Here is a 57,671-nt window from a genome sequence, read left to right as displayed (position 1 = left end):
CGATATGCGCGTGATCACCGGAGCGGCGGTAGAGCCCCGCCTGTCCGGCCAGCAGTTCATCGGCCGCGACCTCCACCGGCCGCGGTTCACCGACCACTGTGCCCCGCCGCCGCGCCCGCCACCACACCAGCAGGGCGGCGGCGATCAGGAACTGCAGTCCGCCGAAGGCCAGCCAGTCGGGGGTTCGCTCGAAAAGCGAGTCGTCGCCGGTCGGCCGGGGCAGGTCGGGGTCGTAGTCGCCGCTCGGCGGGTCCATCGGGGACGGGTCGATCGGCGGCACGTCCGGGGCGCGCGGCGCGCTGGGCCCGGAACAGCCCTGCAGGACCGCGTACAGCACCAGCAGGAGCACGACCAGCGCGGCCGACCAGGCCCAGAACCGGGGGTCGCGCAGTACCGCGGGCCACTTCCCGGAACCTGGTCGCCACCGCGACCCGCGGCGGGCCGGTTCGATATCGAACGGTTCGGCCGCCGGGGGCGGCGCCGCCGCGGAGAACCGGTCGGCCTGCGTCAGGCGGCGGTATTCCTCTTCCTCCGCCCGGCGGCCGCCGTAGACGACCTCGTCGAACGATCTGGCGGCAGACGGGAGTCCACCGGAGTCCCCGGCGGGCAGGCGCGCCGCCGCTTCGTATGAGGTTTCGTAGGCTGTGCGCGATCGGCGCACCTCGAGCAGGCCGTGCTGCTCCAGCCCGCGCAGCACCGCACGGAAACGTTCGCGCAGCGCGGTATCGAAGTCACCGCGGGCGGCCGCGTGTTCGGCGGCGGCCGAATGGACCGCGGCGGCATCCAGCCGGGGTGGCTCCGGAACGGTCCGGGACGGCTCGGTCACCGGCTACCTCCGTCGGGGATCCGGATATCGGCGCCCTCGCGCCGGCAACGCAGATCCAGGTAACCGACCACCCGGGCGCTGGACTCCACGATCTCGGTGAAGGCCGCCAGCAGCAGGCCGGCGGCGGTGACCAGCACCAGGAACGCCCACCGATGGGTACCCGAGATATCACCGATGAAGAGCAGGAGGCCCAGCAGCGGTGCCACGAGCAGTGTGAACAGGAGGCGCTGGCAGATCCAGAGGCCGGTTCGCCGGGCGCGCAGGTTCGCGACCAGCGCGCCCGACCGCGCCAACGCCGCCCTGGCGCCGAGGCCCTCGGCGAACAGCACCGGCACGGCCGCGAGATGGCGCGCGCGCAGCCATGCCAGCCAGAGCAGGCAGCAGGGGTAGGCGACCACGAACCAGAGCAGGCCGCCGAGGAATGTGAACGGGAAGAGCGCGGCGCCGATCCCGAGGACCGCGATCCCGATCGCGGTGAACGACAGCTGGGTGAGCAGCAGCGGGCCCAGCCTTCCGGTGGTCCGGCGCAGACTTTCCCGCAACCCGATCGGCTGCCGCCCGGCCCGGGCCAGGCCGGTGCAGACCGTGACACCCCGCAGGACCAGCCGGACGATCCAGGCGCTACCGAGTGTCGCGAACAGCGCGGCGAGGGCGGTACCCGTATCGGAGCCGTCGGTCAGATACGAGACCAGCCCGATCGACCCGGCCACCACGAGTTCTCCGGCCACCAGCAGCACCGCGGCACAGCCCGCCAGCGTCCGGATATCGGCCTGTAGGAGCGCGAACGGCGCGTCGAGCAGTTCCCGGAAACTCAGCGGACGGATCGGAACCGTCGCTACCTGGGCTCGGCCTTCCGGATGTATTCCCGCCCCGACGGAACCGGCCGTATCAGCGGCAGGCTGCACGCGGCCGAGTCTAATGGGCGCCGGTGCGGTCCGCGCCGGTCCGGAGCGAAGGCAGCGATATGCCTGCCGGTGCGGTGGGTCGCGGCGCGCGGGTGAGCTGCGGGCCGCGTGGTGGTCAGCTGCCCGGGGGCAGTTCGCGAGGCGCGGCGGTCTGTCGTTCGCCACCCGGGGGCAGCATGGGCGTGGTCGCCGGCTCGAGATGGGTCGTGGCGGAGACGATGGCATCCGAGCCCAGGGTGATATCGGCGTCCACCGAGTCGCCGCGACGGGCGGCCGGACGGTCACCGGCGGTGCGCGGATCCTCGATACCGCTGTCCACGCTGACCTTTCGGGCCCGGCGCAGGGTGAAGGTGATCTCCTCGGCCTCGGTGAGCACCTGGCGAGCGGTGCGCAGCGGTCGGCTCGCGGTATCGACGGCGGTGTCGATGGCCGAGCTGACGAAACCCGGGACCAGCGGGCGGATCCAGCGGGCGGCGGTATCGGTGAACGGGACGGTGCCGATGATCGGGAGTTCCAGACCCGCCGGCTGCCGGACCGCGATCTCCTTGCCCAGTGGTACGGGCAGGTCCGACCCCTCACTTCCCGGCGGCAACGCGTTGTTCGGGGCCGCCGCCGGGACGGCGGGGTCGGGGTCGCGTTCGGTGACGCCGATCTCCAGCCCGCCGAGCGCGGCGATGACCCGGGTGCGCTGGCGTTCCCGGTCGATGGTGGTGTCGGCCTCGGCCGCCAGTTCGGCAGCGGTGAGCTGCTGCTCGAGCCGGACGGCGGCGGTATCGGCCCGGACCCGGGCCTCCTTCTCGGCGATGGCCGCGTCGGCGGCGCGTTCGGCGCGGTCGCGTACGGTGTCGGCGGCTCGGCGCCGCTCCTGCGCGGTCTCACCGCGCCACCAGCGCAGGATCAGCGGCAGCAGCGCCAGCAGGGCGAAAAGCGCCCAGGTCAGCGCCCGGAGTCCTAGCGCGCCCAGCTCACCGACGGTGTACTCGTGTGCCGCCGACCACCGCGCACCGAACCCGCGGTCACCGTCGGCGGCCACCGCCTGCGCGTCGTGCAGGGCCAGGCGGGCGTCGGATACGCGCTGGTCCAGCGGGGCCACCCGGTTCTGCGCGGCGCTCAGCGCGGTACGGGCGTCGTCGAGCATCGCGTTGGCGGTCTGCGCCTCCGGTCCACGACCGGGCACCCCGGTGATCTTGGTCTGCGGGCACTCCGGGGTGGGATTGAACTCGCATCGGGCGATGATCAGGGCGTTGTCGATATCCGCGGCGGCCGCCGCGATGGACCCGTCCAGCGCGGTGCGATCGGCGACCGCGCGGTCCAGCTCGTCCTGCGCGGTACGGACGGCGGGGGCCGAGGCGGTCGCGGTCGCGGCCCGCTCGTCGAGTATCCGGTCCACCGTGCCGCCGAACAGTACGGTCACCGCCATCTCGGCCACCACCACGCCGGCCAGCAGCGCGGTACCGATCCGCGCGGCGACCGCCGGAACATTGACGGTCCCGGCGGGTAGATCGGGGCGGGCGGTGGGCTGGGCCCCGGCCAGTGCCCGGCCGAGCAGGCCCGCGAGGACGCCGGCCACCAGGGCGATGGCGGCGACCGCGGCAGGTGGTTGATCGGCGGCGCCCATGGCGGAGGCGGTGACCGCGCCGGCGACGAGGGCGAACAGCGCCACCCCCGCTCCGGTGACGGTGTAGCCCGTGCGCTCGTATCCCTCGGCGGTTTCGGCGGGCTGCCCGCCGCCGAGCCGGATGAACATGCCGGTGACGCTCATGGGGCCCATATCCTCTGCAGCTGCCATCGATTCGTTGTCTCAGCGTGACAGGGCACGCGCCTGTCCATCGACCCTTGGGGATCGGGTGTGGGGATCTTCACAGGGGTGTCGCGCAGCATACGGTGACCGATCCGCGAGCCCCGTCCCGGCCGTACTTCCGGCGCTGTCGAAACCCGCGCTCGCGCAACGGAAGCGAGGCGGGAGCAGCCCGGAAAAGTGTGTCGTAAACCACTCGCCGAGTGGTTTGCTGATCATGTGCTGTGAGTGTCGATCGGCAAAACAGGCCGAACGGTCGGATCATGTTCCGCGCTTGTCACGAGGCTGTCACGAACATCTCACCGAGGTGCGCAACAGTTAGCCGCAGGCTGGTGGGTTTGCCGTCCGCCGCTGTCGGGAAATCATCTTCGATGCAGGTGAGCGCGGGTTCGGTGGATGCGGCGCGGCATCGGGAAAGGCTCGGAACCGATGGATCGCCGCTGTTCGGAGGGCCGATCCGGGATCGATTCACCCCCGAAAGCTGCTTTACACTAGAAAACGCGCATATGTGGAGGAACGAATGAAGAAGCCCAGCTAGATCCAGTTATTAGGGCAACCTTGGTTGGTTGGGTCCCGGACCTGGCTTATCGTTTGCTCTTACGCCGCACATAACCGTGTCCGGCCGAAGGGCGTGTTCGGGCGACCACCGATCAGGGCAGCCCGGCGGGCGAAATCCCGCTCCCGGGTTCCGAACGCGTAAGCGTTTCGTTACCGGCGGGTACCTGCGCACAGCGACAGGTGGAAAAACTTCAGACGTGACTGCACGCCGAACACCATCAGCGCGGCTGGTGTCGGCCAACGTACGAACGCAGTCCAAGCAGGGAGCGTTCGACAGTACCGGCGTTCGACAGGGCGTTCTCGCAAAGGCCGCACCACGTCGAGGCCGACTTTCTCGAAGGCAGAGGCATGACGCAACTACCTGGCCACAGGTCCCCCGGACCCATCGGGCTCTACGACCCGGCGAACGAACACGACGCCTGCGGTGTCGCCTTCGTCGGTGATATGCACGGCCGCCGCAGCCGTGACATCGTCGACAAGGCTATTACGGCCCTGTTGAATCTGGAGCACCGCGGTGCCGCGGGCGCCGAGCCGAACTCCGGTGACGGCGCGGGCATCCTCATCCAGGTACCCGACCGGTTCTTCCGGGCAGTCGTCGACTTCGACCTGCCGCCGGAGGGCTCCTACGCCACCGGTATCGCCTTCCTGCCGCAGGCACGTCGCGAGGCCGCGCGCGCCTGTTACGGCGTGGAGAAGATCGTCAAGGAAGAGGGCCTGACGGTCCTGGGCTGGCGTGAGGTACCGATCGACGAATCGTCGCTCGGCGCACTGTCGCGTGATGCCATGCCGCTGTTCCGGCAGCTGTTCATCGGTTCGCCCGCCGATTCGGCCGAACCGCTGTCCGGGATGGATCTCGAACGGCGCGCGTACGTGGTACGCAAGCGGGTCGAGCACGAACTCGGTCGCGCGGGTGCCGGCGAGGGTGCGGTGGGCAAGGAGTCGGTGTACTTCCCGAGCCTGTCCGGCCAGACCTTCGTCTACAAGGGCATGTTCACCACCCCGCAGCTGCGGGCCTTCTACCTGGACCTGCAGGACGACCGGGTGGAGAGCGCCCTGGGCATCGTGCACTCCCGGTTCTCCACCAACACTTTCCCGTCCTGGCCGCTGGCCCACCCGTTCCGCCGGGTGGCGCACAACGGTGAGATCAACACCGTCGCCGGTAACGAGAACTGGATGCGGGCGCGTGAGGCGCTGCTGCGTTCGGACATCTTCGGCAAGGATTCGGCCGGCAAGAACCGGCTGGACAAGATCTTCCCCGTCTGTACCCCGGGGGCCAGCGATACGGCTCGCTTCGACGAGGTCCTGGAACTGCTCCACCTCGGCGGCCGCAGCCTGCCGCACGCGGTGCTGATGATGATTCCCGAGGCCTGGGAACGCAACGAGAACATGGACCCGGAGCGCCGGGCGTTCTACGAGTACCACTCGATGTTGATGGAGCCGTGGGACGGCCCCGCGTCGGTGTGCTTCACCGACGGAACCGTCATCGGCGCCGTCCTGGACCGCAACGGTCTGCGCCCGAGCCGGGTCTGGGTCACCGACGACGGTCTGGTGGTCATGGCCTCAGAGGTCGGTGTCCTCGATATCGACCAGTCCAAGGTCATCCGCAAGATCCGCCTGCAGCCCGGCCGCATGTTCCTGGTCGACACCGCCCAGGGCCGGATCGTCGGTGACGACGAGATCAAGGCGCAGCTGGCCGCCGAACACCCCTACCGGGAATGGCTCGACGAGGGCATCAAGAACCTCTCCGACCTCCCGGACCGGCCGCATATCCACATGTCGCACGATCGCGTGCTGATCCGCCAGCAGATCTTCGGATACACCAACGAGGAACTCGAGCTGCTGATCTCGCCGATGGCCAAGACCGGCGCCGAAGCGCTGGGTTCGATGGGTACCGACACCCCGATCGCGGTGCTGTCGGCGCGCCCGCGACTGCTGTTCGACTACTTCTCGCAGCAGTTCGCGCAGGTCACCAACCCGCCGCTGGATGCCATCCGCGAAGAGGTCGTCACCAGCCTGCGCCGCCATATCGGCCCGGAGTCCGATCTGCTGAACCCGAGTCCGGAGTCCTGCCGGCAGATCGTGCTCCAGCAGCCGATCATCGACAACGACGAACTGGCCAAGCTGGTCCACATCAACGACGACGGCAGCCAGCCCGGGCTGCGCTCGGTCGTCGTGCGCGGCCTGTACGAGGTCGCGGCCGGCGGCGAGGGCCTGCGCCGGGCGCTGAATGCGATCAACACCCAGGTCTCGGCTGCCATCGACGGTGGCGCCCGGATCATCGTGCTGTCCGACCGGGAATCCAACGAGAAGCTCGCGCCGATCCCGTCGCTGCTGCTCACCGCGTCGGTGCACCACCATCTGGTCCGGGAACGCACCCGCACCATGGTCGGTCTGGTGGTCGAAGCCGGTGACGCCCGCGAGGTGCACCATATGGCGACGCTGGTCGGTTTCGGTGCCGCGGCGATCAACCCCTACATGGCCTTCGAGTCGATCGAGGACATGCTCGAGCGAGGCGCTCTGCAGGTTCCCGGCAGCACCGGGGACCTGCCCGCCGACTACCGCAAGGCCGTCGCGAACTACAACAAGGCCGCCAGTAAGGGCGTACTGAAGGTGATGTCCAAGATGGGCATCTCCACCGTCGCCTCCTACAACGGTGCGCAGCTGTTCCAGGTGATCGGTCTGTCACAGGAACTGGTGGACGAGTACTTCACCGGTCTGCGCTCGCATCTGGACGGAATCGGCCTGGACGAGATCGCCACCGATGTGGCGACCCGGCACTCGGTCGCCTTCCTGGAGAACCGCAACGAGCGCGCGCACCGCGAGCTCGAGGTGGGCGGTGAGTACCAGTGGCGGCGCGAGGGCGAATACCACCTCTTCAACCCGGACACCGTCTTCAAACTGCAGCACGCCACCCGCAGCGGTCAGTACTCGATCTTCAAGGAGTACACCAAGCTGGTCGACGACCAGTCCGAGCGGCTGGCCTCGTTGCGCGGTCTGTTCAAGTTCAAGAAGGGCGCGCGCTCCCCGATTCCGATCGAGGAGGTCGAGCCCGCCAGTGAGATCGTGAAGCGTTTCTCCACCGGTGCCATGAGCTACGGCTCCATCTCGGCGGAGGCGCACGAAACCCTGGCCATCGCGATGAACCGCCTCGGCGGCCGCTCCAACTCCGGTGAGGGCGGCGAATCGCCCGCCCGTTTCGAACCGGAGGACAACGGCGACTGGCGGCGCAGCGCGATCAAACAGGTGGCCTCGGGCCGCTTCGGGGTGACCGCGCACTATCTGACCAACTGCACCGATATCCAGATCAAGATGGCCCAGGGCGCCAAGCCGGGTGAGGGCGGCCAGCTGCCCGCGCACAAGGTGTACCCGTGGGTCGCCGAGGTCCGCCACTCCACCCCGGGTGTCGGCCTGATCTCGCCGCCGCCGCACCACGACATCTACTCCATCGAGGATCTGGCGCAGCTCATCCACGACCTGAAGAACGCGAATCCGCAGGCGCGGATCCACGTCAAGCTGGTCGCCGAGCCCGGTGTGGGCACGGTCGCGGCGGGGGTGTCCAAGGCGCACGCCGATGTGGTGCTCATCTCCGGCCACGACGGCGGGACCGGCGCCTCCCCGCTGACCTCGCTCAAGCACGCCGGTGGTCCCTGGGAGCTCGGCCTGGCCGAAACCCAGCAGACCCTGCTGCTCAACGGTCTGCGCGACCGGATCGTGGTGCAGGTCGACGGTCAGATGAAGACCGGCCGCGATGTGATGATCGCCGCCCTGCTGGGCGCCGAGGAGTACGGTTTCGCGACCGCGCCGCTGGTGGTCTCGGGCTGCATCATGATGCGGGTCTGCCATCTGGACACCTGCCCGGTGGGGGTGGCCACCCAGAACCCGGTGCTGCGCGAGCGGTTCACCGGTAAGGCGGAGTTCGTCGTGAACTTCTTCATGTACATCGCCGAGGAAGTCCGGGAACTGCTGGCGGAACTGGGTTTCCGCACCCTGGACGAGGCCATCGGCCGGGTCGATCTACTCGACACCGGTAAGGCCAAGCGGCACTGGAAGGCCAGCAAGCTGGATCTGTCGCCGATCCTCGACGATGTCGAGACGGCGTTCATGTTCCAGGACCGCCGCCGGACCAAGGAACAGGACCACGGCCTGGACAAGGCACTGGACAACGAGCTGATCGCGCAGAGCCGCGACGCGCTCGAGTTCGGCAAGCCGGTCCGGATCGATACCAAGATCACGAACGTGAACCGCACGGTCGGCACCATGCTCGGCCATGAGGTGACCAAGCTCTACGGTGGCGCCGGCCTGCCCGACGACACCATCGACATCACCCTCACCGGCTCGGCCGGTAACAGCTTCGGTGCGTTCGTCCCCGCCGGTATCACCCTGCGGGTGCAGGGCGACGCGAACGACTATGTCGGCAAAGGCCTTTCGGGCGGCCACCTGGTGGTACGCACCGCGCCCAACGCCCCGGCCGATTTCCGGGCCGAGGAGAACATCATCGCCGGCAACGTGATCCTGTTCGGCGCGACCAGCGGCCAGGCGTTCATCGGCGGTGTGGTCGGCGAACGGTTCGCCGTGCGCAACTCCGGTGCCACCGCGGTGGTCGAGGGCGTCGGTGACCACGCCTGCGAGTACATGACCGGTGGCCGGGTCGTCATCCTGGGCGATACCGGACGCAACTTCGGCGCCGGTATGTCCGGTGGCCTGGCGTTCGTCTACGACCCCGACGGCACCTTCGCCGGCCGGCTCAACCCGGAACAGGCCGAGGCCGTCGAACCGCTGTCCGGTGACGATTTCACCTGGCTGCGCGACATCATCGGCCAGCACCGCGAGCAGACCGGCTCGGCGGTGGCCGAACGGATCCTGGGCGATTGGTCGCAACAGGTCAACCACTTCGTGAAGGTCATGCCGCGCGAGTACAAGAAGGTGCTGCTCGCCATCTCCGAGGCCGAGAAGAGCGGTAAAGATGTCGATGAGGCGATCATGGAGGCCGCTCGTGGCTAGTAAGAAAATTCCGGCGGCGTCGATGAGGCGCTGTGACTATTCGAGGCCGCTCGCGGCCAGTAAGAAAATTCCGCAGGTGGCGTCGATGAGGCGCTGTGACTATTCGGGGGCCGCTCGTGGGTGACACCCAAGGATTTCTGAAGCACACGTCCCGGGAGCTACCCGAACGCCGTCCGGTGCCCTTGCGGCTGATGGACTGGAAAGAGGTCTACCAGGAGGGATTCCCGCACCAGACCCTGCAGCGGCAGGCCAGCCGCTGTATGGACTGCGGTATTCCCTTCTGCCACAACGGCTGCCCGCTGGGGAACCTGATCCCCGAATGGAACGACCTGGTCTACAAGGACCGCTGGCGCGAGGGTATCGATCGGCTGCACGCGACCAACAACTTCCCGGAATTCACCGGGCGGCTGTGCCCGGCGCCGTGTGAGGCGTCCTGCGTGCTCGGGATCAACCAGGATCCGGTGACCATCAAGCAGGTCGAGGTCGAGATCATCGAGAACGCCTTCGACGAGGGCTGGGTCACACCGGTCTACCCGACCCGGCTCACCGGTAAGAAGGTCGCGGTCGTGGGGTCCGGCCCCGCGGGTCTGGCCGCCGCACAGCAGCTCACCCGCGCCGGTCACACCGTGACCGTGTTCGAGCGGGCCGACCGTATCGGCGGTCTGATGCGGTACGGCATCCCGGAATTCAAGATGGAGAAGCGCTTCATCGATCGCCGCCTGGCGCAGATGGAGGCCGAGGGCACCATCTTCAAGGCCGGCGTCAACGTCGGTGTCGATATCACCGCCGACGAGCTGCGCGAGAAGTTCGACGCGGTGGTCCTCGCCGGTGGCGCCACCCAGGCACGTGACCTGCCCATCCCGGGCCGGGAGCTCGACGGGATCCACCAGGCCATGGAATTCCTGCCGTGGGCCAACCGGGTCCAGCACGGTGACTCGGTGACCGACGACAAGGGTCTGCCGCCGATCCACGCGCACGGTAAGAAGGTCGTCATCATCGGCGGCGGTGACACCGGCGCCGACTGCCTGGGCACCTCGCACCGGCAGGGCGCGGCCAGCGTGCACCAGTTCGAGATCATGCCGCGGCCGCCCGAGGAGCGGGCCGGCTCCACGCCGTGGCCGACCTACCCGCTCGTGTACCGGGTGTCCTCGGCGCACGAAGAAGGCGGCGAGCGGGTGTTCTCGGTGAACACCGAACGTTTCGTCGGCGCGGACGGCAAGGTCACCGGGCTCGATGCGCACGAGGTCAAGATGGTCAACGGCCGGTTCGAGAAGGTCGAGGGCACCGATTTCACCCTCGAAGCGGATCTGGTGCTGCTCGCCATGGGCTTCGTCGGTCCCGACAAGCCGGGCCTGCTCACCGATCTCGGGGTCGGTTACGACCAGCGCGGCAATGTCCAGCGGGACAAGAACTGGTCCACCAATATCCCCGGTGTCTTCGTGGCCGGTGATATGGGCCGCGGTCAGTCCCTGATCGTCTGGGCAATCGCCGAGGGCCGGGCCGCCGCGTCCGCGGTGGACCGGTACCTGGAAGGCGAGACGGCGTTGCCCGCGCCGATTCCGCCGACCGCCGTCGCCCAGCGGTAACCTCCGCGCTGCGGCCCGGTACCACCGAGCCGGAGATGCTGCGGCACAAATGAATACGCTACGGCGCGGTGTTCCCGGTTTCTCCGGGGGACACCGCGCCGACGTATTTCGGGCGGGGACCGAATTCCGCACCCAGCATTTCCGGTGAAATGCGGTCGATCGGTCGTATCCGGTGGTCAGCCCGGGGTTGGACTGGCGATACCAAGATCGTCGCTCTATTGTTATCTGCGGTGTGTCCCGGTACGAGATCGTGATCCGATCGTGTAATTGTGACGCGTGGTTGTTGTTCACCTGTTACACACATCGGTGTCACCGGCCGGGCTCAGCATCTTGGCGATGGCTTAACGGGAGCGTCCCGATCAGGGGCCAGGGTTGACTGGAGCAGAATGCAGTTCAAAAGGGTTGCCGCGGCGCTGGGTGCCTGTGCGGCGGTTGCGTCGGGATTGGCTTTCGGGGGATCGGTGGCAACGGCCGACCCCGGATGCCCGAGTCTGTATGTGGTGGCGATTCCCGGGACCTGGGAAACCGGCCACGACAAGCGCCCCACGCCGGGCATGCTCGCCCGGGTGACCAACGGCCTACCGTCCTCGGCGAAGGTCGACTATGTCACCTACGCGGCAACCGCTTTTCCGTGGGAAGGCGATATCTACGCCGACTCCAAGAGGGAAGCCGTCTCCAATGCGCGCGGCATGATCACCGATATGGTGCAGCGCTGCGGCGGCACCAAGGTCGCGCTGGTGGGTTACAGCCAGGGCGCCGACGCCGCCGGTGATCTCGCCGCCGAGATCGGTACCGGTCTCGGGCCGATCCGGCCGGAGAGTATCGCGGGCGTCGGGCTGATCTCCGATCCGCGGCGGGCGCCCGGTGATATCCAGGTCGGTCCGCCCGCGCCGGGCGCCGGTGCCGGCGGCCCCCGGGTCGGTGGATTCGGCTGGGTCAGCGACCGTACCCGCACGGTGTGCATCCCCGACGATCTCTACTGCGCCACCGCGTCGAACGATTTCGTCACCCGGTTCGCCGGTTTCCTCGCGCAGAGTTCCGACGCCAACCCGGCCAATATCTGGCGTTACCAGCTGGAGGTCGGCGCCATCGTGAGCGATCTGATCTCCAACGGCGGTCTGCCCACGCTGCAGGCCCAGCTGACCCGCGGCGCCAACGAGCAGCGGGTCAAGGATCTCGACACCTTCTACCGGTCCGAGTCGCATGTCGCCTACGGCAGCTACAAGGTCGGTGGCGGCCAGACCGCGCTGTCCTGGATGCACAACTGGATCGCCGGAATGGCCTGATCAGCCGGAGATATTGCGGGGAAGCAATTCCCAGACGTGTCCGTTCTCGTTCACGGTCGCCGCGGTGCGGCGACCGGTCCGGGAGAACAGGATCCGGGTGATCGAGCAGTAATCGATCGGGAAGGTCAGCGGCCGGGCCAGACCGAGAATGTCCTGCAGGGTGACATTGATGACGCCGCCGTGCGCGAACACCACCACGGTATCGGCGGCCGGGGTGGTGGAGGCGATCTCGGTGATCGCGTCGTGCACCCGGTGCCGGAAGGCATCGGCATCGATCTGCACCGGTAGGTGCCCGGCCTTGATCCGGTCGTAGGCGTCCCGGAACTCCACCTTGGCGTCCTCGATCGGGATATAGGACGGCAGGTCGCGATCGTATTCGGCCAGGTCGTCCATGATGTCCACGTCCAGACCCAGTTTTGCGGCCGTCGGCGCGGCGGTTTCGCGGGCCCGGCGTTGCGGGCTGCTGATCACCCGGACGATGCGGTGGTGTTCCAGGGCGGCCGGTACCCCTTCGGCCTGCTCCACGCCGATGGGCGCCAGCCCGGGGTCGGCTGCCTGCCCGGCATTGTCGACCCGGAGCGGCTGGCCATGGCGAACGAGTATCAATTGCACGCGTCCACTCTGCCGCATCGGCCCGGTGGGCCGGCAGCGAGGTCACGGAGCCGGTCGGCCGATCGATGAAATCCCGGCTGGTCTCGAAAAGCACAGGGGCCGGGTCGCCCGGATAAAGGCCCACACCCCCCCGGGGAAAGGGGGGGGCGAAAGCCCCGGGGGGGGGGAACGCCGCCGGCCCCGGGCCGGGGGCGCCCTCCCTTTAACACCCGGGCTGCCAACAAAACCCCCGGGCCCCGCCCCCCCTCCCCCCCCCCCCCCCGGCCCCTGTGTACTGGGTGAGCCTACTGCCCGGTGGGCGGGTACGGCGGCTGGCCGCCCTGCGGGGGATTGGGGTAGTTCGGATCGGACGGGTAGCCGCCCTGCTGCGGGTAGCCTCCTTGCGAGGGATAACCGCCCTGCTGCGGATAACCGCCCTGCGGGTAACCACCCTGCTGGGGGTAACCGCCTTGCTGCGGATAGCCGCCCTGCTGGGGGTAACCCTGCGGGGGCTGGCCGGGCTGGGGGAACTGGCCCGAGGAGTTGTTGTCGTTCTTCTTCTTACGGGCCAGCAGAATGACACCGACGATGATCGCCACCACGAGCACGCAGCAGATCACGCCGAACAGGCCGAAGCCGCCGCCTTTGCCCTTGCTCCTCTTGCGGGCGCTCAGCTCGACCGCGGACGCCAGCGTATCGGTGTTGGCCCAAGCCGAATAGTCCACCTGGCCGGCATGGGTGAGCAGGTCCACATAACTCAAATCGAACCCCGTTCCGAAGGTAGGCCCCTCCTCCCGGGGCCGAAGTCACTACACCGTACTTCCCCGAGTGGCGGGGCGGAAACATTCCCTCCGGTCAGTACGGGGAAGTGCCTGATCATCGCGGCCGGACCAACGGGAACGGCTGGGTCTCCCGAAGCGCGCGCCCGGTCAGCAGCATGATCACCCGGTCCACGCCGAGACCCAGGCCACCGGTCGGCGGCATGGCGTGTTCCAGTGCGCACAGGAAGTCCTCGTCGAGTTCCATGGCCGCCTGGCCGCCGTCGGCCGCGATGCGGGACTGGGCGGCGAGCCGCCGCCGCTGTTCCACCGGGTCGGTGAGTTCGCTGCACCCGGACCCCAGCTCGATACCCCACGCCACCAGATCCCAGCGTTCGGCCAGTGCGGTGTCGCGGCGGGCCGGGCGGGCCAGCGGCGACACCGAGCTCGGAAAGTCGATGTAGAAGGTCGGTTCCCGGGTGGCCTCCACCACCAGTCGCTCATAGAGGGCGTAGACCGTCCGGCCCTCGTCCCAGCCGGGTTGATGGACGATATCGGCTTTCTCGCACAGTTCCCGCAGGTCCGGTAGGGCGGTACGGGGCGTGATATCGACACCGACCTCCGCCGACAGCGCCTCGTACATCGACCGCACCCGCCATTCGCCGGAGATGTCCACCGCGTGCAGCGAACCGTCCGGGGTCGGCCGCATGGCGATCATCGAATCATTGGCGGCCAGCGCGGCCTGCTGCACCAGCTGCCGGCACAGCGTCATCATGCGCCGATGATCACTGTGCGCCTCATAGGCCTCCAGTACGGTGTATTCGGGCAGGTGGCGGGTATCGGCGTGGGTGTTGCGGAAACCCGGGCCCAGTTCGAACAGCTTCTCGACACCGCCGACACACAACCGTTTCAGCGCCGGTTCCGGGGCGGCCCGCAGATGCAGATCGGTGTTGTCGGCATCGATATGGGTGCGCAGACTGCGGGCGGCCGTCCCGCCGGGGCTGTGCTGCAGCACCGGTGTGGTGACCTCCAGGAATCCGCAGTCGTGCAGGGCATCGCGCAGGGCCCGCAGCACCGCACTGCGCCGGGCCAGCAGTTCGCGCGCTTCCCGGTCGATCATCAGATCCAGGTAACCGCGCCGCATCCGGACCTCCGGGTCATTGAGGCCGCGCCATTTGTCGGGGAGCGGGTGCAGGCATTTACCGAGCATCCGCCAATCCGCCACCAGCAGGGACAGTTCCCCGCGTCGGCTGTACCCCAGCTGACCGCTGACCGACACCAGATCTCCCAGATCGACGAGTTCACCGAATTCGTCGAGGCGTTGCCGGCCGAGCCGGTCGCGGTCGAGCAGTAGCTGGATATCGCTGGTCCAGTCCCGGACCACCCCGAAGATCACACCCCCGTAGTCGCGCCGGCGCAGCAGTCGTCCCGAGACGCGGACCGTCGTACCGCGCGGTGTCCGGCGAGCGGCGGCGACCGTATGCGTCGGCGGGAACGGTAGGGGATAGGGATCGACGTTCGCGGCGGCGAGCCGGTCCAGCTTCTCGATCCGCACCCGAACCTGTTCGGGGCGGTGCGCGGTGATCGGCTCCAATTCCATCTCGGCGGGCCCGGTATTCGCGCCGGCGCGTGCGGGAGCCGGATGTTCCGGCGCGGCACGGTGCCGGCCGGTATGCGTGAAGGCCGTGGATCCTCCGTTCACCCGGGGCAGCAGACTTTCGGCGCGCGCCGCGGCGACGGCGATCCGTGCCAGGTCGCGCGAGGAGTCGCACAGGACGTAGCGGGGATCCCACCGCGGCTGGTACCGCATACTCACGCGGTGTAACTGGGCCAGCTGCCACCAGCGCGAGAACGCCAGCGGCAGGGTGCGGGCACCGCGCCCGAATCCGGCCGCGGTATGCAGCGCGGCCAGGAGCTTCCGGGAGGTCGCCGGAGAGTACTCGCGTGCCGCCGCCTCGAACACCGACCGGAACAGGGTGAAACTCAGCGATACCTGGTGGATACCGTGCTGTTCGGCGCGCAGCGCGAATTCCGCGATCAGCAGGTCGGTCGTCTCCGTGGTGCTGCCGGGCGCCCGGCGCAGGAATTCCAATGTGGCGCCGGTCTTCCCCCAGGGCACCAGGGACAGCATCCCCAGCACTCGGTCGTCGGCGTCGACGGCTTCCACCAGCAGGCAGTCACCGTCGCGGCGATCGCCGAGGCGGCCCAGGGGAAGCGGGTACCCGCGTTCGCTCTCACTGTGCCGCCACTCCTCGGCGCGTACCGTGAGCCGGGCGAGTTCGGTGGTCCCGATATCGCGGTGCCTGCGGATCCGGACTGTCACACCCGCTTTGCGAAGCCGGGTCACCGACTGCCGGACCGGCCCGAGTTCCGGGGCGGCCAGGGAGAAGCTGCGGGTGTCGAGGACGGCCTCCGCGCCGGCGGTGACCGCGGTGAGCCCGGCGCGCTGGTAGACCGGTACGGCGGATTCGCTCGCTCCGATCACCGCGACCCGCCAGCCGAAATCACGGGCGTGGTGCCGCCAGGTCTCGATCGCCTGTGGCCAGCAGTCACGCGCGCCCATCGGATCGCCCAGGGCCAGGCAGACCCCGTACTCCACGCGATAGCCGATGGCCGCCCTGCCGTTCGGCGTGAAGATCAGGGCCCGGTCCCGCCGGGTCGCGAAGTAGTCGATGGTACCGGAGGGGTCCGCGCCCGCCAGCAGGTCGCGCAGCGCCGATTCGTCGGCGTCGGTGAGCGCGTACTCCGTGCGCTGGGTGCGGTGCAGGACCAGGGCGCTCGCGGTGACCGCCAGGGCGCCGAAGAGTCCCACCAGGAACTGGGCCGGGAAGGACGGTACGCCGGAGGTTTCCGGTGCGCCGGGTACCAGATGCGCGGTGAGTTCGGTGATCACCCACAGCGCACGCTGCGCGACGGACGGCAGTGATCCGGGAAGCAGCTGGACCACACCCCCGCCGGCGACGGCCGCCATCAGCAGGCCGCCGGCCAGGGTCAGCGCGGCCGGGCGCAGCGCGCAGCGGCGGATCCGCGCGCCGAATTCCGCGCGGCTCAGGACCAGTACGGTCAGCGCGGCCGAGTGGATGAGCGCGGCCACCGCGGCATGCCGGTCGTGTGCGCGCACGATATCGGCCAGATTCGCCGGGACCCAGCTCGCTGTGTAGAGCACCAGCGCCCACCAGGCGACCCGCTTGCGCCCGGCCAGTCCGAGCGTCAGCGATCCGAGCAGTCCGGCCCACAGCAGGTTGGTATCGGGTGCGTACAGGTAGTAGCGGTCCAGGTAGTGGCGGGCGCCGGCGAGTACCGCCGACAGGGCCGGCGAAAGACTCCACAGCAGGCAGGCGGCCGTGAGAACACCCGAGAACAGCGTGGCGACACCCGGTATCGCCGCGAACCGCCCGGGCGTGCCGGATGGGCCGGGTGGTGCGGGGTGTCGCGGTTCCTGCGTGGATATCACGGTTCCAGTCTGCCGCCAGGAATCACCGAATCATGGCTGTGGCCCGGCGTGTTAATGGTATATCGGCCCGGAAACGCATGTATTTCGCTGTGCGCGGGCGCGGTTGGCCGATATGGGAAACCGGGTCCCGGGCGTGGCGCGCGAAGCGGCCGTGAAATGCCGGAAATGTCTTGTTGTTACGCGTCCGAGGCTGTTCGCGCGCCGGGTGCCCGGGGGCGGTCGGAAAGCGCCGTGACCGGGGGAGTATGCATGAACCTATGTCGGATCCCATCGATGTGTCGATCGACGACGGCGCCATACGGCTCGGGCAGTTCCTGAAGCTGGCCAATCTGATCGAATCCGGATCGGAGGCCAAAACCGTTATCGCGGCCGGTCTGGTGCGCGTGAACGACGAGGTCGAATTGCGCCGCGGACGGCAGTTGCAGGTCGGCGATGTGGTCGCCATCGCCGGCCACTCCGCCCGGGTGAGCGGCGGATAACACCGGCCCGGCCGTTGCCGGCACCGGGCGCGGCGATCAGGGTTCGGCGCGGACCACGATGCCGTCGTGGTCGCTGTAGAGCATCTCGCCGGGATTGAAGGTGACGCCCCCGAACTCCACCGGGACGTCCTTCTCGCCGCTACCGGTTTGGGTACTCTTGCGCGGATTCGTGCCCAGGGCCTTCACGCCGATACCGAGGGTGCGCAGGATCGCGGAGTCGCGGACCGCGCCGTTCACCACGACCCCGGCCCAGCCGTTGTCGACCCCGCGGCCGGCGATGATATCGCCGACCAGGGCGGTGTGGATGCTCGCGCCGCCGTCGACGACCAGGACCTGCCCGGCGCCGGGCTCCCCGAGTGTCTGTTTGACCAGCAGATTGTCCTGGAAGCAGCGGATCGTGGTGATCCGGCCGGAGAACACCCGGTGGCCGCCGAACTGGATGAACTGCGTGTCACAACTGCGGATATCGGGCCCGATCTCGTCGGCGAGATCCGCGGTGGCCACCTGCTGCTCTGATTCGGTCACGGTCCCGATTGTGCCGGGTGCGTCCGGGCAGCGCCCATCAACCCCCGTGCCCGGGCTGCGTCATCCGCGCGTCTCGATGCTGAGAGCGATAGCGCAGGTTGTACACCTCACGATCGCAGTCCTTGCATTTCTCGTGGTCGACCAGATCCGGATCCAACCCGTGCTGGACCAACCGGTACCGCCGCCACACATAGGTCAGTGCGATCGTGAAGATAATCAACGGAACGATCATCATGACGATCAGGCCCAGCTTGAGGGTCATGGGTCCCGGGAACAGCAGGATCAGCACGAAGAAGGGGATGATCGGGCCGACGAACCGGATCAGGTAGCGCTCCATCGCGCCGCGGCCGGCGACGTCCTGGACCACCCACCCGTGCAGCTCCGCGGGCAGTTGGCCGCCCAGATCGTAGGCGATCCGTTGCTTGAAGGTCGGCTTGTCCATAGCTCCAGGCTATGCCTGTGTGATATCGCTCACCAGGGGTAAGTCGGGGTGTTGTGCTCAGCCCCGGCCGTGCCGTCGTTCGTAGGCGGCGCGCTCGCGTTCCGCGCGGCGGCGGACGTCGGCGTCGGCCAGCGCCGGATCCAGGCCGTGCTTGACCAGCCGGTTACGCCGGAAGACGTAGGTCAGCGCCACGGTGAAGTAGATCAGCGGCAGCAGGAGCAGCGCCATCATCGACGCTCCTATCCACAGCGGCCCGGGGACCAGCAGGAACAACAACAGCACCAGCACCAGCGGCACCAACATCCGCACCAGGTAGCGGCGGCTCGCTCCCGGCCCGGTGAGATCGTTCAGCACCCAGTCGGAGTATTCGGCGGGCAGGGTGCGGCCACAGATGTACCCGATCCGCTGGAAGAGATTCGGAGTCGGGGCACCGGCAGCCATGAACCCAGGCTATCCCGTGACTGCCAGGGATGCCGCCAGCCCGAACACCACCGCCATCACCGAAACCTCCACCGCCGCGCGCCGCAGTGAGCCCTCGGCCGACATCTGGTGCCGGGCCGCCGCCTCCACCCAGCTTCGCCGCCACCACCAGCCCAGCGCCAGCAGGACCGCCAGCAGCACGGTCTTGGCGAGCATGATCCGCCCGTAGCCGGTGGTGACGAACGGTGCGATTCCGCCGAGTCGCACCAGACCGTTGATCACGCCGGTCAGCGCCACCGCGGCGATCATGGGCAGCGCGACCGCCGAGTACCTGGGCAGTGCGTCGGCCCAGCCGCGGCGGCCCCGCACCACCAGGGCCAGTGCCAGCAGCAGACCGAGCCAGGTCGACGCCGCCAGCGCGTGGACCCCGGCCAGTACCGACCCGGCCGGTTGCTGTGACATATGCCCCGTGATCGGCCGCAGGGTCACGCTGACGGCAGCGAACACCAGCACCAGGTCCGGCGAGGGCTGCCCGGACCGCCGGAAGGCGATCGCGGCGTACACCGCGATCGCCGCGGTGGCCAGCAGGATGGCCAGGCCGATCTGGCCCGCGCTGATCCGCGCCAGGTAGGTGCCGAAATCGGCCGGGCTCAGCGCGGTCGCCCCCGAACCGACCACCTCGCCGGCGGCGACGACCAGAGTGGCGAATTCCAGGCAGCACCACAGTCCGGCCAGGACCGCCATCATCCGCCAGGGGAGCTCGATCCGGTCCGCCAGCCGGGGCAGCACGGCCAGGCCGAGCACCGTCGCGCCCGCGATATCTGCGCAGAAGCGCACGGCCGCGGCCGCCGGAACCCCGCCGAGCGCCCAGGCCAGCAGTACCCCGACCAGGCCCGCCGGTATCACGAGTCCGAGCGCGAACCGGTCGTCGGTTCCGCTCGGGACACCGTTTCTCACCGCTGGTTCTTGCCCTTGCCCAGGTTCGAGCCGTACAGCGCGAACCCGAGACCGCCGCCGAACAGGGCGACCGCACCCACGATGTACACCCAGACCGGGATTCCGCCGCCCGAGCCGCCGTTCTCGCCGCGGGTGTTCGCGGCCGGGCCCGGGGTGCCGTTACCCGGCTTGCTCAGCGTGAAAGCGCGCTCCCCGTTGACCACGTGACCGTCGGCCGAGGTGACCCGGAAGGCCATCCGGTATTCGCCGGCCGGGCCGAGCTCACCGACCTCGACGCTGAGAGTCCTGCCGTCGACGACCGGTTCGCCCTTGGACCACAGATTGCCGTCCGGACCCACCACGGTCATGGCGGGGAAGTCGGGCTGCAGGGGTTCGTTGAAGGTGATGGTGGCGCGCTGCGGCCCCACCTCGACGGTCGCGCCGTCCGCGGGATCGCTGCCCACCACCGCGGAATGGGCGGCAGCCGGACCGGCCAGCGCGCCGAGGGTCACCATGAGCAGGGTGGCGACCAGCGCGAAGCGCCGGCCCCACCGGGCCGTGCGGTGGTTCATCGCCGGCTCCGGAGCACCGCGCCGGCTCCGGCGCCCAACGCCAATGCGCCCAGCGCCAGCCCCAGACCGGCCAGCCAGCGAGCGGTGGTGTCGCCACCGTCGTCGGCGGGCGCGGCGGCTGCCTCGTCACCATGACCGCCGTGACCGCCGTGATCGGCTTCGGCCCCGGTCAGGGCGAGGACGGGCGAGGGGTGTTCGACCGAATCGTGGTCGCCGTTCTCGTTCCAGCGCACGACGGTGCCGTCGCTGTAGGTCTGTTCCGCCGGGAAGGCGACCGACTCCGAGTCCGGGAACGGTCCGAGCGATACCGCGAAACGCTGGAACTCACCCGGCCGAATCCCGGGGGAGCCCGGGTTCGCGGTCCAGGTGACAGCGGTGACCTGGTCCTTGTCGTTACGGTCGACCTTCGCGGTCCAGCCGGGCACCGGTTCGGTGCGCGCGGTGGAGAACCCGGGCACGGTGATCCGTACCGAAGTGGTGGCGGCGGTATCCGATTCGGTCGGGACGCTGAAGGTGGCGACCGCACCGTGACCGGGTGTGGCATCCGGTGCGGAAACACTCACGTGCGCGGCGGCGGTACCGGCCGCGGCCAGGACGAAACCAGCGGCGAAGGTCGCGGTCAGACCACGGCGCAGGACGGGGGAGATCCCGTGGGACATGTGTTGGAAGCTTTCTCTCCGAGGTAAGGGGTGGTGGGGTCGGTGCGCGCGGGCGGTGCGCGTGGACCCGGCGCTCCCTTCGGAGAGCGATGGGCCGTGACCGGGGTGGTCGCGGCGATACGGACCCGGGGCGGGCCCGGGGTGGGGTGTGGCGGTTCGAGCAGCGCGCGCAGCACCGAGGACGTGCGACGGTAGAGCCGCTCGGCCGCGATGATCGCCAGCGCGCAGACCACGACGGCGAGCAGGTGGAAAGCGATCATCGCCACCCCCGGCAGGTCCTCGGGGGGCGTCTCGGCGGGAGTGCCGTGATGACCGGTGAGACCGGTCAGCGCCCAGTGCCCGGCGAACTGCCCGGCCGCGAGAGCGATCAGGGTGTTCCGGCCCGGCCCGGTCCGCGACCGGCTTGACCCGCCGATGACCGAACCGGCGGCCGCCCCGGTCACCAGGGCCGTCAGCAGGAGTAACGCCGCTCCGGCGGACGTCGGGTATCCGCCACCCGCGACGCCGTGGGCGGCGACGGCCAGGATCCCGGTGGTCGCGCCCACCACGCAACCCCGCAGCGGCGCGGGAGACGGGTACGTGCTGGGCATCGCGGACTCTCGGATTCAGCCGACCTGACCAGGCCCGGCTGGTCGGGGAGTGGGCAGGGCAGTGTCCATGGTCGCCGACCGGGCCCGGGCCCGCGCACCCGGCCCGGGGATCGGGCCGGGAACGCCCACTCGATGACTGCCCGGGTCAGGCGACGCCGAGGCGAGCGAGGACGTCTGCCTCGATCCGGGACAGCTCGGTGGTGATGGACGCGTACACCGAGCGCCGCCGCCCGGCGGGCATCTGGTCGGCGGTGCGGACGGCGGCGGTGAGTGCGTCGAGCCGGTTACGGGCGTCGGCGACGAACTGCTGGGTGTCCTTGCCGGACCGCCCGTCCGCGATCTTGTCCAGCGCGGCCTCGGTATTGCCGATCCGTGCCTGTAGCCGGCCGCCGTGCCCGGCGTAGTCGCCGAGCTGGCTCACCCCGACGCCGAGTTGTTTGGCGCGGCGGGCATCGAGCTGCCCGCGTAGATAGGTCGCGCCGCGGTAGGCCAGCGGGGCGAGCACCGGAACCAGCACCCGTGCCACCCCGATGTACTTCCTGATCTGGGCCGGGCTGAACGGGTCGCGTTCGGCCCGCGCGGCCGCTTTGAGGGCCGCCTTCTCCTCGGCCTGCAGCGTGGCGACCTGGGCCTGGGCGACCTTGCGCTGGGAACGGGCCTCCGCCCGTTGGCGTTTCCGGTCGTTCTTCGCGCCGAGTTTGGCCTCCATCGCGGCCTTGTGCTTGAGAGCCTTGGCCTCGGCCCGCCGACTCGGCCGCCGTTTGCGCTTGGTGAACAACCCCATCGAAGGCCCTCCGTAATGCTGGTTCGCTACGGCGATACGACACGGAAACCGCACCGTCCACCCGTGTCACACGGTTCGCCGACACCCTATCGGGTTACCGGCCGCGGCGGCGAGAGACGCTGCCCGCGGCGGTGCGGCGACGCTGTTACCGGATGCTCGATTGGGTGGTCTGTCGGGGACAGGGACCATACTGCTTGCGTGCAACCGGGCAGTGTCGACAGCGAAGACCCCTCCCACGCCGATCGCGAGCGGCGGGAGTCCGCCGTGCCCGCCGGGCGGGTTTCCGCCGGTGCGGGCCGGCTCGCGTTCCTCGATGCCCGGGGTCTGATCGGCTGCCGGCATCGGCTCGGGATGGACGCCGCGCACCCGGAACTGCTCGCCGAAGTGCGCGAGGACACGGGGGTGCAGCAGCGGCGCGAGGCGGCACAGGCCCATCGCGAACGGGTCCGCGACACTCTGGTCGCGGCCGACCCCGGTGGCTGGATGATCATCGACCCGGCGCTGCCGGCGAGCGCGCGTGCCGAGGCCACGCTGCGTGCCTGCGCGGCGGGCGCGCCCCGGATCTGGGGTGGGCTGCTGCCGCAGGAGCCCGATACCGGGCGCCGCGGCGGCGCCGAGATCCTGCTGCGCGACGAGCGCAACGGCGGCTATATCCCGGTCATCGTGGTCAACCACAAGGTGACCGACCCGCGCCGACCGGATCCGGCCGAATTCCACCCGCTGACCTCGGATCTGTTCTTCTGGAATCCCGTTCTCGACCGTGCTCGCAAACTCCGCCAGCAACCCCGCGACCAGCAGCGGCTGGCCCATGTGTACCGGATGCTGGAGCGTCACGGGCTGGCGCCGGCCGCCCGGGTCGGCGGGGTCATCGGCTTCCATTTCGACCGGATCCTCGTCCACGACCTGACCACGGTCCTGCCCGACTACGACAGTCGTTTCGCGGATCGGATCGCGGTGGTGCGTGGCCAGTCGGAAACCGTGCCGTCGAAGGTCCCCGAATGCCGCCAGTGCGTCTGGTGGAGCCGGGGCGCCGAGGGCGGGTGCCAGGCCTGGTTGAACGAGCATCGTGATGTGAGCGTGGTGGCGCCGGGCTCGCGCGCGGAGGTGCTGCGCGGGCACGGGGTGCGGACCATCGACGAACTGGCCGCCTGGTCGGGACCGGAACCCGAGGACTGGCAGCACGGGCCGTTCGAGGAAGCCGTGGTCACCGCCCGGGCATGGCTGGTACAGGCACCGCTGGTGCGCCGGTTCGACCGGGTCTGGGTGCGCCGGGCCGACGTCGAGGTGGATGTGGATCTGGAGAGCTATCAGGAGGAGGGCGCCTACCTGTGGGGGACCCTGCTCGACGGGCGGTACCGGCCGTTCGTCACCTGGGATCCGCTACCCACCGAGGACGAGGGCCGCTCCTTCGGCGAGTTCTGGACCTGGCTGATGGAGGTCAGGGCGCAGGCCCTGACCGCCGGCAAGACCTTCGCCGCGTACTGCTATTCGCGCAGCGCCGAGGACAAATGGCTCTACGAGTCGGCGCGGCGGTTCGCCGGGCGTCCCGGGGTGCCGACCGAAGCACAGGTCACCGAGTTCGTCGATTCGATCCAATGGGTCGATATGTTCCAGGCGGTCACCGATCAGTTCATCTGCCCGAGCGGTAAGGGACTCAAGAAGATCGCACCCGTGGCCGGCTTCGCCTGGCGCGATCCCGAGGCGGGTGGGGAGGCGTCGATGAGCTGGTATCGGCGTGCGGTCGGTTACGACGCCGAGCCCGACCTCACCCAGCGCACCCGGCTGCTGGAATACAACGAGGACGATGTCCGGGCCACCGCGGTCCTGCGCGAGTGGATGAACCCCCGGGCGCCTCGGGAGCACAGTGCCGAACGTGAGGTGCCCGCGCTGAGCGACTTCGCCGCGCCGCGCGGAACATCACCCGACCTGTGGACAAGTTCCGCACAGGCTTGATTACCATTGTCCAGCGTGACAGAGCACGTCGAACAACTCGAGTTCCAGGCCGAGACCCATCAGCTGCTCGAGCTGATGATCCACTCGGTCTACTCCAACAAAGACACGTTCCTGCGGGAGCTGATCTCGAACGCTTCCGACGCGCTGGACAAGCTGCGACTGGAGTCCTATCGGGACAAGGATCTGCACGTAGACACCGACGACCTGCACATCGAGCTGGAGGTCGACGGGGATCAGCGGATCCTCACCGTCCGGGACAACGGCATCGGCATGTCCCGTGCCGAGGTGGTGGACCTGATCGGCACCCTCGCCAAATCCGGTACCGCCGAGGTGCGCCGGAAACTGAACGAGGCGAAATCCGAAGCCGCGGCCGGGGAGCTGATCGGCCAGTTCGGTATCGGCTTCTATTCGACCTTCATGGTCGCCGACAAGGTGGTGCTCACCAGCCGCCGGGCGGGGGAGACCACCGGCACCCGCTGGGAGTCGACCGCCGGTTCCGGCACCTACACCATCGAAACCCTCGACGAGGCCCCGCAGGGGACCGCCGTCACGCTGCATCTGAAGCCGGCGGACCCCGAGGACCACCTCTTCGACTACACCCAGGAGCACAAGCTCCGCGAGATCGTCAAGAAGTACTCCGATTTCATCGCCTGGCCGATCCGGATGCAGGTCGAACGCACGGTCACCGAGGGCGAGGGTGAGGAGAAGGAGGAGAAAACCGTCGTCGAGGAGCAGACGCTCAACTCGATGAAGGCCCTCTGGACCCGCCCGCGCAGCGAGGTGTCCGAGGCGGAATACCAGGAGTTCTACCGGCATGTCAGCCACGCCTGGGACGAGCCGCTGGAGATCATCCCGCTCAAGGCCGAGGGTACGTTCGAGTATCAGGCGCTGCTGTTCCTGCCCTCGCAGGCACCGTTCGATCTGTTCACCCGCGAACACAAACGCGGTGTCCAGCTCTATGTGAAGCGTGTGTTCATCATGGACAACTGCGAAGAGCTGATGCCGGAGTATCTGCGTTTCGTCAAGGGTGTGGTCGACGCGCAGGACCTCTCGCTCAACGTCTCCCGGGAGATCCTGCAGCAGGACCGGCAGATCCAGATGATCCGCAAACGTCTGGTCAAGAAGGTGCTGAGCAGTGTCAAGGATCTGCAGGGCGCCGAGGACCAGGCGAAATACCGCACCTTCTGGCAGGAATTCGGTCGGGTGCTGAAGGAGGGCCTGCTCTCCGACTTCGACAACCGGGAAACCATCCTGGAGGTGTCGTCCTTCGCTTCCACACACTCCGACACCGAGGCGACCACGCTGGCGCAGTACGTGGAACGGATGCCCGAAGGGCAGGACGCCATCTACTACATGACCGGCGAATCCCGTGAGCAGGTGGAGAAGTCGCCGCATCTGGAGGCGTTCCGCGCCAAGGACCGCGAAGTGCTGATCCTCACCGATCCGGTGGACGAAATGTGGGTCGGGTCGGTAACCGACTTCGACGGTAAGCCCTTCCAGTCGATCGCCAAGGGCGAGGTCGATCTGGAGACCGAGGAGGAGAAGAAGGAATCCGAGGCCCTGCGCGAACAGCAGGACAAGGATTTCGCCGAGGTGCTGACCTGGCTGGGTAAAACCCTCGAGGACAGCGTCAAGGAGGTCCGCCTCAGCTCGCGGCTGACCAGTTCGCCGGTCTGCCTGGTGGGTGATGTGTTCGATATGACCCCGATGCTGGAACGGATGTACCGGGCCTCGGGTCAGGAGCTGCCGCAGTTCAAGCGGATCCTCGAGCTCAACCCGACCCATCCGCTGGTGACCGGTCTGCGCGATGCCTACGACGCCCGCCGGGACGACGCCGACGCGGGTAAGGTTCCCGAGCTCACCGAGACCGCCGAACTCCTGTACGGCACGGCTGTGCTGGCCGAAGGTGGGGAACTGAAGGATCCGGCCAAATTCGCGCAGATCCTCGCCGACCGGCTGACGCGTACCCTCTGACCGGGCCGGAGGCCGCGGCACCCCCGCGGCCTCCCCCCATCTGCCGGTGACAATCGAAGAGAACGGATTTCTGCTCGTGCCGGACAACCCGCTCGCCGCCGTGGACCCATGGGATCTGGTGGCCGAGGAATACGCGGCGTCCACGATTTCGGTGATGCGGCCGTTCGCGGACCGGGCAGTGCGACTGGCCGGCCTTTCCGACCGGCCGGTGCCGCCCCGGGTCGTCGATATCGCGGCGGGACCGGGCACGCTGAGCCTGCTCGCCGCCGAACACGCCGAGCGGGTCGAGGCGCTCGATTTCTCGGAGCCGATGATCGCGCAATTGGCGGAAGCCGTGCGGGCGGCCGGAGTCGGCAATGTGGAGGCCCGGGTCGGTGACGGCCAGGCGCTGCCGTTCGCCGATGCCGAATTCGACGCCGGCTTCTCCATGTTCGGGCTGATGTTCTTCCCCGACCGTGCGCGCGGGTTCGCCGAACTGTTCCGGGTGTTGCGGCCCGGCGGGGTCGCGGTGGTGTCGAGTTGGGCGCCGGCCGACCGGTCCACCTGGATGCAGATGTCGTGGCGCGCGCTGGGCTCCGCCGACCCGGATATCCGTCCACCGGCACCGAACCCCGAAAGCTTGGAGAACCCCGAGGTATTCGAGCGTGAGATGCGCGCGGCGGGGTTCGAACGGGTCTCCGTGGTGCCGCATACGGTGGAGATGGTCTTCGCCGATGCCGACGCACTGCTCGCCCGGCTCACCCGCGGTATCGCGCCCCTGGCGTTGATGCGGCGCAGTATCGGCGATCGGGCGATGGCGGAGCGTATCGAAGCCATGCGCTCCTACCTGACCGAGCATTACCGGCCGGGCAGCCCGCTGACCACCACCGCCTATCTCGGGGTCGGCTACAAGTAACGGGTTACCGCTGCTGTTTCCGCGTTCCTCGAGCTGTACAGAGCGTGCCCGCCGCCGACCTGGTGATCCGGATCGCGTTGTGCGCCGGGGGTTTCGGACGCGGATGTCCGAAACCCGTCGAGGTACGGTTCACCTGCGGTTTGTAACCGTCGAGGTGTATAGACGATAGATCGTCCGGAACGCGCGAAAGTGTTCCGGACAGGAGATCGATAATGTCGACCACTACCGTGGCATACCGCGGAGTGCGCCAGGCCTCGTTTCGGATCGCGTTGCTGGGCGCGCTGATGCTCGCCCCCGCTTCGGCGGCCACACCCGCCTCGGCGGATCCGGGTGACGTACCGGTCACAACGCAACCTACTCCCGTGGACCTCGAAGCCGGGCGACCGGAACCGACGGCTCCGGCCACAACCCCGCCCAGCGTCCCCGACGCCACGCCGCCGAGCGCTCCGGGGACCACAGCGCCGAGCGTTCCGGGGACCACAGCGCCGAGCGTTCCGGGGACCACAGCGCCGAGCGCTCCTGGAACGACAGCGCCCGGCACGTCGCCGGCGACACCCGGGCCACCCCCCTCGTGCCCGGGCGGCGTAGTGCCCGCCGGGCCGGATTGCCCCGCTCCTCCGGGCCCACACGATCCGTTCGGCCCCGACGGCTACGACAACTTCGGTTACGACCGTTCCGGGTTCGACCGCGCCGGGTTCGACCGGCTCGGTTACGACAGGTTCGGCTTCGACCGGTTCGGCTATGACAGGTCCGGCTTCGACCGGTCGGGCCGCGACCACTCCGGCCGCGACCACGCCGGCCGCGACCACGCCGGCTTCGATCGGTTCGGTTACGACCGGTTCGGCTTCGACCGGTGGGGCCGCGACCACGCCGGCTTCGACCGCTCCGGGCTCGACCGCGAGGGATACACACGCGCGGGATGCCATGCCGACGGCAAGGACCGGCCGTGGGCTGACCGCGCGGTTTGCGATGCTTGGAGGGCACGCCCGGCGACCGGCAGCGCCGGCTGATCCGTACGCGGTGCCGCCGGGCCACGCCCGCCCGGTACGCGAACGCCCGCCGCCCCGGCTTTACGGCCGGGCGGCGGGCGTCGTACTGCGGAGCGGGCCTAGCGCGGCGCCATCCGCAGGGCGCCGTCCATCCGGATGGTCTCGCCGTTGAGGTAGTCGTGTTCGACGATGTACTGCGAGAGCTGTGCGTACTCGTCCGGCCGGCCCAGCCGGGACGGGAACGGCACACCGGCCTCGAGGCCCTGCCGGTATTCCTCGGTGACACCGGCCAGCATCGGGGTGTCGATGATGCCGGGGGCGATGGTGTTGACCCGGATACCGAACTGCGCGAGGTCACGCGCGGCCGGCACGGTCATACCGTGCACGCCGCCCTTGGACGCCGAGTACGCGATCTGGCCGATCTGGCCCTCGAATGCCGCCACCGACGCGGTGTTGATGACGACACCGCGCTGTCCGGCCTCGTCCACGGCGTCGGTCTTGGCGATGGCGTCGGCGGCCAGGCGCATCACGTTGAAGGTGCCGAGCAGGTTCACGGTGATGACCGTGCGGAACAGCTCCAGATCGTGCGGCCCGTTCTTGGACAGGATGCGCCCGGCCCAGCCGACCCCGGCGCAGTTGACCACGATACGCAGCGGCGTACCCGATTCGACCACCTTGGCGACAGCGGCGGCGACCTCGTCGTGGCTGGTGACATCGGCGGCGAGCAGGGTGACCCCGTCGGGGACATTGTCGCCGGCGCGCTCGATCGACTGCGGTACATCGAGCCCGAAGACGGTGGCGCCCAAATCGGCGAAACGCTTGGCGGTGGCGGCGCCCAGACCGGACGCGCCCCCGGTAACGATGGCGGCGGAACCCGAAATCTCCACGATGGTCCTCTCGTTCGTGACAAGCCAGTTGGCCTAACGTCAATTGCACCCTAACCGGTGCGTGCGGAGAGTTTGTGGACGGTCCCCTTGCGCTGATCGGCGAAATCGTACTCAGTAAAGGCGCTGAGTCCGGCGCTGCGGCAGGTCGGTGGCAGGGGCCCCGGTAGCGGGCCGATCCGCGGCCGCGCGGCGCGCCCGCAGCAGCCAGAGCGCGAGAGCCGCCACCGCCGGTACGAGCAGGGCGATACCGGCCGCACCGGCGAGCCCGAGCGCCGGAACCGCGGTATCTATGCCGGTCAGCGCCCCGATGAACAGGAACAGCAACCCAGACCCGAAGCCGATGGCGCGTTCGGGCAGGTGCTTGCCCACCAGGATGCCCGCGGCGATGGCGAGGGCATCGGCGGCGACCATGCCGATCGTCGAACCCAGCCAGACCGCCGCCCAGTTGTTGTCGGTGGCCAGCGCCGCGGTGGCGAACATGGTGCGGTCACCGAGTTCGGCCAGGAGGAAGGCCGAGAGCACGACGAAGAAGGGGGCCGTGGTGGCGAACCGTGACGGGGCCGGTTCCTCGTCGTCGTCCGCACCGCCGACCAGCTCACGCAGTGTCCACAGGCCCACGGCGAGGAAAGTGATCGACGCCACCGCCGCGATGGCGGTGGTCGGCAGGGCCGCGCCCAGGAAATGCCCGATGGCGACCGAAATGACATGCACCGCGGCGGTGGCGGTGGCGATCCCGCCCAGCACCACCCACCAGCGGTAGCGCAGGGCGAACGTCAGGGCCATGAGCTGGGACTTGTCGCCCAATTCGGCCAAGAAAACGATGCCGATGGCGAGCCCGACGGTGGCGATCATCTGACGAGTGCTCCCCGATCCTCCGGCCGGAAACGGGTTCGCCTCCGGCCGACAACGAAATTGCTGTTCGGCCGAAGGTCTCGCCCACCGGAAGGACCGGTTCACGCAACCGGACCCGCCGACGAGCGGTGGGTCAGTATGTCGACCGCGTGATTGGGGGCTACTCCCCTTCACTTCCGGCAACCCTACCGCACCTATGCGGGTGTCGCAATCACGCAACCGCGAAAAATGGCTTCTGGCAATATGTTTGGTTAAGGTAGCGACATAGTTAGGGGGCCCTGATAACCGTTGTCCGGTCGTCCGGAACGGATTGATGGCATCGCGACAGCAAACAGATCGCAAGCCCTGAAATCGCGGCGTGTGGGTCCGCGACGACCACACCGGGGGTGGAAGCTCCCTAGCGGTCGTGGAAGTCCCACCGGCCGCTGAACAGCTGGATCACCGAAAGAAACGGTGCCGCGAGACCGGACGGAAGCCTGACGGAACCGGTCGATCGGTAGACTACCGACCAACGAGAGGATCACTCGAGATGTCGATCGAGAACCGCCTTGCTGTCCTGGGAGCCCAGGTCGTGCAGATCATCAACGAGCGGGATCGGGAGCCGGAAACTATCCGGGCCCTGCGAGTTCGGATCGACAGCAACCACAATGCGGTCCTCGGCGAACTCGGGAGTCTGCACGCAGACGTCCAGGATCTTCGGACCGGACAGGCCCGGCTCGAGGCCGGGCAGACGAAGCTGCGTGGCAACGTCCAGGAGCTGCGTGGCGATGTGCGGGAGCTGCGTGGCGATGTGCGGGAGCTGCGTGGCGATGTGCATGAGCTGCGTGGCGGCCAGCAAGCCGTCATGGACAGGCTTGCGGAGATCTTGGCGAAACTGCAGTAATCAGCGGATCGTCGTCGCTCCGGGGAGCGGGCGGTGGCGGCATCGACGCGAGCCCGGCGCTCTACCGGGCTCGACGCCCGGATCAGGCGGCCAGCAGCATGGCCAGCACGGCGGTATCGGGGTCGCTGATCGGATCCAGGCCGACCCGGCTCACCAGGGAGGTCACGGTACCGTCCGCCTCCGCCTCGGCCCAGGCCGCGCGGTGCTCGAGCCCCAGGTGGGGCAGACCCGGCAGCAGGACGCACCCGGAGGCGGCGCCGGTGCACTCCGGCAGGGACGGATTGGTCTCCGCGGGCGGGTGTAGCATGAGCAGGGCGGGCGGAATGTGCTCCGCGAACCGACCGGGCCGCACCCCGTCCTCGCCGAGGACCGGGCCTTCGGCGATCACCAGGCCGACGGTATCCGGCTGCGGCTCGTCGGGTAGTTCCTCACGGACCCCGAAAACGGTCGAGGTGGTCAGCAGGCCGGGCATGGACGCCACCCGTACGGCGAGCACCAGCAGCTGCGACCACTCCTTGGTGGTGTCGGGCCAGCGTCCGGAGATGACGAACCCGCGCAGCGTGCCACCGGCGTGGAACGGCGTGACGCCGATCGGACTGTTACTGCGCATGAGGCCTCCCGTGCGTTACCGGGGGCGGCTTTGCCCGTCCTCGAACTGTCGTGGAAGAAGAGGATCGCGCAGAAGGCATCTGGCACACAAGTACCAGAGAGTGCCAATTCGGGCAGAAAAGGCAAAAGACCCGCAGGCTCGGCGGCCCGCGGGTCCTTCGCGAAATCGATCGCTCAGCCGAAGATGAGGCCCTGCGCCTGGCCGGTGGCCTTGGCGAAGCGCTCCTGGACGTCGGCCCAGTTGACCACGTTCCAGAAGGCCTTCACATAGTCGGCCTTGACGTTCTTGTACTGGAGGTAGAAGGCGTGTTCCCACATATCGACCTGCAACAGCGGAATGATGCCGAGCGGCACATTGGCCTGCTGGTCGTAGAGCTGGAAGGTCAGCAGTTTCTGGCCCAGGGTGTCGTAACCGAGCACCGCCCAGCCCGAACCCTGCAGTCCGTTGGCGGCAGCAGTGAACTGCGCCCGGAACTTGTCGAAGGAGCCGAACTGGTCGTCGATGGCGGCGGCCAGCTCACCGGTCGGCTTGTCGCCACCGTTGGGGGAGAGGTTCTTCCACCAGATGGAGTGGTTGACATGGCCACCGAGGTGGAAGGCGAGGTTCTTCTCGTGCAAGAAGATAGCGCCGTGATCATCGGCTTCGCGCGCGGCTTCGAGCTTCTCCAGCGCGGTGTTCACTCCGGCGACATAGGCCGCGTGGTGCTTGGAGTGGTGAATCTCGTTGATCTGCCCGGAGATATGCGGCTCCAGGGCGCCGTAGTCGTAATCCAGATCTGGCAGCGTGTACTCAGCCACGAATGTCCCTTCCTTGTCGGGTCGAGTGCGTCCTGTACGGGATGCTCCCGACCATTCGTACACCCGATCGGTCCAACTCGCCCCGACGCCCCACCATTCCACATCGGGTCACAACCGACCATTCGAGATCGGACGGGCCCATGCCGCGCGGCCCGGTGAAACCTGCTCCGGAGGGGTACGAGGTCGACTCTCGTGCCCGCGCCGAGCCACGCGGCGAAGCGTCGCGCCCGGCCACTATTGCTCCGGGCCGCCCGCGCGGTATCCGCCGATACGAAGCTCGGGCAACGCCCGGACCCGGTGCTACAGCGGAGGCGCGATACCGGGATGGGCGGCCCGGGGATCGCCTTTGGCGTGTGCGACCCACCAGCGTTCGGACCCGGCGACCAACTCCGGCAGCGGAACGGGCCGGCCCCCGGTGGTCTGTGCGGTCACGGTGTCGAACCACACCCGGATATCGAGGGCCCGCGGATCGATGCCCTCCTCCTGGGAGAACTCCAGCACATGCCGGGCGATCCCGGTGTCGATGGTGGTGTCGAAACTGAGCAGCTCACTCCACAGGATCCAGCTGCTGTCGTCCAGATCGACGAATTCCCAGCCGTGCAGGCGGCTACCGCCGAAGCTCGCGACGGCAGCGGGTAATCCCGGCAGCTCCAGCGGCAGGACTCGTGGTGCCAGGTCGTCCCACCGCTGTATCCGCAACGAGGCGGCAATCCTGGTGACTCCCTGGAACACCAGCCGCACCCGCCGATGACCGATACCCGATTCCGGGTGTTCTTCCGATATGCCGGAAATTTGCTCCGGCAGGCTCAGTACCTCTAGGTCGAGCTCCAGTCGTTTGGCCTCGGAATCGATTTCCAATCCCAGACACCCGGCCTCCGACAGTGCCTTGTCGAGGCCGGCCGCGTCCAATCCGTCGAGTAACCCCCTGGTCGATGTCATGGCGCCAGATTACCGAGTTCATGGCCGGGAACAGGGGATTTCGCCGATTTCCGGTTCCGGTGGAACCGATCCAGGGTTCCCCGCGTCCAACTCGGTATCGGGTCACGCAATGGCGCGGGACCCGATCGAGTAGCCGGGCGGCCGCTCCGGGATTTTGGAGGGGAGTACCGGATCGGCCGTACGGTTGAACGTTATCGCAGGTCATAGGGCATTTGGTGAGTAACCTGGGATATTGGTGCGCTGAATGATAGCTGATACCAGCGTCTTTCGTGGTGGGTTATGCGCATAACTCATGAGAAGCGGTCGGTGTCGCACCGCCTTCGGGTGGTTTTCGAGGGGGTGGGTGACAGCCGGCGAATATGTCGCATCGTCCGGCGTGTCGGCGTTCGCGGCGCCCGGCCGATCGGCTCCGGTCGCGCGGGTACTGCCCGGGCGCCCGCTCCCACGAGAGCCGGGCAGCCTCGGAGGTGGTTATGGCAGGATCAAGGGGGTGACGAGCTTCGGAGTCCCGTCGGTACCGGTCGAGGCCGTACCCACTGAATTCGACCATCCGCCCGGGGAGGCGGCTGCCGCCGTCCTGCTCGATGTGCGCGAAGACGACGAATGGCAGCTCGGGCACGCACCCGGCGCCGTGCACATCCCGCTCGCCGATGTACCCGCACGCTACGGCGAACTGGACCCCGACGCCGATCTGTACGTGGTCTGCCGGCAGGGCGGTCGTTCGCTGGAGGCCGTGAAGTTCCTCACGAATGTGGGTTACGAAGCGGTGAACGTGGCAGGCGGGATGGTGGCCTGGCAGCAGACCGGTCGCCCACTGACCGCCGAGGGTGACGAGCCCGCGAAGATCTACTGACGAAAAGCGAGGTGCGCGGTGAGTACGGTGGTGCAGCCATGTGCCCGCTGCGGTACACGCTGGGCGGTGCAGGGTCCGCCGATGCACTGGTGCCCGCGCTGCCGTGGGGTACTCCTCTCACCGGGGCCGATCGATGCCCCGCCGGAACGTCGTAACTACCGCTGGGTCGCCCGCCGGCCCGGCCGGGCCGCCCACCCGTCCCGTGGCACGGCCACCGGCCGTCCGAACACCGGGACCCCGCACTACACGGAGATCCCGCGCTGGGGTCTGCGGGATCGGCCCGCCCCGGATCGTGCAGCGGACCGGCACCACCACCCCCGCCCGCTCAGCACACTGACCCGCTGGACGCACGCCGCCCTCTTCGCCACGGCCGTACTGTTCGCGGTATCCGCCGTGGCCGAATCGGCGCGCTACCTGATCCTGCTGCGCAACCGCACCCGCCTCATCGAACCGCCGGTGCTGTGGTTCTCCGACGCCCTGGTGAATACCGCGGCGCTTTTCGCGCTGATCATGGCCCTCGTCGCCGCGGTGGCCACGCTCGGATGGCTGATCGAGGTCCGGCGCGGCGCCTTCGCGGCGGCCGGTCGCCGCGATCCCCGCTCGCCGCGCATGCTCGCGCTGGGCTGCCTGATCCCGATCGTCAATCTGGTCTGGCCCGGGGTGTTCCTCACCGAGGTGGTGTCCGGCCGTACCGACCCGCGGGCCCGAATCGCGATTTGCGTCTGGTGGGCGGCCTGGGTGTTCGGCGGGCTGGTCACCGTCGCGGCGCTGTACTGGCGGACCGCGGACTCACTGCAGGCGAAGGCAGACGGTGTGCTCTTCACCGCATTCACCGACGTGGTGGCCGCCGCCGTCGCGGTGCTGACGCTGTGGGTCGTACGCACGCTGGAGGGTCGGGACCTGCGCGGTCGTAGTCGGCTCGCCCAGCGCTGGGTGATCGCCGTCGATCCGGCGACACCGTTGATCGAACCGGTGCACCCGGGGACGACCGCTACGGTGAGCACCGCGGCGGACGCCGACAGCGCCGATTCCCCCGACGGCGCCGACCGAGCACCACAGGAGGTTGTGGCCAAGTGAGCGAGGGCACTGACCAGTCGGTTCAGAACGGCCGTCCGCCGTTCGTGGTCGCGCACCGAGGTGCCTCGGCAGCGCGCCCCGAGCACACCCTGGCGGCCTATGAACTGGCCTTGGAAGAGGGCGCCGACGGGGTGGAATGCGACGTCCGGCTCACCCGCGACGGACATCTGGTGTGCGTGCACGACCGTACGGTGGACCGCACCTCCAGCGGCAGCGGCCTGGTCAGCGAGCTGACGCTGGCCGAACTGAAGGATCTCGATTTCGGTGACGGCGCCCCGGCCGGGGTCCTCACCCTCGGTGAGCTGATCGGGCTGGTGCTGGATTGGCGCAGCCGGCCGACGAAACTGTTCATCGAGACCAAACACCCGGTCCGGTACGGCTCCCTGGTGGAGAGCAAGGTGCTGGCGGAACTGCAACGCTTCGGGATCGCCACCCCGGCCTCGGCAGCCCATTCCCGTGCGGTGGTGATGTCGTTCGCCGCCACCGCGGTCTGGCGGATCCGCCGCGCGGCGCCGCTGCTGCCCACTGTGCTGCTGGGCGAATCGTCGCGCTATCTGGGTGGTAGTGCGGCGACGACAGTCGGGGCGACCGCGGTGGGTCCGTCGGTGAAAACCCTGCGCGAACACCCGGATCTGGTCGACAAGGCCGCCGCGGCGGGCCGGGCCACCTACTGCTGGACGGTCGACGAACCCGACGATATGCAGTTGTGCGCGGACCTCGGCGTGAGCTGGGTGGCGACCAATCATCCCGGTCGCGCGAAAGCCGTGCTGGCCAACAGTTGAAGGGTGTGGCCTGCGGCTGATCCAGCGTGGTGCCGTGTAGTTTGACCAGCCGTGGGTAAGAGCAAACGCAATAGTCCGAAACCCGGCGGCAACCGGGCCCAGCGTCTGGCCGAACGCCGGGCGGCGTTGCAGGAGAACGAACAGGCCGTGGCCCGGCCGTTCCACGGCTTGGCCGCCGAATGCGATCTGGTCGCGCTGCGGGAGTTCGTGCCGTCGGCGACTGCCGAACTGAAGTTGGCCGACGGCGTCGCCGCCGAACGCGCCGTGGTGCTGGCAACTGTTCTGCCGGGCGCGGTCTCCGCGCTGGTGCGGGCCGGGGATGCGCCCACCGGTTACGTCGGTGTGCAGGTGCAGACGCCGAGTTCGGATCCGGCTGCCGATATCGCCGCCTCCATCCTGTGGACCCAGTCGGCAGATCCGGGCGATTCGCTGGCCGTGGCGCACGCCGCGCCCGGCGGGCCAACTCTGGCCGATGTGCTGGTGGCCGACGCCGCGCTCGAATTGACCGTGCACCAGGACTTCGACTGGTGGGTGCCCGAGGGCGTGCAGCCCGATCCGCAGATCGCCGCGACCATCGAACAGGCGAAACAGGCCATCATGCCATCGGATCGGCTGGATCTCGGAGCGGACGCGATCGGAGCCCCCTGGTGGGTCGATGCCGGGGACAAAGCCCACCTGCGCTGGGTACGACCGGAATCCGAAGACGACCTGATGCTGGCACTGGCCCGGTTGCACGCCGCGGGCGGATTGCATCTCGGGGAGGGCTCGCGGTTCGCGGGGTCTTTCCGCACTCATGGTCTGCTGGTGCCGGTCTTCGATCTCGACCCGGACCGGCATGTGAGCGAATGGCGCTCCCCGGCAATGGAGTTCGGGGCCCGGCTGACCGACACGCTGGCGGTGGACACCCCCCTGACCTCGGAGCAACGGCGCTCTCGGGACGGTCTCCGGTCACGGCAGATCACCCTCCGCTGAATAAACCGGAATATTTTTAGAAAAACTCTTCTCTCCGGCGGCGATCTCGGCTAGGTTTCAGAGGTCGCCGTTTCTGGAACCCCCCGGCGACACAACGTCAGCCGACACAACGACCCGGCGCCGGCTGACGTAACGGAGCATCGGCCGCCCGACCTCGGCGCAGTGGGCCGGGACGGCCGATGCTCCCATCATCATCCGGGGCCGACATCAGCCCGCCAGAGTTCCGTACTCACGGAACTCATCGGCGGGTGGACGCGGGCCGTTACCGATCAGACATGGCCTCCGGCGGCCGACGGCGCACCCGAAACCTTCGACGGGTCATCGCTCATCTCACGCGCGATGAACTCCTCGAGATCGAACAGGTTCGAACCCGCCCGGTCGGCGACGGTGAGCAGGGTGGTCATCTTCGCCACTTCCTCCACCTGCTCCTTGAGGAACCACTGCATGAACTGCTCGCCCAGATAGTCGCCCTCCTCGCGGGCCGTACTGGCCAGCTGGACGATCTGATCCGTGACTGTCTTCTCCTGATCGAGCGCCATGGCGATCGGCTCCCGGGCGTTCTCGAAATGCGATTTCGCCGCATCGATGCCCGTGAGGTCGACACTGATGTCCCGATCCAAGAAGTACTGGACGATCATCATCGCGTGATTGCGTTCCTCCACGGCGTGCGCGTAGAAAAGCTTGGCGAGCTGCGGAAGGTCGGCATTGTCGTACCACACCGCGATGGCGATGTACTGGTGCTCGGCATTGAACTCGTGCCGAATTTGGTCGTGCAGGAGGCCGTGGAATTTGTTGCGGGGACTCTCCGGATGATTGGACATGCCTTGACATTAACGCCGAAAAGTAAGGCTGTCATCCAAGTGCAGCCTTATTGAGGATAGTGTTGCCTTATGGAATTGAGGATAGTGTTGCCTTATCGATTACGGCTCGCTCCAGCAATTTCCGGCACGGATTGATCCACCACAGGAATCGTCGCACGCAGCTCCCGGGCCACGAACTCCTCCACGTCGAAAAGGTTTCCGGCCGCGCGATCGGTCACAGCCAACAGTGTAGACATACCGGCCACGTCCTGTTGTTGGCATTCGAGCAACCAGCCCATGAATTGCTCCCCCAGATGGTCGGACCATTCCCGGGCCAATTGCGCCAACTCGGTCACCTGATCGGTCGTCGTCTCCTCCCTGGCCAGCAGGAAGGCTATTGCCGCGCGCGGCGATTCGAAAGTCTGCCGCACTTCCGCCAAACCCCCGATCGTGATCTCCAGATCCCGGTCGATCAGATACTGCACAATTCGTAGCGCATGTCCGCGATGCTGCTCGGAACGCGCATAACAATGACCGGCCAATTGTGGTAGCCGTTGGATATCGAAGTACACCGCGCCGGCCAGATACTGCTGGGAAGCGGTGAGTCCGTGTCGAACCTGCGCGCGCAACTGGGCAATGAACGGCTGAGCCAGATCGCTGTCGTGCATGTGATCGACGTTACTGTGTTTTTGGCGCGCCTGCGGCGCGCGGGGTTGAGACCCCCTTGGTCTCGCCGTTTCGGCCTCGCGACTCGAGCTTCGCTCATGCGACGTGCGGTCGGCCTTCCGCGGAAGGCCGACCGTTGAGCACCTTCGGCCAAGGGCGAGACGGGCCTCAACCCTTGGAGGTGTCTCGTAGAACTCGACTGCTCGGCTCACATCAGCATTCGACCCAGGTGGGCATGTGGGCGTGCCCGCACGGGTGCGGGGCTCCTACTCGCCGCCTGCGAGGTCTGCGGGGATCGGGTCGCCGTCGGCCAGGGCTTGAAAGAAGCGGCTGGCGTCGGGGTCGGCCCAGAGGAGGACGTTTCCGCTGTCGGTGTCGGTGAAGCCGCCGACCGGGACCGTGGTGGCGAGGGTGTCGCCGCGCAGTGCCCAGGCGAGACGGGCAAGATCCCAGATGTGGTCGTCCTTGTCCACGGTCAGTGAACCGGCGGTGTCGCCGGCCATCGGCCACAGGGCGAAGGGGTTGGCCAGGGTGGCGGGGCTGGTCGCCTTCTCCAGCAGGGCTGACAGGAAGAGACGCTGGTTGTTCATCCGGTCGATATCGGCGAGGGCGGTGGCGCGGCTGCGGACGAAACCGAGGGCTTGCGGGCCGTTCAGTTCCTGGCAGCCGGCCGGGAGGTCGATACCGGCCAAGGGGTCGTCGATGGCCTGCGGCACGCAGATGTCGATACCGCCCAGCGCGTCCACGATGCCGGCGAAACCGGCGAAACCGATCTCCGCGTAGTGGTCGATGTGCAGACCGGTCGCGATCTCCACTGTTTCGGCCAGCAGCGGTGCGCCGCCGAAGGCGAACGAGGCGTTCAACTTGTCCTGGCCGTAACCCGGGATATCGACGTAGGAGTCGCGGGGCAGGCTCACCAGCGTGGTGCGGCCCGATGGCGGGACGTGCACCAGGATGATCGTGTCGGTGCGCGGATCGCCGACTTCGCCGCCGGTGGCCAGACCGCTGGTCTGCTCCTCGGACAGTCCGGCCCGGCTGTCCGAGCCGACCAGCAGCCAGTTGGTGCCGGCGGTGTTGCCGACCCGGTCCTCGTAGTCGGTGAGCGCGTCGATGCGGGTGAGCGAACCGTCGAGCTTCACGACCCCGTAGACGAGCAGGGCCAGCAGAGCCAGCAGGATGGCCAGGAACCAGCGGCCGATATGGCGTTTACGGCGCGGACGCCGGGGCGGGGGCGCTGCCGGCCGGCGGCCCGGTGGGTTCCCCGTCGGTGGCGGCCGACGGCGGCCGTCGCGGTACGGGACCGGGCGCTGGGTGGGGGCGTGGTCGCCTTCGCGGTACGGCACCGGACGTTGCGTCGGGGGTTTGCCGCCGCGGCCCGGCGCGGGTGGCCGGGCGGGGGGAGCGTTACGACCCTGCGGAGTCTGTGACCAGGCCCGTGGGGGTTCGTAACGTTCGGTGGGACGGCCTGGCTGGCCCGGGCCGGGATTACGGCGCATGACCTGCGGCGGTTCGAGCGGGGGACGGCCACCCTGCGGCGGTGGGGGCCGGCGCGCGCCGGCTCGTCCGGGTCCCCCGCTGTGCGGCGGCACCCGGCGCATACGTGGGTCGTCGCCGTTCATCATCATCAAACTGTACTTATCGATCGGGGCCTGTTCTGTTAGCGCCGGTGGCGTCCGTTCGACCCGCAGGTGAGCGCCCTGCGCCGGTATAGGCGGCTTACCCCGCTAGGGCAGCCAGGACACCCGGCCGTGTAGCAACCCGTAGCCGACATAGGCCACGATGTCGATGAGGGCGTGCGCGATGATCAGCGGCCACAACCGGCCGGTGCGCTGCCAGAATCGGCCGAAGATCACCCCCATCACCACATTGCCGAGCCCGCCGCCCAGCCCCTGGTACAGGTGGTAGCTCCCGCGCAGCAGCGCGGACGCGGCCAGCGCCGAATTGTCCGACCAGCCCAGTGCGCGCAGCCGGGTCAGCAGAAAGGCCACCACCACGATCTCCTCGGCCGCCGAATTCGCGCAGGCCGAGAGCACGAGGGCGGGAATGCGCCACCAGTGGTCGCTCAACGCGTCGGGCACGATCGTCACATTCACGCCGAGCGACTGCGCGACCAGATACAACCCCAGACCCGGCAGCCCGATTGCGGCGGCGAGCGCCAGACCGTACCACCCGTCCGGCCGGAATCGGGCGCGCGCAAGTCCGATCGCCCGCGGACCGATACCGCTACGCCACAGCAGGTAGAGCGCCAGTCCCGCCCATGCCGCCAAACGCAGCACCCCGAGCAGCTGGAAGAGCAGATCGATGATGGGCTGGGTGGCCCGCGACGAGTTCAGCGCGATCGTCTGCTCGCCGACCCCGCCCGGCGCTACCGCGCTCTCCAGCAGAGACAGCGCCGCGTTCATGCCGCTGAGCCCGAAAGTCACACCGAGGACGACCAGGATCTCGAGCCGGACCCCCCGCTGCTCCCGGGTCCGGTCATCGACCGGGCTGCTCTCACGCATACCCAGAATCTACGTCCCGAGGGGCCGCTCACCTCGCCGCAGGCGGCGCCGATCGGCTCAGCCGCGGCGCAGGCCGTTGAGGAAGGGGCAGCCGGCCAGGGTGCGGACGGCCCGTCCCAGGGCTTCGATGTCTTCGGCCGGGGTCGGGAAGGGGAGGCGGAAATCGTGGTCGCCGTCGATACCTTCGATGCGCAGGGTGAGGCCGTAGCGGTCGATGGCCAGGGGATGGATGCGGCCGTGGCGGAGTTTCGCCGGTAGGTGCCGGGCCAGCTGGGCGACCACGTCGGCGTGGTCGGCGTCGAGGTGTTGGAGCCAGGCCGATTCCATTCCGCTGAAGGGGTCAGGGGTGGCCAGCCGCAATTCGTCCACGCAGACGGATTCGGCTCCGGCGGAGTCCGCCACCACGGCCGAGTTCAGTACCAGGCGCAGCAGGGTGGCGGTGTGGCCGATATCGAGCAGGCCGGGGTGCGGGTGATCCTCGGCGACGGCGCTGACCAGGGTCCGCTGGGCGCGGGCCGGTACCCCGCGGATCCAGCCGCGTAACCAGACCAGGGCCCGGACCGGTTCGCGCAGGGGAAGTGGTGCGTGATCGGTGAGTTCGAGGACGGCGGGTGCGCCGGTGGTGGCGGTGTTCGCCGCGTACACGGCCGCGCTGTCGGTGGGTACCGCGATCACCACATCGCCGCACTGACGCAGGAAATGCACCGAGACCGGGGTCGGGTCCGTGCCGGGGAGGGCGAGCACTGCCTGTTCGGCATGCACGCAGGCGCTGCGGACACGTTCGGCGGTGGACGGGGCGGGTGCGGCGGCGGTCGGCGCCATCGGTACCTCCATTGCGGGCGTGCCCGACTTATCAAACTTAGATTTAGGTAAACCTAAGCTAAGTTAAAGTCGAGTGTGACGCAAGGGCGTCGATGGTGCAGGCACCGGCGGATGCGATCCGCCGTCCCTGTTCGGGGGTATGCGCGGCGCGGTCGCGGACGTCCCGGGCATACGATCTCGGTGTGGTAGCTGGTGAATCGCAGCCGGTACTCGTCGAACTGACCGTCCCGAAGCGCACGACCGAACGCGGACTCGTCGACGGTCTGGTGGTCCCGACCGGAACGTTCGCGGGGGCGCGCATGGTCGAGCCGGCCCTCTCCGACGAAGGGGTCGCCGACCTGCTGGCCGAGGTCGCGCACAGCCCGGACGGCTTCGCGGCCCGCGGCGATACCGCCACCCGCGCGCTCGCCATCGTCGCCGCCACCGCCGCCGCGCTGTGCGGCGACGATATCCGCACCGCCCTGCGCAGCCCGGATACCGCCTTCCTGTCCGGCCTCCCCGGTGGCGCGGTCGACGCGGTACGCGAGGTGCTGCTCGGGATCGAGAGCGACGAGCCCGCCGAACTGGAGCAGGCGCTGCGGGCCGCGCTGAGCTGACCGGAGTGGTCCTGGAGGCGATGGTCCGGTATCTCGGGCACGCGCTCGAACCCGGCTCCGAGGGGTCGTCGGTAGTGAGCCGGTCCGGCGACCGCGTCACCGGACCGGGCCCGTCAGCGGTCGCGCAATCATCGGGATCCCGGGGTCGGCGGGCCCGGCGCACGCACCAGTAGTCTCGTAGACGTGCCGCGTATCGCGTATTTCGGTCCGTCCGGGACTTTCACTGAGATGGCCCTCGCCGAATTCGAGAGCTCGGGGTCCTTCGACGGGCCGGTCGAGCGGATTGCCGCGCCCAGCCAGTCCGCCGCCCTGGACCTGGTCCGGGCAGGCGAGGTGACCGCGGCGGTGGTGCCGATCGAGAGTTCGGTCGAAGGCTCCATCTCGGCGACTCTCGATTCGCTGGCGATCGGGCTCCGGCTGCAGATCATCGCCGAGGTCGAACTGGAGGTGACCTTCACCATCGTCGCGCGTCCGGGTACCGAGATCGGCGCGGTGCGTACGCTGGCGGCGTACCCGGTCGCGCTCGCTCAGGTCAGGCAGTGGGTCCAGCGCACCTGGGGGGAGGTGGCGCTGCACACCTCGAGCTCGAATGCCGCCGCCGCCGAAGATGTGCGGGCCGGGCTGGCCGACGCCGGGGTTTCCACCATGCTCGCCGGGGAGCGGCTCGGACTGATCGCGCTGGCAGCGGGCGTCGCCGACCACGAGCAGGCCGTCACCCGGTTCGTCCTGGTCACCGCTCCGCGGGTGGCGCCGGCCCCCACCGGTGCCGACCGGACCTCCATCGTGCTCGAGGAACTGCCGAATATGCCCGGCTCGCTGATGCGCGCTTTCGCCGAATTCGCGACCCGCGGGGTCGATCTCACCCGGATCGAATCCCGGCCCACCCGTACCGGTATGGGCACCTACCGCTTCTACCTGGACTGTGTCGGCCATATCGAAGACGCCGCGGTGGCCGAGGCGCTCAAGGCGCTGCACCGCACCGCGCATATCCGGTTCCTCGGATCCTGGCCGGCCACCTCGGCGACGGGCACGCCGCCGCCGTCGGACGAGGACGCCGCGATCTGGTTGACACAGCTACGCAAGGGGGTGGCCGACCTGTGATTCGGTACTGCGATACCTCCGCCTTCGCTACGGCCTCCGCGGACCGCATGCAACGGTTTCGAGGAGGCGCTGTGGCGCGGTACCTCGGCGTTCGCTGCGGTCTCCGCGGAACGCATGTAACAGCCTCGAAGGAGGAAGCATTCTGAGCGCGAAACTGATCTTGGTGCGACACGGGGAGACCGAAGGCAATGTCGCCAAGATCCTGGACACCAAACTTCCCGGCCTCCCGCTGACCGAGCGCGGTGTGGCGCAGGCCAAGGCATTCGGTTCGGCACTGACCGTCCCGCCGCGTGCGCTGTTCCACTCCCGGGCCCTGCGCGCCCGCCAGACGGCCGGCTATATCGAGGCCGCTACCGGTGTGACCGCGACAGAGCGTGACGGCGTACACGAGGTGCAGCTGGGTGCTCTGGACGGGCTGAACACCAAGGATGCCCACGACCGGTTCCAGGCTGTGTACCGGTTGTGGCACGAGGGCCGGCTGGACGAGCGCATCGACGGCGGCGAAACCGCGCAGGAGGTGCTGGACCGCTTCGTTCCGGCGGTGACCGAGCTGCGGACCGAGTTCCTCGATGGTAGCGACAGCGGCGACGTTCTGGTCGTCACCCACGGCGCCGCCATGCGATTGGTCGGCAGGTTCCTCGCCGGGGTGGCGCCACCGTTCACCACCAACAACCACCTGGACAACACCGAGACGATCGAACTCGTCCCGCGCCCGGACGGCGGCTGGGAGTGCGTCCGCTGGGGTCGGTTCACTCCGCCGTTCGGGGTGAAGGCAGAGGCCGGCGCCGACGACCCGATGGGCTGAGGCGCCGGCTCAGGCGAGGTTCGGGCTCCGCGGGAACTCGGCGCGTTCGGGCAGCGAGTTGATCAGATCCTGCAGTGCGATCCGGAGCCGGGCATCGGTGCCACTGCTGAACGAGGTCCATTTGGTGCCGTCGTCGGCCAGGCTGGCCGTCGCGATGAATCGGCCCGCCCGGGTATCGAATACGGCGATATGGTTTTCCGCGATATCGCGACTCGCGTCGCCGTACACCACACCGACGATCTCCGCGTGCGAGTCGCAGTGCGCCATTGCCGAGGCGATCACTTGCGCGTCCCGCGGGGGATTACCGACCTCCGACAGCCGGGCGGCGGTGGCCGTCGGATCTCCCGCGTCGTCGAAGATGGGCACGAGTTGTTCCGTGGGCGCGTTCATCCCGGTGAGTTCCAGGGCCGCGGCCGGGCCGAGCGCCATGATGACAGGGCCGGGCAGATCCTCGGTCGCCTCGTCGATCACATAGGTCTGCGGGCCGCGCAGGGCGACGGTCACCAGGTCGTCACCCTTCGCCAGGCACATCCGGCTCACCTGCCCTGCGACGATCAGGCGCAGCGCGACCACCCAGTGCGGCCGGTACAGGCCGCGGAGGCGTTCCGCGAGTTCCGGATGAATTCGTTCACCGTCCAACAGGTCCCGGTCGGTAAGCGACCGGGCCGCGGCGTCCATCGCGGCGTCGTGGTCGACCTGGTTGTCGTAGCGGCCCCGTGCGTCGAGCACGACGGGTACCTCGTCGATCTCCAGTGCCTCCAGGAGGTACTGCATTTCGTCGAGGGACAGCGTGACCGCCGCCAGTGTCGACGGTCCGCGCCCTGCTCCGAGCACTGTCACTTGTCCGCTCGTGGCGGTTCGGCGCCGATCACGCCGTCCGCGATGTAGCGACCGTCGGTGAAGTGATCACCGCGCAGGTACTCGGCGCCGTCGTGTTCCTGCTCGTCCTCGCCGGCGGTGCCGCGCGAATTGCCGAGCAGCGGACTGGTGGACGAGCCGGTACCGGCCGGGCGCACCGGTGCGGCTTCCCCGCGCGCGACCGCGACGGTCTCCGTGGCCGGGGCCGTGGCATTCGCCGCCGGGGCGCCCCACCCCTCGGGCACCTTCAGGCCACCGTTGTTCAGGCCGAGTGCCGAACCACCGGGCATACCGCCGGCCCGGGTGGCCGCCGCGGTGGTGGCCGCTACGCCTCCGGTGACCATCGCGGGTGCCAGCGGCGCCACGACAGCCGGAGCCGGGGCGGAGGTGGTGGCCGCGACGAACGCGTTGGCCCCGAGATTGCCGACCGTGGTGACTCCGGTGCTCGCCACCGAACCGGCGACATGCGCCGCCTGCGTTGCCGCGCTGGCCAATCCGGGATTCTGTGCCAGCGCGGTGCCGGCGGCGGCCAGCATTTTCACCGGGTCGCCGTTGGCCTCCTTCATGGCCTCTTCGGCGGAAGAGGAATCGACCTGACCGGCGCCGTTGGCGATCGGCGGCGGAGTGAAGAACTCGCCGGGGGTGAGCACGGTGGCGGTGATGGCCGCCTCGTAGGTCTCCATGGTGAGCGCGGCCCGCAGATCCAGAGCGGCCTTGGCGGCCTCGGCCACCTCGGAGGTGCCGTTCAGGACGCCGCCGGTGGAATGCGCCGCTACGCGAGCGGCATTGACCGCGGCGATCTCGGGCAGGCTCGGCATGGCGATCGAGGCGACGGTGTAGGCGGTGGCCTGCGACGCGGCTTTGGTGCCGAGGGTCGCGGCCATCGCGCCCTGCTGCTCGGCCCATCCGGTGAAGCCGACGAGCCGGGCCAGGGCACCGATACCGTTGACGCTCTGCATACCCACGCCGAGCTCGGCCATGACCCGGACGACGGTGGCGGTGGCATCGACCCACGCACCGGTGAGCCCACCCCATGCGCCGGCGGCCGCGCTCATCGGAATGGCGTGCGAGCCCGCGTTCAGCGCGATCGAATTCCCCTCGGCGAGTCTGGGCAGCCAGAACACCCCGGTGATACCTGCGGTCATGCTTGTTTCTCCCCTTGTGAACTATCGATGGTGAATCGGCGGTCTCGCCGCATATGCGTGGTCACCGTGCTCTGCTCCTCGGTCCCGGCCTTCGTGTGGGCCGCCGTCCCGCCGCATCCGCTCCGCCGGATGGCCGCGGACGGGCTCCGCCCGGCAGCACCACTAGACCGCGATCGACCCGAACGGCGCCCCGGTCAGCGCCAGCACACCCGCCGAGGCCGCGTCCTGGACCAGGTACTGGGCCAGCTGGGTGCGCAGGATCGCGGCCGTATGGTGCAGTTCGAGGACGGCCTGGGCGAGCGAGGTCTGATGGGTGGCGGCGGCCTTGTTCATATGCATCGCACCGTGGACCGAGGCCTCGTCCGCGCCGGACGGCACGACATAGGTGGCCGGTACGGTGGCCGCGGCGACCCCGGCCAGCCTGTCGGCGAGCAGATCCAGCTCGACCGCGGCGGCGAGGATGAGCTCCGGTGTGACGTCGACGTTGCCAATCATGTCCTCGACTCCTTCTGGTGGCGGCTCTTGGGCGGAACCACGAGAATTCCCCCTACGAGTAGATCGGACGCGATACCCCCGCTGGCGGTTCCATCGATTCCGAAACTTTCTTCGTCGGCCCAGCCCCCGCCCGTGCATCCCCTGCCGGCTCGTTGCGTGGACCGGACTGAGCTTAACCCCATCCCAGCTGATGGAGACGGTCTTCGTCAATCCCGAAATAGTGTGCGATTTCGTGGATCACGGTGATCCGTACTTCCTCGACCACCTCGGACTCGTCCACGCACACGTCCAGCAGGGCGTCCCGGTAGATGGTGACGGTATCGGGGAGCGAGCCGCCGTAGTGGCTGTCGCGCTCGGTCAGCGCGATCCCGTGGTAGAGACCCAGCAGATGTGGGTCGTCGGGATTGCGCGGTTCGATCAGGATCACCACATTGTCGATGGCGCGGGTCAGCTCGGTCGGGATCTGGTCCAGCGCATCGCCGACCAGTTCCTCGAATCGCGCCTCTGACATGCGAACCGGCATCGTCGTACTCCGGCTACCGGGGCGCGGGACGCGGTTCCGGCTGCGGGGGCAGCGGTGCGGCGCCGGGCAGCGGCTTGGGCGTCGAACGCCCGGAGTTGGGCGGCGGCACGGGTTCCTGGCCGTTGATGAGCAAGCGGCCCCGCGCCGGACCCACGATCGGCGCGAAACCCTCCTGGTCGGCGCCCTTTCCGATCATGCAGTCGAGTTTTCGGCTACCCGCCAGCCAGCTGCGCACATCGATGAAGTCGAAGAACACCGTGAGCGTCTTGTCCCGCAGCACATGGGGGCCGCCGAGATAGTCGTTGGTGAGCCGGCCGCATTCCTCTTCCAGGTACCGATCCTGGTCCGCCTTGGCCGGTGGGCCGCCCGGGAAGCGCTGGGACAGATCCACGGTGGCCGCGATCTCGACCGCGTGTTCCTGACCGCAGTCGATCGGATCGGTCGGAAGATTCTGGCTGATACCGAGGCAGACGCCGGGTTCGTAGATCTTCGACTGGTCGCCGTCGGACACCCGGCCCGTGGTGGCGATCGGGTTGCCGCTGAGACCCGGGACCTGCAGCCCGCAGCGCAGGATCCGGTCGCCGGAGTTGATCCAGCCGTCGTTGCTCGGATACATCAACCCGACGGCGTAGCGGCCGCGCGGATCGAGCCGGCCGTTCAGATACCGCTGCGCGGCGGGCACACAGTGTTCCTCGCGAAGTTCGGTGAGCCGCAGGGAATCCGGCCACGGCGCTTCGGGCCCGAATTCGGATCCGGGGTAGACGCCCAGGTCGATGGTGTCGGTGACCTCGAAGAGATGGTCGTCGGCGCAATCGAGTTCGACCAGATCGGAATGGTCGGGTTTGGTCCAGGTGAGACAGTCGCCGGTGCCGACGGAGGCGAACACCTTGTCGGCCTTGGCCACCGAGCCGCTCGGGCTGCGGGCCTGCAGATTGGAATCGTTGTCGAATCCGCTGATCAGCATGGTGCCCAGGGCCGCGATCACCGCGCCCACGGCGACCGCGAGCAGGCCCCAGCGCAACCTGGGCGCCGGTATCCGCCGCGGTTTCCCGCCGGTCCGGCGAGAACCGCCCGGTGCACCGGTGCGGGGCCGGTTCCGGCGCTGCCCGGCCGCCCCGCTCCGGCCCGGGGACTCCGGCGCTGCCGGTCCGTCGGACCGCGGACGCGCGGTATCGGTCCTGCGACCGCGGCCCGGACGGGCGGCACGCGAGCGCAACGATTGGGCGCCGCGAGGGCCGCGCCGGCTGGTGGGCTCAGTTTCGGAGGACATCGCGGTCCATCATGGCAGCGCCGCACCCGAACGTGCCACGAACCCGGCCGATCGGGATCGCGCGCGTGTTGTCCGAAGCGGGTCCGCGGCGGGCCGGGACGATACTCGGTTGAGGCGAGAATTCCGCGACCATTACGCTGGTCAGCCATGATCGACCTCCGCCTCCTGCGCGATGATCCCGAGCTGGTCCGCGCCTCGCAGCGAGCCCGGGGCGAGAACCCGGCCCTCGTCGACGCGCTGCTCACCGCCGATCACGCGCGCCGGTCCGCGATCGCGACTGCCGATAGATTGCGTGCCGAGCACAAGGCCATGGGTAAGCAGGTCGGCAAGGCGAGCAAGGAGGAGCGCCCCGCGTTGCTCGCACAGGCGCAGGATATGTCGGTGCGGGTCAAGGAGGCCGAGGCCGCCCAGCACACCGCCGAGGCCGAACTGCAGGAGGCGCACCGGGCGATATCGAATATCGTCCAGGACGGCGCGCCGGCGGGCGGTGAGGACGATTACGTCCTGCTCGAGACGGTCGGCGAAGTACCCGAATTCGATTTCACACCGCGTGATCACCTGGACCTGGGTGAGGCGCTGGGGCTGATCGATATGGAGCGCGGCGCGAAGGTGTCGGGGTCGCGGTTCTATTTCCTCACCGGCTACGGCGCGCTCCTGCAACTGGGTCTGCTGCAACTGGCGGCCCAGCGGGCGGTGGCCAACGGTTTCACCATGATGATCCCGCCGGTACTGGTCCGGCCCGAGATCATGGCCGGCACCGGTTTCCTGGGGCAGCACTCGGCCGAGGTGTACCACCTGGAAGAAGATGATCTGTACCTGGTCGGTACTTCCGAGGTGCCGCTGGCCGGCTACCACGCCGGCGAGATCCTGGATCTCGCCGGCGGGCCGAAGCGCTACGCGGGCTGGTCGTCGTGTTTCCGGCGGGAGGCCGGTAGCTACGGCAAGGACACCCGCGGCATCATCCGGGTGCACCAGTTCGACAAGGTCGAGATGTTCGTCTATTGCCGTCCCGAGGACGCCGACGCCGAACACCGGCGGTTGCTGTCCTGGGAACGGGATATGCTCGCCGCCCTGGACGTGCCCTACCGGATCATCGATGTCGCCGCCGGCGACCTGGGCAGTTCGGCCGCGCGGAAGTTCGACTGCGAGGCCTGGGTGCCCAGTCAGGGCACCTACCGCGAGCTGACCTCGACGTCGAACTGCACGACCTTCCAGGCACGCCGGCTATCGGTCCGTTACCGCGACGAGAACGGTAAGCCGCAGACCGCCGCGACGCTCAACGGCACGCTCGCCACCACCCGGTGGCTGGTCGCCCTGCTGGAGAACCATCAGCAGGCCGACGGTTCGGTGCGGGTTCCCGCAGCTCTGGTGCCTTTTGTCGGAACCGACCTGCTCGCTCCGCCGAACTGATGTGGTTGCGCGGCGAGAAATCGGGGTACCTCATATCCCTGGTTGGGTCGCCGGTGAGCTGATCAGTTGTTTAGGCTGTTCATCGTGCGAGGAAGCGGGTCTCGCGGCGATACCCGAACGCGGGTACGGGCCGCGTCTGGTGTGGCAACGGCCATGGTCATGTCCAGGACCACCGGGGCCTTCTATGTCATGGGCGGGATCCTCGGCCTGCTGGTGACCGCGCTCGCGCCCACCCAGGTGCTGCACCCGGGCGACGAGGGCAACCGGATGCTGGTCGGTTCGGCCGCGGCGGTCGCCCTGTTGCTCGGGATAAGCCTGCTCGGGTGGGGTCCCCGGATGCCGCACTGGCTGCACCACGTCTACGTCGTGCTGGCGACGGTACTGGTGACCATCGCGGTGCACTCGTTCCCCAATACCGTCGCGGCGATCACGCTCGCCTCGTTCTACGTGTTCGTGGCCTGCGACGCCGCGCTGTTCTTCGCCTGGACGCAGGCCGCGGCACATATCGCGCTGTGTGTCGCGCTGTGCCTGTGGGTGCTGCCGACCCGCGCCGGCCTGCCGTGGTGGTCCGGGCTCATCCCGGCGGGTATCACCTTCGGTGTCGGGGTCGTGGTGGGCATCCTGACCCGGATGGCGTCGGAGGCCGATATCGACACCCTCACCGGGTTGCTGAACCGCCGGGGTTTCGATCGCGCGCTGAATAGGGCCCTGGAACAGGCCGATCGTTCCGGCCAGGCGCTGGCGCTGGTCCTGGTGGACCTGGACCGCTTCCAGAAGGTCAACGATCATCTGGGGCACCGCGCCGGTGACGCGGTGCTGCAGAAGGTCGCCGATACCTGGGCTGCCCTGCTCGGGCCCGATCAGCGGCTGGCCCGCTACGGCGGTGATGTGTTCGCGGCACTGCTGCCCAATACCACCGAGCAGGCCGCCATCCTGCTCACCGAGGAATTGCGCGCCGCGGTGAGCACCGGGTGTTCGGCGGGGGTTACCTCCTGGCAGCCGGGGGAATCGGCGTCGTTGCTGGTCAGCCGGGCCGATGTGGGTCTGTACCGGGCCAAGCAGGCGGGTCGCAACCGCACCGTACTCGAGTCGGGGCATCGCACGCCGCTGGCCGTGGAACTGCGCGAAGCCATCGACAACGGCAGTCTGGACGTGCACTACCAGCCGATCGTCAGCCTCAGCGACGGCGGCGAGAAGGCGGTGGGGGTGGAAGCGCTGCTGCGCTGGTCGTCCAGCGCCCAGCCCGATGTCACCACCGAGGGGCTGATCCGGGTCGCCGAGGAGTACGACCTCATCGCCGACCTGGACGAACTGGTGCTGCGCCGGGCCTGCGCCGACGCCGCGCAGCTGCAGGAGACTTTCGCCGCCCTGGAGCTGACCCTGAACGTGAACGTGAGCGGCCTGGAGCTGGCGGAGTCGGGATACGCGGACAAGGTGGCCACGATCCTGGAGACCACCGGCTGGCCCGCGGAGCAACTGGTCCTCGAGGTGACCGAGACCGAACTGGCCGCCGAATCCGATACCGCCATCGCCAACCTGCACACGCTACGCGACCGTGGGGTGCGGATCGCCATCGACGATTTCGGCACCGGGTACTCCTCGCTGAGCCGGTTGGCGACCCTGCCCAGCGACATCATCAAGGTGGACCAGTCGTTCGTGGCAGCCATCCGCTCCGATTCGCCCGCCCCGCCGCTGCTCGGCGTGATCGCGGCCCTGAGCAAATCACTGGATCTGCAGGTCATCGCCGAAGGCGTGGAGACCGAGCACCAGGCCGCCGTACTGACCGAACTGGGTTTCGCGCTGGCGCAGGGTTACCACTACAGCGATTCGCATCCGGTGGCCGAACTGCTCGGCGATATGAACAGCGGCCGCCTCGGCGGGTTGAGCACCCGCACGCTGGGCGATGCCGCGGCCGATGAGAACGGCTGGGTACCGCTGTGAACTCCGGCCGGTAGGGACCCGCGTTCACAACGTCTGCGGAGCGCATGCAAGAAAACCGCTTGACCCGCGCGCACGCCTCGCGGATGCTGATCGCTATGCGACTGGTCTTCTACCACCGTTGAGCCGGATCCACGGATTCCGGCCGTAAGCCTGGAGCACGCGCGCTCGCCCTGCGAGCGACCTTGTTCGCTGCGACCGGGGATCTGGTTCCCTACTACGCGCTGTACGCGCTTCTCTTCGCCGATCACGGCTTCGGCCCGGGGCAGATTTCGCTCCTGCTCGCTTTCTGGTCGGTAACGGCCTTTTTGTTCGAGGTCCCCTCGGGCGCGTGGGCGGATACGGTGTCCCGGCGTGGGCTGTTGATTCTGAACGGCTTGCTGATGTCGGCCGGTTTCGTCGTGTGGACGGTGGCGCCGTCCTATGTCGGCTTCGCGCTCGGGTTCGTGCTGTGGGGCGTGGCCAGCTCGCTGCGCTCGGGAACTTTCGAGGCGCTGCTCTATGACGAACTCGCCGCCCGCGGGGCGGCCCGTGCCTATGCCCGGGTTATCGGCTATACCCGCACGGGGAGTGAGTCGAGCGCGGTGCTCGCGATCCTCGCCGCGACCCCGCTGTACCTATGGGGTGGGTACGAACTGGTGGGCTGGGTCAGTGTGGGGTGCGCCCTTGTGCACACCGCGCTGGCCGCGAGCTTGCCCGCAGTGCCGAAATCCATTTCGGCCGCCGACGTGGGCGAGCTGGAGGAGGCGGGTGCCGACAGCGCGACCCCCGCGGTCATCACCCCGAGTCCCCGGCCGGTGACCACGGGTCCGGGGGCCCCGGCCACACCCGGACCGGGAACGCTGGGGCGGTATCTGCTGATGCTGCGTACCGGTGTCGCGGAGGCGGTCCGGGTTCGGCCGGTCCGGCACGGCGTGGTGCTCGGGGCACTGCTCTACGGGATCACCGCGTTCGACGAGTACTTCGGACTGGTCGCCGGGGAAGCGGGTGTGGCCACTTCGTTCGTACCCGTTCTGGTGGGTGTGACCGTGGTCGGTTCACTGCTCGGTTCGTTGCTGGCCGGCCGGACCGAAGCGCTTCCCGCGCGCATCCTGGCGTGGGCGCTGGGGGCGGCCGGGGTGCTGTTCGGTGCGGGCGCGCTGGTTGCCGGACTCGCGGTGCGCTGGCCGGGCGCGGTCTACCTGTGCACCGGACTGGGTTTCGCCTCGATCGCCGCCGCCTACGGGGTGGTGTACAACGCGGCGATCGTCGCCGAGGCGCGGCTCCAGGACGCCATCAGCGGGCCCGCCCGCGCCACGGTGATGTCGGTGTCCGGACTGCTCGAGGAGCTGCTGTCCCTCGCGGTTTTCGGGTTCGTCGCGCTGGCCACAGTGTGGCTGTCGGTCTCCTCGACGATCGCGCTGCTGGGCGTCGCCATCCTGGCGCTGGGCGTGCTGACACCGTTCTGGCTGCCGCCGCGGCCGGAATCGGAGATTCATGAGCAGACCTGAGCCGCGGCCGGCCCGGGCACTGCGCACGCCGGCGTCGGTAGGGTGCGGTCATGGTTTCGCGGCGGTGGGGTCTGGGTTCCGGGCTGTTGATCGGAGCCGGGGTCGCCGTCCAGGGGCGGATCAACGGTGAGCTGGGGGCGCGGCTGCAGGATGGGGTCGCGGCGGCGGTGGTGAGCTTCGGCAGCGGTTTCCTGGTGTTGGCGGTGGCGGTGCTGTTCAGCTCCCGGCTCCGGGCGGGGCTGCGGGCGGTCCGTCGCTCGGTCGCCGCGGGCGAATTGCGGCCCTGGCAGTTGCTGGGCGGGTTGTTCGGCGGGTTGTTCGTGGCGAGCCAGTCGCTGACTGTCGCCGCGCTCGGAGTCACGGCGTTCACGGTCGCGGCGGTATCCGGTCAGCTGCTGAGCAGTCTGCTCGTGGACCGGCTCGGGGTGGGCCCGGGCGGCCGCACCCCGGTCACCGCGGCGCGGCTCGGCGGCGCGGTGCTGGCGGTGGGCGCGGTACTGCTGGCCGGCTCCGGGGGCTCGGCGCCGGAATCGCTGCGCACCTCGTCGTGGCTCGAAGGTGTCCCGGGGCCGCTGCTCCTGCTGCTACCCGCCGCGGCCGGCATCGGGTTGGCCTGGCAGCAGGCGTGGAACGGCCGGATCGGTACGACCGGGAGCCCGTTCGCCGCCACGGTGATCAACTTCGCCGTCGGCCTGCTGGGCCTGCTGATCGTGCAAGCGCTGGTGGTGGCCCGGACCGGTGTGCCGGCCGAATTCCCCCGCGAACCGTGGCTGTATCTGGGCGGTGTGATCGGAGTGCTGTTCATCGCCGCCGGGGTGCTGGTGGTGCGATGGGTGGGGGTGCTGCTGATGGGTTTGAGCACGGTGGCGGGCCAGTTGACGGCGTCGCTCGTCCTGGACCGGTTGTTGCCCACGGGCGCGGAGCTGTCCCCGGTGAAAGTGCTCGGTTGTGTCCTGACCCTGATCGCGGTGGTCGTCGCGGCCAGAGCGCCGGTTCCGGGGGACCGCGAACCCGTGAGCTGAATACGCGCCGGGCCCCGGATGCGGGACATCCGGGGACCGGCGGGGTCGTGCCCGGTCAGTGGGTGGGGCGGAAATTCCGCAGCCGCAGACTGTTGCTGACCACGAACACCGAGGAGAACGCCATGGCGGCACCGGCCAGCATCGGATTCAGCAGGCCGGCCATGGCCAGCGGAATCATCGCGACGTTGTAACCGAAGGCCCAGAACAGGTTGCCCTTGATCGTGCCGAGGGTGCGGCGGGCGAGCCGGATGGCGTCGGGGGCGGCGGTGAGGTCGCCCCGGACCAGGGTGAGGTCGGCGGCCTCGATGGCGATATCGGTGCCGGTGCCGATGGCCAGGCCCAGATCGGCCCGGGCGAGCGCGGCGGCATCGTTCACGCCGTCACCGACCATGGCGACGCGTTTGCCCTCCCGCTGCAGGCGTTCGATCACCGCGACCTTGTCCCGCGGCAGCACCTCCGCGATCACCTCGCCGATACCGACCTGCCGGGCGATGGCATCCGCCGCGGTGGCATTGTCCCCGGTGAGCATGATCGGGGTCAGACCGAGAGCCCGCAGGCGGGAAACCGCTTCGGCGGAGGTCGGTTTCACCGTATCGGCGACCACGAGCACCCCGCGGGCCCGGCCGTCCCAACCGACCGCCACCGCGGTGCGGCCCTGGCTCTCGGCCTCCCGCAACGACTCCTGCAGCGCATCGTCGAGGTGCAGCGCGTAGTCGGCGAGCAGGCCCGGCCGGCCGACGACCACCGCATGGCCGTCCACCACGCCCTCCACACCGAGTCCGGCACTGTTACGGAAGCTCTCGACCGGGGACAGTCCGGCCGTCCGTTCCCGAGCGCCTTCGGCGATGGCGCGGGCGATCGGATGTTCGGAGGAGTCCTCCAGCGAACCGGCCAGCCGCAGCACCTCGTCGGTGTCTTCGCCCGCGGCGGCCACCACGTCGACCAGGGCCATCCGGCCGGTGGTCACAGTGCCGGTCTTGTCCAGGACGACCGTATCCACCTGGCGGGTGGATTCCAGCACTTCCGGTCCCTTGATGAGAATCCCGAGCTGGGCACCGCGCCCGGTCCCGACCATGAGCGCGGTCGGCGTGGCCAGGCCCAGCGCACAGGGGCAGGCGATGATCAGTACCGCCACCGCCGCCGTGAACGCCGCCGCCACCGAACCGCCGGTGCCGAGCCAGAATCCGAGCGTGGCGACCGCGAGCGCGATGACGATCGGTACGAAGACACCGGAGATCCGGTCGGCCAGCCGCTGGGCCTGCGCCTTCCCGGTCTGTGCGTCCTCGACCAGTTTCGCCATCTGCGCGAGCTGGGTGTCCGAGCCGACCCGGGTGGCGCGCACGGTGATCCGGCCACCCACGTTCACGGTGGCGCCGGTGACCGCGTCCTCGGGCCCGACCTCCAGCGGCACCGATTCGCCGGTCAGCATGGAGACATCGACCGCCGAGGCGCCGTCGGTGATCACGCCGTCGGTCGCGATCTTCTCGCCCGGCCGCACCACGAAACGGTCGCCGACGGACAGTTGTTCGACCGGTATCCGCTGTTCGGTCCAGTCGTCCTGCCCGGTCCGGCGCAGCACCGAGACCTCTTTGGCGCCGAGCTCGAGCAGTGCCCGCAGTGCCGCGCCCGCCCGCCGCTTGGACCGGGCCTCGAAGTACCGGCCGGCCAGGATGAAGGTGGTGACCCCGGCCGCGGCCTCCAGATAGATGCTGCCGGTGCCGTCCATCCGGGCGATCGTGAACTCGAAGGGGTGCGTCATCCCCGGCGTACCGGCGGTGCCCCAGAACAGCGCGTAGATCGACCAGCCGAACGCGGCCAGGGTGCCGAGCGAGACCAGGGTGTCCATGGTCGCGGTGGCATGCCGCAGGTTGGTCCAGGCCGCCCGGTGGAAGGGCAGGGCGCCCCACACCACGACCGGCGCGGCCAGGGTCAGCGACAGCCACTGCCAGTTGGTGAACTGCAACGCCGGGATCATCGCCATGGCGATCACCGGCACGGTCAGCACCAGCGAGATCAGTAGCCGGGTGCGCAGCCGGTCGGCGGGGCCGGCCGGTTCGGCGGTGTCCGGTTCCGCGGCGGGCGGCCGTGGCAGGCTCGCGGTGTAGCCGGCCTGTTCCACCACCGCCACCAGATCGGACGGTGCCACGGTGTCCGGGTAGTGCACCCGGGCCTTCTCGGTGGCGTAATTGACCGTCGCGGTCACACCGTCGAGCCTGTTCAATTTCTTCTCGATGCGATTGGCGCAGGATGCGCAGGTCATCCCGCCGATCACCAACTCGACCTGCGCGGTCTGGGTATCGGTCTGCGCGGTGTCCGGTGCAGTCTGTGTGCTCATCGTTGGCTCCGTTGGCCGGGGGTCAGTGCCCATGGCCGTGTCCGGTGGGTTCGGGGGCGGTCTGCGCGTCGTCCGGGGTGTGGCCGGCCGGGTCCCCGGCGGTTTCCGCGACGGGCACGGTGAACTCGGCGCGGTGCACGGCCCCGCGGTGGCGGAACTCGAAGAACAGCCGGTAGTCGCCCGTGCCGGGCGCCGTCACCGCGAAGGTTACGCCCGGTCCGGCCGGGGTGCTCCCGTCACCCGGGTGACCGGCCGGATGGACGTGGAGATAGCCGAGGTCGGCGGTCCGCAGCGCCACGAGATGACCGTACGCCCCCAGATAGGGCTGTAGGTCCGGCACGGGCTCGCCGCCGCGGGTGACGGTGAAAGTGACATCGGTGGCGCGCCCGGGAGCGACGGTGCCGTTCAGGGCGACGGTGTAGCCGTTCACGGTGACGGTGGTGTGCGGCGCCGGCAGCGGGCGCGGCGTGTACTGCCCGGCGACCCGCAGTTCGGCTCCCAGAGTGAAGGGTTGCCCCTCGGCAGTGACGAAATCGGCGAAGACCCGATGGTCGCCGGCACGGGTGAGGTCGACCGGGGTGCTCCAGGTGCCATCCGGCCCGAGCGCCGGGTGCAGATGCTGATAGCCGGCGGTATCACGGCGCACCAGGATCAGATGCAAGTCCTTCTCGTGGTTCGGGGTGTATTGCGTCACCGGCCGCCCGGTGCTGTCCTCGATCCGGAACCGCAGGATCGCCGCGCGGGTGGCGGTGGTGACCGGGTCCTCCAGGACCAGGGTGTAGCCCCCGGCGCTGCTGGTCAGCCCACCGGGGGTCGCGTCCCCGGCGGGTTCACCGGCCGCGGCGTCGTGGGTTTCCGGCTCGCTGTCCCCGGTGCCGGCGAGGGCACCCACGCCCAGCGCGACCCCGAACAACGCGACGAGTCCGAGCGCGAACCCGGTGAACTTTGTCGGCGTATTCATTCGATGCTCCGTTTCCGTGGAGGCTTCGCGGCTCTCCGCCCTCGCGCGCTCCAATGGTTACGGTACCCCCCTAGGGTATTTTGTCAACAGGGCAGGTGGGATCCACTCGGGAAGGTGACCACCCCCGAAAAACGACGCCGAAAGTGATCCACGGTGCCCGCGAGTCGGCATGCGACCCGAACGCCGAATGCCGACGCAACCCGTATGCGTCGAGTTTTACGAGACACCTCCAAGGGTTGAGGCCCGTCTCGCCGTTTCGGCCTCGAAAGCGCATGAGCCGAAGGCTCGAGTCTCGAGGCC

At 68.9% G+C, this 57,671-nt stretch carries 51 protein-coding genes (1 of these 51 running past the window's edge); 20 read left to right on the top strand and 31 right to left on the bottom strand.

Going from position 1 to position 57,671, the window contains the following annotated elements; genetic code table 11:
- From AB0H42_RS22415 to AB0H42_RS22405, 3 genes are all read right to left on the bottom strand, one after another.
- A protein-coding gene (locus AB0H42_RS22415; protein WP_357058643.1) for a DUF4129 domain-containing protein crosses the window boundary here: on the bottom strand, nt 1-826 show its 5' portion. The gene continues 209 nt to the left of window position 1, outside the view; the window shows 826 of its 1,035 coding nt (coding positions 1-826); it begins with the start codon at nt 824-826; the stop codon falls past the left edge of the window.
- Complete coding sequence (locus tag AB0H42_RS22410) at nt 823-1,731, bottom strand: hypothetical protein (protein WP_357058641.1); 909 nt, start codon at nt 1,729-1,731, stop codon at nt 823-825. Before AB0H42_RS22410 ends, AB0H42_RS22415 begins: the two co-directional genes overlap by 4 nt.
- Nucleotides 1,732-1,846: 115 nt before the next feature.
- Nucleotides 1,847-3,520, bottom strand: coding sequence for a DUF4407 domain-containing protein (locus tag AB0H42_RS22405; RefSeq protein WP_357058639.1), 1,674 nt, complete (start codon nt 3,518-3,520; stop codon nt 1,847-1,849).
- A gap of 915 nt (nt 3,521-4,435) precedes the next feature.
- On the opposite strand from AB0H42_RS22405, the gene gltB reads away from it, so the two are divergent.
- The 3 genes from gltB (at nt 4,436) to AB0H42_RS22390 (ending at nt 11,960) form a co-directional block, all read left to right on the top strand.
- The gene (gene gltB / locus AB0H42_RS22400; RefSeq protein WP_357058637.1) at nt 4,436-9,088 is read left to right on the top strand and encodes a glutamate synthase large subunit; all 4,653 of its coding nucleotides are present in this window, start codon (nt 4,436-4,438) and stop codon (nt 9,086-9,088) included.
- 116 nt (nt 9,089-9,204) lie between these two features.
- Nucleotides 9,205-10,674, top strand: a complete 1,470-nt coding sequence (locus tag AB0H42_RS22395) for a glutamate synthase subunit beta (RefSeq protein WP_357058757.1) — start codon at nt 9,205-9,207, stop codon at nt 10,672-10,674.
- Between the two features lie 386 nt (nt 10,675-11,060).
- Nucleotides 11,061-11,960, top strand: a complete 900-nt coding sequence (locus AB0H42_RS22390) for a cutinase family protein (protein WP_357058635.1) — start codon at nt 11,061-11,063, stop codon at nt 11,958-11,960.
- Here AB0H42_RS22390 and AB0H42_RS22385 read toward each other — a convergent pair whose 3' ends face one another.
- The 3 genes from AB0H42_RS22385 to lysX form a co-directional block, all read right to left on the bottom strand.
- Nucleotides 11,961-12,572: a histidine phosphatase family protein gene (locus AB0H42_RS22385; RefSeq protein WP_357058633.1), complete on the bottom strand. Its 612-nt coding sequence runs from the start codon at nt 12,570-12,572 to the stop codon at nt 11,961-11,963.
- Nucleotides 12,573-12,856: 284 nt separating this feature from the next.
- Entirely contained in the window at nt 12,857-13,312 is a 456-nt protein-coding gene (locus AB0H42_RS22380; protein WP_357058631.1) for a hypothetical protein, read from the bottom strand.
- Nucleotides 13,313-13,427: 115 nt separating this feature from the next.
- Nucleotides 13,428-16,763 carry a bifunctional lysylphosphatidylglycerol synthetase/lysine--tRNA ligase LysX gene (lysX, locus tag AB0H42_RS22375; protein WP_357058629.1) on the bottom strand — a complete coding sequence of 1,112 codons (3,336 nt, stop codon included), beginning with the start codon at nt 16,761-16,763 and terminating at the stop codon, nt 13,428-13,430.
- 257 nt (nt 16,764-17,020) lie between these two features.
- Between lysX and AB0H42_RS22370 the strand changes: the two genes are divergently transcribed.
- Nucleotides 17,021-17,242, top strand: coding sequence for an RNA-binding S4 domain-containing protein (locus AB0H42_RS22370; protein WP_357058627.1), 222 nt, complete (start codon nt 17,021-17,023; stop codon nt 17,240-17,242).
- Between the two features lie 36 nt (nt 17,243-17,278).
- Here the strand turns inward: AB0H42_RS22370 and rraA are convergent, their stop codons facing one another.
- The 8 genes from rraA to AB0H42_RS22330 all read right to left on the bottom strand — a co-directional run bounded on the left by rraA (nt 17,279) and on the right by AB0H42_RS22330 (nt 22,170).
- Entirely contained in the window at nt 17,279-17,767 is a 489-nt protein-coding gene (gene rraA / locus AB0H42_RS22365; protein WP_357058624.1) for a ribonuclease E activity regulator RraA, read from the bottom strand.
- A gap of 37 nt (nt 17,768-17,804) precedes the next feature.
- Complete coding sequence (locus AB0H42_RS22360) at nt 17,805-18,209, bottom strand: DUF5313 family protein (RefSeq protein WP_357058622.1); 405 nt, start codon at nt 18,207-18,209, stop codon at nt 17,805-17,807.
- 57 nt (nt 18,210-18,266) lie between these two features.
- Nucleotides 18,267-18,650, bottom strand: coding sequence for a DUF5313 family protein (locus AB0H42_RS22355; RefSeq protein ID WP_357058619.1), 384 nt, complete (start codon nt 18,648-18,650; stop codon nt 18,267-18,269).
- Nucleotides 18,651-18,659: 9 nt separating this feature from the next.
- A complete protein-coding gene (locus AB0H42_RS22350; protein ID WP_357058617.1) occupies nt 18,660-19,586 on the bottom strand; it encodes a CopD family protein in 927 nt (308 codons plus the stop codon).
- Entirely contained in the window at nt 19,583-20,080 is a 498-nt protein-coding gene (locus tag AB0H42_RS22345; protein WP_357058755.1) for a copper resistance CopC family protein, read from the bottom strand. The genes AB0H42_RS22350 and AB0H42_RS22345 overlap by 4 nt, the downstream gene beginning before the upstream one ends.
- Nucleotides 20,081-20,133: 53 nt before the next feature.
- Nucleotides 20,134-20,796 carry a YcnI family protein gene (locus tag AB0H42_RS22340; protein ID WP_357058614.1) on the bottom strand — a complete coding sequence of 221 codons (663 nt, stop codon included), beginning with the start codon at nt 20,794-20,796 and terminating at the stop codon, nt 20,134-20,136.
- Nucleotides 20,757-21,386 carry a hypothetical protein gene (locus AB0H42_RS22335; RefSeq protein WP_357058612.1) on the bottom strand — a complete coding sequence of 210 codons (630 nt, stop codon included), beginning with the start codon at nt 21,384-21,386 and terminating at the stop codon, nt 20,757-20,759. Before AB0H42_RS22335 ends, AB0H42_RS22340 begins: the two co-directional genes overlap by 40 nt.
- Nucleotides 21,387-21,531: 145 nt before the next feature.
- The gene (locus AB0H42_RS22330; protein WP_357058609.1) at nt 21,532-22,170 is read right to left on the bottom strand and encodes a DUF6474 family protein; all 639 of its coding nucleotides are present in this window, start codon (nt 22,168-22,170) and stop codon (nt 21,532-21,534) included.
- Between the two features lie 264 nt (nt 22,171-22,434).
- On the opposite strand from AB0H42_RS22330, the gene AB0H42_RS22325 reads away from it, so the two are divergent.
- The 4 genes from AB0H42_RS22325 (at nt 22,435) to AB0H42_RS22310 (ending at nt 28,002) form a co-directional block, all read left to right on the top strand.
- Nucleotides 22,435-24,123, top strand: a complete 1,689-nt coding sequence (locus AB0H42_RS22325; RefSeq protein ID WP_357058752.1) for a TM0106 family RecB-like putative nuclease — start codon at nt 22,435-22,437, stop codon at nt 24,121-24,123.
- Nucleotides 24,124-24,138: 15 nt separating this feature from the next.
- A complete protein-coding gene (gene htpG / locus AB0H42_RS22320) occupies nt 24,139-26,097 on the top strand; it encodes a molecular chaperone HtpG (RefSeq protein WP_357058607.1) in 1,959 nt (652 codons plus the stop codon).
- Nucleotides 26,098-26,143: 46 nt separating this feature from the next.
- Nucleotides 26,144-26,992, top strand: coding sequence for a methyltransferase domain-containing protein (locus AB0H42_RS22315; protein WP_357058606.1), 849 nt, complete (start codon nt 26,144-26,146; stop codon nt 26,990-26,992).
- 587 nt (nt 26,993-27,579) lie between these two features.
- Complete coding sequence (locus tag AB0H42_RS22310; protein WP_357058604.1) at nt 27,580-28,002, top strand: hypothetical protein; 423 nt, start codon at nt 27,580-27,582, stop codon at nt 28,000-28,002.
- 98 nt (nt 28,003-28,100) lie between these two features.
- Here AB0H42_RS22310 and AB0H42_RS22305 read toward each other — a convergent pair whose 3' ends face one another.
- Nucleotides 28,101-28,868, bottom strand: a complete 768-nt coding sequence (locus tag AB0H42_RS22305) for an SDR family NAD(P)-dependent oxidoreductase (RefSeq protein ID WP_030524392.1) — start codon at nt 28,866-28,868, stop codon at nt 28,101-28,103.
- A gap of 111 nt (nt 28,869-28,979) precedes the next feature.
- Complete coding sequence (locus AB0H42_RS22300) at nt 28,980-29,720, bottom strand: TMEM165/GDT1 family protein (RefSeq protein WP_357058602.1); 741 nt, start codon at nt 29,718-29,720, stop codon at nt 28,980-28,982.
- A 529-nt stretch (nt 29,721-30,249) separates the two neighbouring features.
- Here AB0H42_RS22300 and AB0H42_RS22295 point away from each other — a divergent pair.
- Nucleotides 30,250-30,603 (top strand): hypothetical protein, encoded by a 354-nt coding sequence (locus AB0H42_RS22295; RefSeq protein WP_357058600.1) that lies wholly within the window; start codon nt 30,250-30,252, stop codon nt 30,601-30,603.
- An 82-nt stretch (nt 30,604-30,685) separates the two neighbouring features.
- Here AB0H42_RS22295 and AB0H42_RS22290 read toward each other — a convergent pair whose 3' ends face one another.
- From AB0H42_RS22290 to AB0H42_RS22280, 3 genes are all read right to left on the bottom strand, one after another.
- Nucleotides 30,686-31,213 (bottom strand): peptidase, encoded by a 528-nt coding sequence (locus AB0H42_RS22290; RefSeq protein ID WP_357058598.1) that lies wholly within the window; start codon nt 31,211-31,213, stop codon nt 30,686-30,688.
- Nucleotides 31,214-31,386: 173 nt separating this feature from the next.
- On the bottom strand, nt 31,387-32,010 hold the full coding sequence (locus AB0H42_RS22285; RefSeq protein WP_357058596.1) for a superoxide dismutase: 624 nt from the start codon (nt 32,008-32,010) through the stop codon (nt 31,387-31,389).
- 300 nt (nt 32,011-32,310) lie between these two features.
- Nucleotides 32,311-32,949 (bottom strand): hypothetical protein, encoded by a 639-nt coding sequence (locus AB0H42_RS22280; protein WP_357058593.1) that lies wholly within the window; start codon nt 32,947-32,949, stop codon nt 32,311-32,313.
- A gap of 490 nt (nt 32,950-33,439) precedes the next feature.
- On the opposite strand from AB0H42_RS22280, the gene AB0H42_RS22275 reads away from it, so the two are divergent.
- Genes AB0H42_RS22275 through AB0H42_RS22260 form a run of 4 tightly spaced genes read left to right on the top strand, consistent with a single transcriptional unit; the run spans nt 33,440 to nt 36,633 of the window.
- Nucleotides 33,440-33,802, top strand: coding sequence for a rhodanese-like domain-containing protein (locus AB0H42_RS22275; RefSeq protein ID WP_357058591.1), 363 nt, complete (start codon nt 33,440-33,442; stop codon nt 33,800-33,802).
- A gap of 18 nt (nt 33,803-33,820) precedes the next feature.
- Nucleotides 33,821-34,879 carry a DUF4328 domain-containing protein gene (locus AB0H42_RS22270; protein ID WP_357058589.1) on the top strand — a complete coding sequence of 353 codons (1,059 nt, stop codon included), beginning with the start codon at nt 33,821-33,823 and terminating at the stop codon, nt 34,877-34,879.
- The gene (locus AB0H42_RS22265) at nt 34,876-35,661 is read left to right on the top strand and encodes a glycerophosphodiester phosphodiesterase (RefSeq protein WP_357058587.1); all 786 of its coding nucleotides are present in this window, start codon (nt 34,876-34,878) and stop codon (nt 35,659-35,661) included. Before AB0H42_RS22270 ends, AB0H42_RS22265 begins: the two co-directional genes overlap by 4 nt.
- A 51-nt stretch (nt 35,662-35,712) precedes the next feature.
- On the top strand, nt 35,713-36,633 hold the full coding sequence (locus AB0H42_RS22260; protein ID WP_357058585.1) for a DUF5926 family protein: 921 nt from the start codon (nt 35,713-35,715) through the stop codon (nt 36,631-36,633).
- 269 nt (nt 36,634-36,902) lie between these two features.
- Here AB0H42_RS22260 and AB0H42_RS22255 read toward each other — a convergent pair whose 3' ends face one another.
- From AB0H42_RS22255 to AB0H42_RS22235, 5 genes are all read right to left on the bottom strand, one after another.
- Nucleotides 36,903-37,454, bottom strand: coding sequence for a ferritin (locus tag AB0H42_RS22255; protein ID WP_357058582.1), 552 nt, complete (start codon nt 37,452-37,454; stop codon nt 36,903-36,905).
- A 92-nt stretch (nt 37,455-37,546) separates the two neighbouring features.
- Nucleotides 37,547-38,101, bottom strand: a complete 555-nt coding sequence (locus tag AB0H42_RS22250) for a ferritin-like domain-containing protein (protein ID WP_357058580.1) — start codon at nt 38,099-38,101, stop codon at nt 37,547-37,549.
- A gap of 264 nt (nt 38,102-38,365) precedes the next feature.
- Nucleotides 38,366-39,718: an LCP family protein gene (locus AB0H42_RS22245; RefSeq protein ID WP_357058750.1), complete on the bottom strand. Its 1,353-nt coding sequence runs from the start codon at nt 39,716-39,718 to the stop codon at nt 38,366-38,368.
- A 105-nt stretch (nt 39,719-39,823) separates the two neighbouring features.
- The gene (locus AB0H42_RS22240) at nt 39,824-40,600 is read right to left on the bottom strand and encodes a CPBP family intramembrane glutamic endopeptidase (protein ID WP_357058578.1); all 777 of its coding nucleotides are present in this window, start codon (nt 40,598-40,600) and stop codon (nt 39,824-39,826) included.
- Between the two features lie 57 nt (nt 40,601-40,657).
- On the bottom strand, nt 40,658-41,422 hold the full coding sequence (locus tag AB0H42_RS22235; RefSeq protein WP_357058576.1) for a DUF2470 domain-containing protein: 765 nt from the start codon (nt 41,420-41,422) through the stop codon (nt 40,658-40,660).
- A gap of 182 nt (nt 41,423-41,604) precedes the next feature.
- Between AB0H42_RS22235 and AB0H42_RS22230 the strand changes: the two genes are divergently transcribed.
- The 3 genes from AB0H42_RS22230 to AB0H42_RS22220 all read left to right on the top strand — a co-directional run bounded on the left by AB0H42_RS22230 (nt 41,605) and on the right by AB0H42_RS22220 (nt 43,924).
- The gene (locus AB0H42_RS22230) at nt 41,605-42,018 is read left to right on the top strand and encodes a hypothetical protein (RefSeq protein ID WP_357058573.1); all 414 of its coding nucleotides are present in this window, start codon (nt 41,605-41,607) and stop codon (nt 42,016-42,018) included.
- 183 nt (nt 42,019-42,201) lie between these two features.
- The gene (pheA, locus tag AB0H42_RS22225) at nt 42,202-43,119 is read left to right on the top strand and encodes a prephenate dehydratase (RefSeq protein ID WP_357058571.1); all 918 of its coding nucleotides are present in this window, start codon (nt 42,202-42,204) and stop codon (nt 43,117-43,119) included.
- Between the two features lie 142 nt (nt 43,120-43,261).
- On the top strand, nt 43,262-43,924 hold the full coding sequence (locus tag AB0H42_RS22220) for a histidine phosphatase family protein (RefSeq protein WP_357058747.1): 663 nt from the start codon (nt 43,262-43,264) through the stop codon (nt 43,922-43,924).
- Nucleotides 43,925-43,933: 9 nt separating this feature from the next.
- Here AB0H42_RS22220 and AB0H42_RS22215 read toward each other — a convergent pair whose 3' ends face one another.
- The 5 genes from AB0H42_RS22215 to AB0H42_RS22195 form a co-directional block, all read right to left on the bottom strand.
- A complete protein-coding gene (locus AB0H42_RS22215) occupies nt 43,934-44,764 on the bottom strand; it encodes an ESX secretion-associated protein EspG (protein ID WP_357058569.1) in 831 nt (276 codons plus the stop codon).
- Nucleotides 44,761-45,927 carry a PPE domain-containing protein gene (locus tag AB0H42_RS22210; RefSeq protein WP_357058567.1) on the bottom strand — a complete coding sequence of 389 codons (1,167 nt, stop codon included), beginning with the start codon at nt 45,925-45,927 and terminating at the stop codon, nt 44,761-44,763. The genes AB0H42_RS22215 and AB0H42_RS22210 overlap by 4 nt, the downstream gene beginning before the upstream one ends.
- A gap of 162 nt (nt 45,928-46,089) precedes the next feature.
- Complete coding sequence (locus AB0H42_RS22205) at nt 46,090-46,422, bottom strand: PE family protein (RefSeq protein WP_265803069.1); 333 nt, start codon at nt 46,420-46,422, stop codon at nt 46,090-46,092.
- A gap of 172 nt (nt 46,423-46,594) precedes the next feature.
- Nucleotides 46,595-46,945, bottom strand: a complete 351-nt coding sequence (locus tag AB0H42_RS22200) for a metallopeptidase family protein (RefSeq protein WP_357058565.1) — start codon at nt 46,943-46,945, stop codon at nt 46,595-46,597.
- Nucleotides 46,946-46,958: 13 nt separating this feature from the next.
- Nucleotides 46,959-47,966, bottom strand: coding sequence for a septum formation family protein (locus AB0H42_RS22195; protein ID WP_357058563.1), 1,008 nt, complete (start codon nt 47,964-47,966; stop codon nt 46,959-46,961).
- 396 nt (nt 47,967-48,362) lie between these two features.
- Here AB0H42_RS22195 and serS point away from each other — a divergent pair, with 396 nt between their 5' ends.
- The 4 genes from serS to AB0H42_RS22175 all read left to right on the top strand — a co-directional run bounded on the left by serS (nt 48,363) and on the right by AB0H42_RS22175 (nt 54,075).
- Entirely contained in the window at nt 48,363-49,625 is a 1,263-nt protein-coding gene (gene serS, locus AB0H42_RS22190) for a serine--tRNA ligase (RefSeq protein ID WP_357058561.1), read from the top strand.
- Nucleotides 49,626-49,784: 159 nt separating this feature from the next.
- The gene (locus tag AB0H42_RS22185; protein WP_357058559.1) at nt 49,785-51,566 is read left to right on the top strand and encodes a bifunctional diguanylate cyclase/phosphodiesterase; all 1,782 of its coding nucleotides are present in this window, start codon (nt 49,785-49,787) and stop codon (nt 51,564-51,566) included.
- 182 nt (nt 51,567-51,748) lie between these two features.
- A complete protein-coding gene (locus AB0H42_RS22180) occupies nt 51,749-53,053 on the top strand; it encodes an MFS transporter (protein ID WP_357058557.1) in 1,305 nt (434 codons plus the stop codon).
- Between the two features lie 50 nt (nt 53,054-53,103).
- Nucleotides 53,104-54,075 (top strand): DMT family transporter, encoded by a 972-nt coding sequence (locus AB0H42_RS22175; protein WP_357058555.1) that lies wholly within the window; start codon nt 53,104-53,106, stop codon nt 54,073-54,075.
- A 55-nt stretch (nt 54,076-54,130) separates the two neighbouring features.
- On the opposite strand, the gene AB0H42_RS22170 is transcribed toward AB0H42_RS22175, so the two are convergent.
- Complete coding sequence (locus AB0H42_RS22170) at nt 54,131-56,410, bottom strand: heavy metal translocating P-type ATPase (RefSeq protein WP_357058553.1); 2,280 nt, start codon at nt 56,408-56,410, stop codon at nt 54,131-54,133.
- 22 nt (nt 56,411-56,432) lie between these two features.
- On the bottom strand, nt 56,433-57,371 hold the full coding sequence (locus tag AB0H42_RS22165) for a hypothetical protein (RefSeq protein WP_357058551.1): 939 nt from the start codon (nt 57,369-57,371) through the stop codon (nt 56,433-56,435).
- Between the last annotated feature and the right edge of the window lie 300 nt (nt 57,372-57,671).

Origin of the sequence: Nocardia sp. NPDC050799, assembly GCF_040654015.1 — a bacterium.
Lineage (GTDB): Bacteria > Actinomycetota > Actinomycetes > Mycobacteriales > Mycobacteriaceae > Nocardia.
This window is presented reverse-complemented; position numbering and strand designations above follow the sequence as displayed.

What these genes read in the sequence shown, in the direction of transcription:
- AB0H42_RS22340 (WP_357058614.1), bottom strand. Translation starts at nt 20,796, where the DNA reads ATGTCCCACGGGATCTCCCCCGTCCTGCGCCGTGGTCTGACCGCGACC.
- AB0H42_RS22360 (WP_357058622.1), bottom strand. Translation starts at nt 18,209, where the DNA reads ATGGACAAGCCGACCTTCAAGCAACGGATCGCCTACGATCTGGGCGGC.
- AB0H42_RS22185 (WP_357058559.1), top strand. Translation starts at nt 49,785, where the DNA reads ATGTCCAGGACCACCGGGGCCTTCTATGTCATGGGCGGGATCCTCGGC.
- AB0H42_RS22405 (WP_357058639.1), bottom strand. Translation starts at nt 3,520, where the DNA reads ATGGCAGCTGCAGAGGATATGGGCCCCATGAGCGTCACCGGCATGTTC.
- AB0H42_RS22165 (WP_357058551.1), bottom strand. Translation starts at nt 57,371, where the DNA reads ATGAATACGCCGACAAAGTTCACCGGGTTCGCGCTCGGACTCGTCGCG.
- AB0H42_RS22250 (WP_357058580.1), bottom strand. Translation starts at nt 38,101, where the DNA reads ATGCACGACAGCGATCTGGCTCAGCCGTTCATTGCCCAGTTGCGCGCG.
- AB0H42_RS22235 (WP_357058576.1), bottom strand. Translation starts at nt 41,422, where the DNA reads ATGGCGCCGACCGCCGCCGCACCCGCCCCGTCCACCGCCGAACGTGTC.
- AB0H42_RS22390 (WP_357058635.1), top strand. Translation starts at nt 11,061, where the DNA reads ATGCAGTTCAAAAGGGTTGCCGCGGCGCTGGGTGCCTGTGCGGCGGTT.
- AB0H42_RS22300 (WP_357058602.1), bottom strand. Translation starts at nt 29,720, where the DNA reads ATGATCGCCACCGTCGGGCTCGCCATCGGCATCGTTTTCTTGGCCGAA.
- AB0H42_RS22370 (WP_357058627.1), top strand. Translation starts at nt 17,021, where the DNA reads ATGTCGGATCCCATCGATGTGTCGATCGACGACGGCGCCATACGGCTC.
- AB0H42_RS22170 (WP_357058553.1), bottom strand. Translation starts at nt 56,410, where the DNA reads ATGAGCACACAGACTGCACCGGACACCGCGCAGACCGATACCCAGACC.
- AB0H42_RS22355 (WP_357058619.1), bottom strand. Translation starts at nt 18,650, where the DNA reads ATGGCTGCCGGTGCCCCGACTCCGAATCTCTTCCAGCGGATCGGGTAC.
- AB0H42_RS22240 (WP_357058578.1), bottom strand. Translation starts at nt 40,600, where the DNA reads ATGCGTGAGAGCAGCCCGGTCGATGACCGGACCCGGGAGCAGCGGGGG.
- gltB (WP_357058637.1), top strand. Translation starts at nt 4,436, where the DNA reads ATGACGCAACTACCTGGCCACAGGTCCCCCGGACCCATCGGGCTCTAC.
- serS (WP_357058561.1), top strand. Translation starts at nt 48,363, where the DNA reads ATGATCGACCTCCGCCTCCTGCGCGATGATCCCGAGCTGGTCCGCGCC.
- AB0H42_RS22290 (WP_357058598.1), bottom strand. Translation starts at nt 31,213, where the DNA reads ATGCGCAGTAACAGTCCGATCGGCGTCACGCCGTTCCACGCCGGTGGC.
- AB0H42_RS22345 (WP_357058755.1), bottom strand. Translation starts at nt 20,080, where the DNA reads ATGGTGACCCTCGGCGCGCTGGCCGGTCCGGCTGCCGCCCATTCCGCG.
- AB0H42_RS22245 (WP_357058750.1), bottom strand. Translation starts at nt 39,718, where the DNA reads ATGAACGGCGACGACCCACGTATGCGCCGGGTGCCGCCGCACAGCGGG.
- AB0H42_RS22280 (WP_357058593.1), bottom strand. Translation starts at nt 32,949, where the DNA reads ATGACATCGACCAGGGGGTTACTCGACGGATTGGACGCGGCCGGCCTC.
- AB0H42_RS22210 (WP_357058567.1), bottom strand. Translation starts at nt 45,927, where the DNA reads ATGACCGCAGGTATCACCGGGGTGTTCTGGCTGCCCAGACTCGCCGAG.
- AB0H42_RS22335 (WP_357058612.1), bottom strand. Translation starts at nt 21,386, where the DNA reads ATGCCCAGCACGTACCCGTCTCCCGCGCCGCTGCGGGGTTGCGTGGTG.
- AB0H42_RS22205 (WP_265803069.1), bottom strand. Translation starts at nt 46,422, where the DNA reads ATGATTGGCAACGTCGACGTCACACCGGAGCTCATCCTCGCCGCCGCG.
- AB0H42_RS22175 (WP_357058555.1), top strand. Translation starts at nt 53,104, where the DNA reads ATGGTTTCGCGGCGGTGGGGTCTGGGTTCCGGGCTGTTGATCGGAGCC.
- AB0H42_RS22200 (WP_357058565.1), bottom strand. Translation starts at nt 46,945, where the DNA reads ATGCCGGTTCGCATGTCAGAGGCGCGATTCGAGGAACTGGTCGGCGAT.
- AB0H42_RS22255 (WP_357058582.1), bottom strand. Translation starts at nt 37,454, where the DNA reads ATGTCCAATCATCCGGAGAGTCCCCGCAACAAATTCCACGGCCTCCTG.
- AB0H42_RS22330 (WP_357058609.1), bottom strand. Translation starts at nt 22,170, where the DNA reads ATGGGGTTGTTCACCAAGCGCAAACGGCGGCCGAGTCGGCGGGCCGAG.
- AB0H42_RS22295 (WP_357058600.1), top strand. Translation starts at nt 30,250, where the DNA reads ATGTCGATCGAGAACCGCCTTGCTGTCCTGGGAGCCCAGGTCGTGCAG.